The sequence below is a fragment of the Mesorhizobium sp. CA8 genome, assembly GCF_020164955.1.
Lineage (GTDB): Bacteria > Pseudomonadota > Alphaproteobacteria > Rhizobiales > Rhizobiaceae > Mesorhizobium.
The window spans coordinates 1-55,526 of the sequence record NZ_JAIUHG010000036.1 but is presented as its reverse complement, the minus strand read 5'-3'; the positions used below and the strand labels follow the sequence as shown (position 1 = coordinate 55,526).

Annotated in this window: 60 protein-coding genes (1 of these 60 running past the window's edge); 43 read left to right on the top strand and 17 right to left on the bottom strand. The window is 64.5% G+C overall.

Translation table 11 applies throughout. The features are described from left to right. From LB553_RS28140 to LB553_RS28110, 7 genes are all read right to left on the bottom strand, one after another. Positions 1-237, bottom strand: partial view of a pyridoxamine 5'-phosphate oxidase family protein gene (locus tag LB553_RS28140; protein ID WP_224518115.1) — the start only. The gene continues 384 nt to the left of window position 1, outside the view; the window shows 237 of its 621 coding nt (coding positions 1-237); the start codon lies at positions 235-237; the stop codon falls past the left edge of the window. 63 nt (positions 238-300) lie between these two features. Continuing rightward, the gene (locus LB553_RS28135) at positions 301-957 is read right to left on the bottom strand and encodes a septation protein A (RefSeq protein ID WP_224518113.1); all 657 of its coding nucleotides are present in this window, start codon (positions 955-957) and stop codon (positions 301-303) included. A 63-nt stretch (positions 958-1,020) separates the two neighbouring features. Beyond that, entirely contained in the window at positions 1,021-2,925 is a 1,905-nt protein-coding gene (ftsY, locus tag LB553_RS28130; RefSeq protein WP_224518111.1) for a signal recognition particle-docking protein FtsY, read from the bottom strand. Between the two features lie 13 nt (positions 2,926-2,938). Beyond that, a complete protein-coding gene (mtaB, locus tag LB553_RS28125; protein ID WP_412033385.1) occupies positions 2,939-4,267 on the bottom strand; it encodes a tRNA (N(6)-L-threonylcarbamoyladenosine(37)-C(2))-methylthiotransferase MtaB in 1,329 nt (442 codons plus the stop codon). Beyond that, on the bottom strand, positions 4,267-5,151 hold the full coding sequence (gene dapF, locus LB553_RS28120; protein WP_224518106.1) for a diaminopimelate epimerase: 885 nt from the start codon (positions 5,149-5,151) through the stop codon (positions 4,267-4,269). The genes mtaB and dapF overlap by 1 nt, the downstream gene beginning before the upstream one ends. A 133-nt stretch (positions 5,152-5,284) precedes the next feature. Continuing rightward, complete coding sequence (locus tag LB553_RS28115) at positions 5,285-5,446, bottom strand: DUF1328 family protein (RefSeq protein WP_031195454.1); 162 nt, start codon at positions 5,444-5,446, stop codon at positions 5,285-5,287. Positions 5,447-5,475: 29 nt separating this feature from the next. Further along, positions 5,476-6,513, bottom strand: coding sequence for an MBL fold metallo-hydrolase (locus LB553_RS28110; RefSeq protein WP_224518104.1), 1,038 nt, complete (start codon positions 6,511-6,513; stop codon positions 5,476-5,478). A gap of 125 nt (positions 6,514-6,638) precedes the next feature. On the opposite strand from LB553_RS28110, the gene LB553_RS28105 reads away from it, so the two are divergent. The 3 genes from LB553_RS28105 to zapE all read left to right on the top strand — a co-directional run bounded on the left by LB553_RS28105 (position 6,639) and on the right by zapE (position 9,314). Continuing rightward, entirely contained in the window at positions 6,639-7,076 is a 438-nt protein-coding gene (locus LB553_RS28105; RefSeq protein WP_224518102.1) for a VOC family protein, read from the top strand. A 196-nt stretch (positions 7,077-7,272) separates the two neighbouring features. Beyond that, positions 7,273-7,848 (top strand): protease inhibitor Inh/omp19 family protein, encoded by a 576-nt coding sequence (locus tag LB553_RS28100; protein WP_224518100.1) that lies wholly within the window; start codon positions 7,273-7,275, stop codon positions 7,846-7,848. A 263-nt stretch (positions 7,849-8,111) separates the two neighbouring features. After that, entirely contained in the window at positions 8,112-9,314 is a 1,203-nt protein-coding gene (zapE, locus tag LB553_RS28095; protein WP_224518121.1) for a cell division protein ZapE, read from the top strand. A 155-nt stretch (positions 9,315-9,469) separates the two neighbouring features. Here the strand turns inward: zapE and LB553_RS28090 are convergent, their stop codons facing one another. Continuing rightward, positions 9,470-9,652, bottom strand: a complete 183-nt coding sequence (locus tag LB553_RS28090) for a GNAT family N-acetyltransferase (RefSeq protein WP_263484281.1) — start codon at positions 9,650-9,652, stop codon at positions 9,470-9,472. 97 nt (positions 9,653-9,749) lie between these two features. Here LB553_RS28090 and LB553_RS28085 point away from each other — a divergent pair, with 97 nt between their 5' ends. The 12 genes from LB553_RS28085 to lpdA all read left to right on the top strand — a co-directional run bounded on the left by LB553_RS28085 (position 9,750) and on the right by lpdA (position 22,020). Further along, positions 9,750-9,971, top strand: coding sequence for a hypothetical protein (locus LB553_RS28085; RefSeq protein ID WP_224518096.1), 222 nt, complete (start codon positions 9,750-9,752; stop codon positions 9,969-9,971). Positions 9,972-10,146: 175 nt separating this feature from the next. Then, complete coding sequence (gene mdh / locus LB553_RS28080) at positions 10,147-11,115, top strand: malate dehydrogenase (RefSeq protein ID WP_224518094.1); 969 nt, start codon at positions 10,147-10,149, stop codon at positions 11,113-11,115. Between the two features lie 36 nt (positions 11,116-11,151). Then, the gene (gene sucC / locus LB553_RS28075; RefSeq protein WP_224518092.1) at positions 11,152-12,345 is read left to right on the top strand and encodes an ADP-forming succinate--CoA ligase subunit beta; all 1,194 of its coding nucleotides are present in this window, start codon (positions 11,152-11,154) and stop codon (positions 12,343-12,345) included. A 5-nt stretch (positions 12,346-12,350) separates the two neighbouring features. Continuing rightward, positions 12,351-12,722 carry a cupin domain-containing protein gene (locus LB553_RS28070; RefSeq protein WP_224518089.1) on the top strand — a complete coding sequence of 124 codons (372 nt, stop codon included), beginning with the start codon at positions 12,351-12,353 and terminating at the stop codon, positions 12,720-12,722. Positions 12,723-12,725: 3 nt separating this feature from the next. After that, positions 12,726-13,223, top strand: coding sequence for a DUF1579 family protein (locus LB553_RS28065; protein ID WP_224518087.1), 498 nt, complete (start codon positions 12,726-12,728; stop codon positions 13,221-13,223). Positions 13,224-13,235: 12 nt separating this feature from the next. Then, on the top strand, positions 13,236-14,138 hold the full coding sequence (sucD, locus tag LB553_RS28060; protein ID WP_095820284.1) for a succinate--CoA ligase subunit alpha: 903 nt from the start codon (positions 13,236-13,238) through the stop codon (positions 14,136-14,138). Between the two features lie 129 nt (positions 14,139-14,267). After that, a complete protein-coding gene (locus LB553_RS28055) occupies positions 14,268-17,255 on the top strand; it encodes a 2-oxoglutarate dehydrogenase E1 component (protein ID WP_224518085.1) in 2,988 nt (995 codons plus the stop codon). A gap of 63 nt (positions 17,256-17,318) precedes the next feature. Further along, positions 17,319-18,611 (top strand): 2-oxoglutarate dehydrogenase complex dihydrolipoyllysine-residue succinyltransferase, encoded by a 1,293-nt coding sequence (gene odhB, locus LB553_RS28050; protein WP_224518083.1) that lies wholly within the window; start codon positions 17,319-17,321, stop codon positions 18,609-18,611. A gap of 88 nt (positions 18,612-18,699) precedes the next feature. Further along, entirely contained in the window at positions 18,700-19,332 is a 633-nt protein-coding gene (locus tag LB553_RS28045) for a DUF4241 domain-containing protein (RefSeq protein WP_224518081.1), read from the top strand. 29 nt (positions 19,333-19,361) lie between these two features. Further along, positions 19,362-19,838, top strand: coding sequence for a hypothetical protein (locus tag LB553_RS28040; protein ID WP_412033384.1), 477 nt, complete (start codon positions 19,362-19,364; stop codon positions 19,836-19,838). Beyond that, positions 19,835-20,590, top strand: coding sequence for an SDR family oxidoreductase (locus LB553_RS28035; protein ID WP_224518077.1), 756 nt, complete (start codon positions 19,835-19,837; stop codon positions 20,588-20,590). Before LB553_RS28040 ends, LB553_RS28035 begins: the two co-directional genes overlap by 4 nt. A gap of 23 nt (positions 20,591-20,613) precedes the next feature. Beyond that, positions 20,614-22,020 carry a dihydrolipoyl dehydrogenase gene (gene lpdA / locus LB553_RS28030; protein ID WP_224518075.1) on the top strand — a complete coding sequence of 469 codons (1,407 nt, stop codon included), beginning with the start codon at positions 20,614-20,616 and terminating at the stop codon, positions 22,018-22,020. 538 nt (positions 22,021-22,558) lie between these two features. On the opposite strand, the gene LB553_RS28025 is transcribed toward lpdA, so the two are convergent. Further along, complete coding sequence (locus tag LB553_RS28025) at positions 22,559-23,623, bottom strand: TraB/GumN family protein (protein WP_224518073.1); 1,065 nt, start codon at positions 23,621-23,623, stop codon at positions 22,559-22,561. Between the two features lie 94 nt (positions 23,624-23,717). Next, a complete protein-coding gene (locus LB553_RS28020) occupies positions 23,718-24,656 on the bottom strand; it encodes a tyrosine recombinase XerC (RefSeq protein WP_224518070.1) in 939 nt (312 codons plus the stop codon). A gap of 113 nt (positions 24,657-24,769) precedes the next feature. On the opposite strand from LB553_RS28020, the gene rimM reads away from it, so the two are divergent. After that, positions 24,770-25,369 (top strand): ribosome maturation factor RimM, encoded by a 600-nt coding sequence (gene rimM / locus LB553_RS28015; protein WP_224518068.1) that lies wholly within the window; start codon positions 24,770-24,772, stop codon positions 25,367-25,369. Beyond that, entirely contained in the window at positions 25,366-26,064 is a 699-nt protein-coding gene (gene trmD, locus LB553_RS28010) for a tRNA (guanosine(37)-N1)-methyltransferase TrmD (RefSeq protein ID WP_224518067.1), read from the top strand. Before rimM ends, trmD begins: the two co-directional genes overlap by 4 nt. Here trmD and LB553_RS28005 read toward each other — a convergent pair. Then, complete coding sequence (locus LB553_RS28005) at positions 26,046-26,798, bottom strand: sulfite exporter TauE/SafE family protein (RefSeq protein WP_224518065.1); 753 nt, start codon at positions 26,796-26,798, stop codon at positions 26,046-26,048. The two genes, trmD and LB553_RS28005, sit on opposite strands and share 19 nt — an antisense overlap. A gap of 342 nt (positions 26,799-27,140) precedes the next feature. Here LB553_RS28005 and rplS point away from each other — a divergent pair, with 342 nt between their 5' ends. From rplS to leuC, 7 genes are all read left to right on the top strand, one after another. Next, on the top strand, positions 27,141-27,662 hold the full coding sequence (rplS, locus tag LB553_RS28000; RefSeq protein WP_095769549.1) for a 50S ribosomal protein L19: 522 nt from the start codon (positions 27,141-27,143) through the stop codon (positions 27,660-27,662). Positions 27,663-27,817: 155 nt separating this feature from the next. After that, positions 27,818-28,237 carry an organic hydroperoxide resistance protein gene (locus LB553_RS27995; RefSeq protein ID WP_224518063.1) on the top strand — a complete coding sequence of 140 codons (420 nt, stop codon included), beginning with the start codon at positions 27,818-27,820 and terminating at the stop codon, positions 28,235-28,237. Further along, a complete protein-coding gene (locus tag LB553_RS27990; protein ID WP_224518061.1) occupies positions 28,234-28,734 on the top strand; it encodes a MarR family winged helix-turn-helix transcriptional regulator in 501 nt (166 codons plus the stop codon). The genes LB553_RS27995 and LB553_RS27990 overlap by 4 nt, the downstream gene beginning before the upstream one ends. A 171-nt stretch (positions 28,735-28,905) precedes the next feature. Beyond that, positions 28,906-29,703, top strand: coding sequence for a basic amino acid ABC transporter substrate-binding protein (locus tag LB553_RS27985; protein WP_224518059.1), 798 nt, complete (start codon positions 28,906-28,908; stop codon positions 29,701-29,703). Between the two features lie 261 nt (positions 29,704-29,964). After that, complete coding sequence (locus tag LB553_RS27980) at positions 29,965-30,777, top strand: amino acid ABC transporter permease (RefSeq protein WP_224518057.1); 813 nt, start codon at positions 29,965-29,967, stop codon at positions 30,775-30,777. A gap of 121 nt (positions 30,778-30,898) precedes the next feature. Continuing rightward, positions 30,899-31,549, top strand: a complete 651-nt coding sequence (locus tag LB553_RS27975; protein ID WP_224518055.1) for a class I SAM-dependent DNA methyltransferase — start codon at positions 30,899-30,901, stop codon at positions 31,547-31,549. A 285-nt stretch (positions 31,550-31,834) separates the two neighbouring features. Beyond that, on the top strand, positions 31,835-33,244 hold the full coding sequence (leuC, locus tag LB553_RS27970) for a 3-isopropylmalate dehydratase large subunit (RefSeq protein ID WP_224518053.1): 1,410 nt from the start codon (positions 31,835-31,837) through the stop codon (positions 33,242-33,244). A 63-nt stretch (positions 33,245-33,307) separates the two neighbouring features. Here leuC and LB553_RS27965 read toward each other — a convergent pair whose 3' ends face one another. After that, the gene (locus LB553_RS27965) at positions 33,308-33,613 is read right to left on the bottom strand and encodes a hypothetical protein (protein WP_224518051.1); all 306 of its coding nucleotides are present in this window, start codon (positions 33,611-33,613) and stop codon (positions 33,308-33,310) included. Between the two features lie 160 nt (positions 33,614-33,773). On the opposite strand from LB553_RS27965, the gene LB553_RS27960 reads away from it, so the two are divergent. Continuing rightward, complete coding sequence (locus tag LB553_RS27960; protein ID WP_224518049.1) at positions 33,774-34,970, top strand: sensor domain-containing diguanylate cyclase; 1,197 nt, start codon at positions 33,774-33,776, stop codon at positions 34,968-34,970. A 167-nt stretch (positions 34,971-35,137) separates the two neighbouring features. Here LB553_RS27960 and LB553_RS27955 read toward each other — a convergent pair whose 3' ends face one another. Beyond that, positions 35,138-35,491 carry a hypothetical protein gene (locus LB553_RS27955; protein WP_224518047.1) on the bottom strand — a complete coding sequence of 118 codons (354 nt, stop codon included), beginning with the start codon at positions 35,489-35,491 and terminating at the stop codon, positions 35,138-35,140. Between the two features lie 359 nt (positions 35,492-35,850). Between LB553_RS27955 and LB553_RS27950 the strand changes: the two genes are divergently transcribed. The 7 genes from LB553_RS27950 (at position 35,851) to LB553_RS27920 (ending at position 41,359) form a co-directional block, all read left to right on the top strand. Then, on the top strand, positions 35,851-36,372 hold the full coding sequence (locus LB553_RS27950; protein ID WP_224518045.1) for a hypothetical protein: 522 nt from the start codon (positions 35,851-35,853) through the stop codon (positions 36,370-36,372). A 367-nt stretch (positions 36,373-36,739) separates the two neighbouring features. Then, entirely contained in the window at positions 36,740-37,162 is a 423-nt protein-coding gene (gene sdhC / locus LB553_RS27945; RefSeq protein WP_224518043.1) for a succinate dehydrogenase, cytochrome b556 subunit, read from the top strand. Next, on the top strand, positions 37,162-37,557 hold the full coding sequence (gene sdhD, locus LB553_RS27940; RefSeq protein ID WP_224518041.1) for a succinate dehydrogenase, hydrophobic membrane anchor protein: 396 nt from the start codon (positions 37,162-37,164) through the stop codon (positions 37,555-37,557). Before sdhC ends, sdhD begins: the two co-directional genes overlap by 1 nt. Positions 37,558-37,561: 4 nt before the next feature. Continuing rightward, positions 37,562-39,397, top strand: coding sequence for a succinate dehydrogenase flavoprotein subunit (sdhA, locus tag LB553_RS27935; RefSeq protein WP_224518039.1), 1,836 nt, complete (start codon positions 37,562-37,564; stop codon positions 39,395-39,397). 2 nt (positions 39,398-39,399) lie between these two features. Beyond that, complete coding sequence (locus LB553_RS27930) at positions 39,400-39,834, top strand: DUF3052 domain-containing protein (protein WP_224518036.1); 435 nt, start codon at positions 39,400-39,402, stop codon at positions 39,832-39,834. After that, complete coding sequence (locus LB553_RS27925; RefSeq protein ID WP_224518034.1) at positions 39,834-40,613, top strand: succinate dehydrogenase iron-sulfur subunit; 780 nt, start codon at positions 39,834-39,836, stop codon at positions 40,611-40,613. Before LB553_RS27930 ends, LB553_RS27925 begins: the two co-directional genes overlap by 1 nt. Positions 40,614-40,726: 113 nt before the next feature. Then, positions 40,727-41,359, top strand: coding sequence for a YceH family protein (locus LB553_RS27920; protein WP_224518033.1), 633 nt, complete (start codon positions 40,727-40,729; stop codon positions 41,357-41,359). Between the two features lie 214 nt (positions 41,360-41,573). On the opposite strand, the gene LB553_RS27915 is transcribed toward LB553_RS27920, so the two are convergent. Beyond that, positions 41,574-41,999 (bottom strand): OsmC family protein, encoded by a 426-nt coding sequence (locus LB553_RS27915; RefSeq protein ID WP_224518031.1) that lies wholly within the window; start codon positions 41,997-41,999, stop codon positions 41,574-41,576. Between the two features lie 85 nt (positions 42,000-42,084). Between LB553_RS27915 and LB553_RS27910 the strand changes: the two genes are divergently transcribed. From LB553_RS27910 to LB553_RS27900, 3 genes are all read left to right on the top strand, one after another. Continuing rightward, the gene (locus LB553_RS27910) at positions 42,085-42,429 is read left to right on the top strand and encodes a hypothetical protein (RefSeq protein WP_224518028.1); all 345 of its coding nucleotides are present in this window, start codon (positions 42,085-42,087) and stop codon (positions 42,427-42,429) included. Further along, positions 42,426-42,782 (top strand): YciI family protein, encoded by a 357-nt coding sequence (locus LB553_RS27905; protein WP_224518025.1) that lies wholly within the window; start codon positions 42,426-42,428, stop codon positions 42,780-42,782. The genes LB553_RS27910 and LB553_RS27905 overlap by 4 nt, the downstream gene beginning before the upstream one ends. Positions 42,783-42,920: 138 nt before the next feature. Further along, positions 42,921-43,451 carry a hypothetical protein gene (locus LB553_RS27900; protein ID WP_224518023.1) on the top strand — a complete coding sequence of 177 codons (531 nt, stop codon included), beginning with the start codon at positions 42,921-42,923 and terminating at the stop codon, positions 43,449-43,451. A gap of 157 nt (positions 43,452-43,608) precedes the next feature. Here LB553_RS27900 and LB553_RS27895 read toward each other — a convergent pair whose 3' ends face one another. After that, positions 43,609-44,886, bottom strand: coding sequence for a ubiquinone biosynthesis hydroxylase (locus LB553_RS27895; RefSeq protein WP_224518120.1), 1,278 nt, complete (start codon positions 44,884-44,886; stop codon positions 43,609-43,611). 103 nt (positions 44,887-44,989) lie between these two features. On the opposite strand from LB553_RS27895, the gene tesB reads away from it, so the two are divergent. The 7 genes from tesB (at position 44,990) to xth (ending at position 53,334) form a co-directional block, all read left to right on the top strand. Then, a complete protein-coding gene (tesB, locus tag LB553_RS27890; RefSeq protein ID WP_224518021.1) occupies positions 44,990-45,853 on the top strand; it encodes an acyl-CoA thioesterase II in 864 nt (287 codons plus the stop codon). 247 nt (positions 45,854-46,100) lie between these two features. After that, entirely contained in the window at positions 46,101-46,439 is a 339-nt protein-coding gene (locus tag LB553_RS27885; RefSeq protein ID WP_127280023.1) for a P-II family nitrogen regulator, read from the top strand. Between the two features lie 49 nt (positions 46,440-46,488). After that, positions 46,489-47,817, top strand: coding sequence for an ammonium transporter (locus tag LB553_RS27880; RefSeq protein ID WP_412033386.1), 1,329 nt, complete (start codon positions 46,489-46,491; stop codon positions 47,815-47,817). 313 nt (positions 47,818-48,130) lie between these two features. Next, positions 48,131-48,406, top strand: a complete 276-nt coding sequence (locus LB553_RS27875; protein ID WP_224518019.1) for a hypothetical protein — start codon at positions 48,131-48,133, stop codon at positions 48,404-48,406. Positions 48,407-48,615: 209 nt separating this feature from the next. Continuing rightward, a complete protein-coding gene (locus tag LB553_RS27870; protein WP_224518018.1) occupies positions 48,616-51,291 on the top strand; it encodes a DNA translocase FtsK in 2,676 nt (891 codons plus the stop codon). Positions 51,292-51,576: 285 nt separating this feature from the next. Further along, positions 51,577-52,245, top strand: coding sequence for an outer membrane lipoprotein carrier protein LolA (locus LB553_RS27865; RefSeq protein WP_224518017.1), 669 nt, complete (start codon positions 51,577-51,579; stop codon positions 52,243-52,245). Positions 52,246-52,527: 282 nt separating this feature from the next. Beyond that, a complete protein-coding gene (xth, locus tag LB553_RS27860) occupies positions 52,528-53,334 on the top strand; it encodes an exodeoxyribonuclease III (protein ID WP_224518016.1) in 807 nt (268 codons plus the stop codon). A gap of 34 nt (positions 53,335-53,368) precedes the next feature. Here xth and LB553_RS27855 read toward each other — a convergent pair whose 3' ends face one another. Then, positions 53,369-53,824 (bottom strand): Crp/Fnr family transcriptional regulator, encoded by a 456-nt coding sequence (locus tag LB553_RS27855; RefSeq protein WP_224518015.1) that lies wholly within the window; start codon positions 53,822-53,824, stop codon positions 53,369-53,371. Positions 53,825-54,088: 264 nt separating this feature from the next. After that, positions 54,089-54,772 carry a response regulator transcription factor gene (locus LB553_RS27850; RefSeq protein ID WP_112128661.1) on the bottom strand — a complete coding sequence of 228 codons (684 nt, stop codon included), beginning with the start codon at positions 54,770-54,772 and terminating at the stop codon, positions 54,089-54,091. 84 nt (positions 54,773-54,856) lie between these two features. On the opposite strand from LB553_RS27850, the gene LB553_RS27845 reads away from it, so the two are divergent. Further along, the gene (locus LB553_RS27845) at positions 54,857-55,453 is read left to right on the top strand and encodes a L,D-transpeptidase family protein (protein ID WP_224518119.1); all 597 of its coding nucleotides are present in this window, start codon (positions 54,857-54,859) and stop codon (positions 55,451-55,453) included. Positions 55,454-55,526 lie beyond the last annotated feature (73 nt).

The window sequence follows — 55,526 nt, the reverse complement described above, 5'->3', positions numbered from 1 at the left end:
GGGGATGGCGATGGTGTTGTTGTCGAGGATGGCGGTGAAGCCGGGCTTGTCGCCTTTCGGCGTCACGTCGGCATTGCCGGCGCCGTCGGAGGAGCCGATCAGCACGAAGGGGCTCTTGCCGATGAAGGAGCGGCAATGGCCGTCGAGGGCTTTGAGCTCTTTGCGGATCGAGCCGTCGGTCGGCCGGGGCGTCTTGTAGATCGTCCTCAGCTCGTCATGCGTGGTGAGGAATTCCATGCTGCCCCCTCATTCTGGCGCAATTCCGGACGGAAGCCGCTGCACGCTTTTCCTGGAATTGCTTTAATTCCCGGCCTTCTCTTGCTTGGCTTTTTCTTCCAGCGAGTGGCGCATGATCAGCGGCATCTGGCTGAAGGTGAACAGCAAGGTGATCGGGATCGTGCCCCAGACCTTGAAATAAAGCCAGGTCGCCTCGGAAAAGTTGCGCCACACGACCTCATTGAGCACGGCGAGGAACAGGAAGAACAGGCCCCAGCGGAAGGTCAGCTTGCGCCAGCCCTCGGCATCGAGCTGGAAGGCGGAATCGAAGACGTAGCCAAGCAGCGACCGGCCGAACAGCAGGCCGCCGAGCAGCGTGACGCCGAACAGCGAATTAATGATCGTCGGCTTCATGAAGGCGAAGGTCTTGTCCTGCAGGTAAAGCGCCAGCGCGCCGAAGACGAAGACGACGATCGCCGAGACCAGCGGCATCAGCGGCAGGCTGCGCGTGAGCAGCCAGGAGGCGCCGAGCGAAAGCGCGGTCGCCACCATGAAGAAGGCGGTGGCGATCAGGATCGGCTCGCCGAGATGGGCGAGCACCGGGAATTTCTCGGCCAGCCACTCGCCGCGGATGGTGGTGAAGAAGAACACCAGGCCCGGACCCAGTTCGAGCAGGAACTTCAAGCCGGGATTCATCGGCTTGCGGCGTGGATCGGACGGGTCGCGTTCGAGGATGTTCATAAAAGTCCTTCTTGCGCATGATCTGGCCGAAAAGCAGGCGGCCTTTCAAGATCACGCCTTTGTTCAGGCGACGCCGGCGATCGCTCTCGCAAACTCGCTGGCGGAAAACGGTTCGAGGTCGTCGACCTGCTCGCCGACGCCGATGAAATAGACCGGCAGCCGGTGCTTGGCGGCTATCGCCACCAGAATACCGCCGCGCGCCGTGCCGTCCAGCTTGGTCATCACCAGCCCGTTGACGCCGGCGACGTTGCGGAATATCTCGACCTGATTCAGCGCATTCTGGCCGGTGGTGGCGTCGACCGTCTGCAGCACCGTGTGCGGGGCTTCCGGATCGAGCTTGCCCAGCACGCGCACGATTTTTTCCAGCTCGGCCATCAGCTCGGTCTTGTTCTGCAGACGGCCGGCCGTGTCGATGATCAGCACGTCGGAGCCGGCCTCCTTGGCTTTCTCGAAGGCGTCATAGGCGAGGCCCGCCGCATCGGCGCCGAGCTTGGTGGCAATGACGGGCGATTTCGTGCGCTCGCCCCAGATCTTGAGCTGCTCGATCGCGGCGGCGCGGAACGTGTCGCCGGCGGCCAGCATCACCTTCAGGCCGCCATCGGTGAGCTTGGCGGCGAGCTTGCCGATGGTGGTGGTCTTGCCGGTGCCGTTGACGCCGACGACCAGGATGACATGCGGCTTGTGGCTGAGATCGAGCTCGAGCGGTCTTGCGACCGGCGTCAGCACCTTTTCCACTTCCGCCGCCATCACGGCGCGGACTTCAGAGTCGGAAACGTCGCGGCCGTAGCGGCTGGAAGCAAGCGAATCGGTGACGCGAAGCGCGGTCTCCAGGCCGAGATCGGCGCGGATCAGCACGTCCTCCAGGTCCTGCAGCGTGTTCTCGTCCAGCTTTCGCTTGGTGAAGACGCCGGCGATGTTGCCGGTGAGCTCGCGCGAGGAGCGGGCAAGCCCTTCGCGCATGCGCTGGAACCAGGAGCGCCGCGGCGCCGGCTCCGGCGCCTTTTGCGGCTCGGCTTTCTGCTCGACCCTTTTTGAGACCGTCACCTTGCCGGCGGCGGGGGCAAGCTGCGGAACGGGCGCGGACTCCACCCCCCCTTCCATGGGGAAGGTCCCGAGCGCAGCTCGGGGGTGGAGGTGACCCGCGTCAACTCCATCACCCCGCCCCGCCACTTCGTGGCGACCCTCCCCATCAAGGGGAGGGTGGGGCGATGCAGCTTCGTCCTTCTCCCCGTCCCTATACGGGGAGAAGATGCCGGCAGGCGGATGAGGGGCGGCGCCGGCTTGCGAGGATGGCTCGATGGGAGGCGGCGCCGCTGGCGGAACCTCGATGGGCGCCGGCGGCTCGACCGGGGCTTCGGCAGGCGGCGTCGGCACTTCGACCGGTGGCTGCTCAGGCTGCGGTTCCGGACGCGAAGGCTCGATGTCCGGCTGGGCCGGCGGAGGTGCGGGCACTTCCTGCGGAGCAGGTTCGGGCGCCGGCGCGGGTAAAGGCTCGGGTTGTACCGGCGGCACTTCCTCAGGGCTCGGCGGCTCCGGTTTCTCGGGCACCGGTTGCGGCTCTTCTTCCGGCTCGGGCTGCGGCAGCGGTTCCGGCTCGGCGGGAACGATCGGCTCGGGCGTCGGCGGAATGGTCGGAGCAGGTTCGGGCTTCGGCTCGTCGGGGAGAGGTTGAGGGGTGGGCTCTACCTCCCCCCCGATGGGGGAGGTCCCGAGCGCAGCTCGAGGGTGACGCACGTCGGCGCTGTCACCCCGCCCCGCTAATTGGTGGCGACCCTCCCCATCGAGGGGAGGGTAGGATGCAGGCTCCTGCTCACGCGCCGAAACCTCCGGCGCGGCCTCCTCGGCCTCGGTCTTCAGCGTGTCCAGCGCGTCCCATTTGATCGGCGCCAGCGGAGCCGTTTCGTCGACGCGCTCCTCGACAACTTCTTTCTTGCCGAACGAAAATATCTTCTTGAAAAAACCAGCCATGCGTCTCGCAGTCTCAGGCGGCTTGCGCGGCAGAGGGCGCCGCAATCAGTCGGGCGCCATCATGGCCGGTGATGGTGGCGTCGACGATCTCGCCGGGCGCGCCCGTGTCGATTGCGGCCAGCGTAAACCCTTCGGTGCGGCCGAGCCCGTCGCGCTCGATCAGGATCGACTGCCGCGTGCCCGGCAGCGACGACAGGTGCCGGCGATAGGCGGCCTCGCCGGCGGCGCGCAGCCTTGCGGCGCGCGCCTTCACCACCTCGCGGCGGACTTGCGGCATGCGCGCGGCGGGCGTGCCCTCGCGCGGCGAGAACGGGAAGACGTGGAGATGCGTCAGGCCGCATTCCTCGACGATCTTCTCCGAATTCTTAAACATGTCCTCGGTTTCGGTCGGGAAGCCGGCGATGATGTCGGCGCCAAAGACGATGCCGGGACGCAGCTTGCGCACGTCCTCGCAAAAGCGGATCGACTGCTCGCGCAAATGACGACGCTTCATGCGCTTCAGGATCATGTCGTCGCCCGATTGCAGCGACAGGTGCAGATGCGGCATCAGCCTCGGCTCGGTGGCGATCGCGTCCAGCAGGTCGTCGTCGGCCTCGATTGAATCGATCGAGGACAATCTCAGCCGCTTCACATCCGGCACCTGGCGAAGGATCGTCTTCACCAGTTTTCCCAGTTTTGGCGCGCCCGGCAGGTCGGCGCCGAAACTGGTCATGTCGACGCCGGTCAAAACGATCTCGGCATAGCCGTTGCCGGCCAGACGCTTGACCTGCTCGACCACGGCGCCCATCGGCACGGAGCGCGAATTGCCGCGGCCGTAAGGGATGATGCAGAAGGTGCAGCGATGGTCGCAGCCATTCTGCACCTGCACGAAGGCGCGCGCCCGGCCCTCGATGGCATCGACCATGTGGCTTGCCGTCTCGCGCACCGAAAAAATGTCGTTGACGCGCGCCTTCTCGGTATCGTTGACGCCGAAATCGGGCAGCGCGCGATAGGAGTTGGCCTTCAGCTTCTCCTCATTGCCGAGCACGAGGTCGACCTCGTCCATGGCGGCGAAATTCTGCGACTCGGTCTGCGCCGCGCAGCCGGTGACGATGATGCGCGCTGAAGGGTTCTCGCGGCGCGCCTTGCGGATCGCCTGCTTGGCCTGGCGCACCGCTTCCGCCGTGACGGCGCAGGTGTTGAAGATGACGGCACCGCCCTGAAGCGCGCCCAGGCCGGCGTTTTCGGCTTCGCGGCGCATCACTTCCGATTCATAGGTATTGAGGCGGCAGCCGAAGGTGACGACGTCGACACCTGTCGTGGTGGAGGCTTGGGATTCCAAGCCTTTTCCAAGGGCGGACATCAGGCGGCGCTTTCGGTGTCGCGGGCCCAGGCGCCGGTCGAGGGGTCGAAGCTGCCGGAAAATTCCCATTCGGCAGCACCGGTCAGGATGACGTGATCGTCGTCGCGCCATTCGACATTGAGCTTGCCGCCGCCGGGCGCCAGCAGCGAGACGCTGCGGCCGGTGCGCCTGGTGCGGGCCGCAGCGACCACGGCGGCGCAAGCGGCCGAGCCGCAGGCCTTGGTGAGGCCGGCGCCGCGCTCCCAGGTGCGGATGATCATCGTTTCAGGTGAAGTCACCTGAGCGATGGTGATGTTGGCGCGCTCCGGGAAGATCGGATGGTTTTCGAGCAGCGGGCCGAAACGGTCGAGCTCGTAGGACCAGACGTCATTGTCGACCCAAAAGATCACGTGCGGGTTGCCCATCGACACCGCCGAAGGCGAATGCAGCACCGGCGCGTCGATCGGGCCGATCTGCAGCTCAATCATGCGGGTGTCGCGGAACTCTTCCGCCAGCGGGATTTCCTGCCAGCCGAAGCGCGGCTTGCCCATGTCGACCGAGATCAGGCCGTCGGCATGCTCCTCGGCATTCAAAATGCCGGCGCGGGTCTCGAAGGTGAAGCGCTTCTGTCCGGTCTCGGCAGCCAGAGCCTGCACGACGCAGCGCGTGCCGTTGCCGCAGGCCTGCGCGCTGGTACCGTCCGAGTTCAGGATGTCGATATAATAGGCGGTGCCCGGCGTGCGCGCATCGTGAATCGCCATGATCTGGTCGAACTTGGTCGCCGCGTCACCATTGAGGGCGATCGCGGCCGCCGCCGTCACCTTGTCGGCGCGGCCGCGCATATCGGCAATGATTATCTCGTTGCCGATGCCGTTCATCTTGGCGAAGGGGGCGGTGCCTGCCATCTAACCGGTCATTCCAATCCGTTTGGCCAATCCGTTTGGGCGCTATATGGCGGAAACGGGCGGGAATTACCAGTCCGGCTATATTCTCGGGTCACGGCGAAAGTGCCGCGCTGCGACGACCTAACGGTCGCGCCTACGTGACAGCGAAGACACCGAGCACGATCAGCAGGAAGATGATCAGCACGATGCCTATGAGGATGCGCGCACCGGTAGCGGCCGCACCTGCAAGCGCCGGCATGCCGAGCAGGCTCGCGGCGGCGGCAATGATGAGAAGAATGATGATCCACCTGATCATGGGAAGCTCCGGCGAATTGCGTCGGCGGATCAACGCGTTTGGCGGGTTTGGGTTCCTTTGTAGATGGCCGGTATATCCCAGACTTCACCGGGTCGCATGGCGCGGAAACGCTCCCGCGGCAGGTCTTCGGCGGCCAGCGAGTCGGCCAGTTTCTGCGCCGGTTCGTCGATCGGCTCGTCGGTAAGATGGAAGGTCCCCCAATGGCAGCCGGCGGCGAAGGCGGCGTTGCACAGCTTCATGCCCTGCATGGCCTCCTGCGGGTTCTGGTGCTGCGGCGCCATGAACCAGCGCGGCTCATAGGCGCCGATCGGCAGGATGGCGAGGCGGAAGCCGCCATGCTTTTGCGCCATCAGCCGGTAGTTGATGCCGTCATGGAAGCCGGTGTCGCCGGCGAAATAGATGTTGCCGGCAGCTGTTTCGATGACGAAGCCCGCCCACAGCGCCATACGCCGGTCGCGTCCGCCGCGCGCCGACCAGTGATGCGCCGGCTCGACATGGATGGCGGCCGCGCCGATGTCGACCCGGTCGCCCCAATCATGCACGCCGAGCCGCATGCCGGGCACGGCGCGGCCGATGACGGCGTCGTTGCCGAGCGGCGTGATCACCAGCGGGTCGTGGCTCTCCTTCAGCCGCGTCAGCGTGATGAGGTCGAGATGGTCATAGTGATTGTGGCTGACCAGGACCAGATCGATCGGCGGCAGGTCGGCAAAGGCAATGCCCGGCGCATTGACCCTTCTCGGGCCGGCAAAGGTGAAGGGCGAGGCGCGCTCCGACCACACCGGATCGGTCAGGATGTTCAACCCGGCAGTCTGGATGAGAAGCGAGGCATGACCGACCATAGTGAGCCTCAGCGCGCCGCCATCCACCCGTCCGTCCGGTTTTGCCGGCGGATGGGGGCTTGGCCAGGCGGCCGGCCATTTCGCCCGCTTGCCGCTGAACTGCCATTTGAGGAGATCGCTGAAGCGCCCGGGCGGCTTGCCGCCGGGGTTGAAGAACAAGGCGCCGTCGAAATGATCGCTGGGCGGGCCGCTGTAATAGCGGTTGGCGGTTCTTTTTCTCGCGGCCATTCACTCTCCCGCCGGCTCGGTCTTTCCTGAGATAAGGACGCGCCCGCCTGGCGCAAGCATTTTGCCGGCGAATGCCAACGGGCGAGGCTCGGTTCAAATAGGATCGGGGGCGAGGGTGAACCGTCATGGCGATGAAGCGAACCAAGACACCGTGGATGAAGGCCGAGGATTTCGGCCGCTCGCTGCCGCTTGGAATCGGCGTCAACCTTCTGGTCACCGACATGGCGGCGATGGAGGCTTTCTGCCGCGACGTGCTCGGCGCCCGGATCATCTATGCCGACGAGGATTTCGCGGCGATTGAGCTTTTGGGCTCGGTCTTGATGCTGCATGCCGACCACTCCTATCTCGACAATCCGATGACCGGGGTCACTTCGGGCGCCGAGACGCGCGGCGCCGGCATAGAGCTGCGCCTTTACGGCGCCGATCCGGATGCGGTCGAGAAAAAGGCGGCGGCGCTCGGCCACATCGTGCTGGCCGGCTCGATCGACAAGTCGCACGGCCTGCGCGAATGCTACATTGTCGGCCCGGACGGCTATGTGTTCGTGCCGAGCGCCCGGATTTAATGGCGATATTTCAACAGCTTGGATAGCCGCATCGAGCGTCACCCCGATGCCGACCGGTTGCTGCGACAAATTTACAACAGCCGACTCGAAAACCCTATTTTAACCATATCGGGTTGAAATTCTGCCACCTTCGCCGTCTTGGTGAAGCGAAGATTACGCGGATGGCTCCCCCCGGCCGGATCCGACGGAGGTTTTGATGAATTTTTCGATGACCCGCTCCTTTTCGCGGTCCCGCCTCTTTTCGAAGAGCGGCCTTGTAGCCGTATCGCTGGCCGCGCTGGTTGCGAGCGGCTGCTCGACTTCGCGCTTCTCGTCGATGGACGACCAGCAGCCGGCGCCGCTGACGCCGGCGCCGTCCGGGACCGTGACGCAGAACCAGCTGCCGCCGCCCGCTTCCCCCGGCACCACCGATCCGTCGCAATTCCCGACCGCGCCGAAGAACACCCAGGTCGCCTCGCTGCCGCCGGACGGCGCGGCGCCTGCCGGCGCCACCGATCTCACCGCGGCCAGCGTCGCCGGCGTGTGGAACGTCAATGTCTCCGGGCAGAGCTGCAAGGTGGCGACGCCGCAGACCAAGTTCGGCGCCGGCTACCGCGCCGGTCCGCTGCACTGCCCGGCGCCGATCGACGGCATCAAGTCTTGGAATGTCGCCGGCAAGCAGCTGACGCTTTACGACGAAAATGGCGGCACGCTGGCCAGGCTCTATTCGTCCGGCGGCGAAAAGTTCGACGGCCAGACTTCCAACGGGCAACCCATCTCGCTTACAAGATAACGCGAGGGTGTGCTGATATTCAGGTGAGGCCGGCCTGCAAATGCCGGCTTCCTGCGCTTCCGGCCTTCGCCGGCCGAAGCACTTAGGAGTGGCGTGGCAGTTAAATTAAGGCTATGGCCGGCGAAGGCCGGTGCTCACGTACTTCAAGTACGCTCCGCTCCGGTTCTCGGAACCCGTCACTTTCGACTCGGCCTGACCTGAATCTCAACACACTCTGGCCCTTCCTCAGGCGTTCCGCGCAAAAAATGCAAAAGACCGGACCCATGCATCTGCGCGACGGTATCCAGACCCACGCGACCGTCAGGCAGCGCTACGACCATCTCGTCCAGAGCGGGGCGGTCGGGCGCGACCCGGCGCAGGAGCGGATCGTCGCCGCGCTCGACCGGTTGATCGACGAGATTTCGGCCAAAAGGCTGGCGCATAAATCGAGCGCGCTGGGCTGGCTGTTCGCGGCCAAGCGTCAGCCGCGCGAGCCGGTCAAAGGCCTCTACATCCATGGCGGCGTCGGTCGCGGCAAGACCATGCTGATGGACATGTTCTTCGAGCTGTTGCCGGTCCGGCGTAAGCGCCGCGTGCATTTCAACGACTTCATGGCCGATGTGCAGGACCGCATCCAGAAGCACCGGCAGGCGCGCAAGGAAGGCGCGGTCAAGGAAGACGACCCGATCCCGCCGGTGGCGCGGGCGCTCGCCGATGAAGCCTGGGTGCTGTGCTTCGACGAGTTCTCCGTCACCGACATCGCCGACGCGATGATCCTGTCGCGCCTGTTCTCGGCGCTGTTCGCCAATGGCGTGGTGCTGGTCGCCACCTCCAATGTGACGCCGGAGAACCTTTATCGCGACGGGTTGAACCGCCAGCTCTTCCTGCCGTTCATCTCGTTGCTCGAGCGCAATGCACATGTGATGGCGCTGGATGCCGAAAAGGACTACCGGCAGGAAAAGCTCAACCGCCAGCCGGTCTATGTCACGCCGGACGACGCCGGGGCCGAGCGCGCGCTCGACGAGGCCTGGAAGGCGATGACGCATGGCCAGCCGACCGGCGAGGTGACGCTGACGCTGAAAGGCCGCCAGCTTGTCGTGCCGCGCGCCGCCGGCGACGCGGCGCGCTTTTCCTTTGCCGACCTCTGCGAAAAGCCGCTCGGCGCGCGCGACTATCTGGCGATCGCCGGTCGTTTCTCGACCGTTTTCATCGACCATGTGCCGGTGCTTGGCGAAGGCAAGCGCAACGAGGCCAAGCGCTTCATCCTTTTGATCGACACGCTCTACGACCACCGCATGCGGCTGGTGATGAGCGCCGCGGCGCCGCCCGAACGGCTCTATACGGCCAAGCGCGGCACGGAAGTGTTCGAATTCGAGCGCACAGCCTCGCGCCTGGTCGAGATGCAGAGCCGCGATTGGCTGGATGGCTGGGCGGAGCGGCGGAATGCGGACGCGCCGGCCGCCGAGGCAAGGCAGGCTAAGGGGTAGCCTCCTCACCTTCGTGATCCTCGGGCTTGCCCGAGGATCATTCCGTGATGTCCGAACATGGAAAACGGCGGAGCAGAATTCTGAACTGTTCCAAGGGTTTAGCATCATGGCATGGATCCTAAGGTCTGCGCGCGTCGCTTCGCTCTTGCTTCGCCCTAGGATGATGAGGGCGGGGGCGTTTCGACCAACTTCGAAAGCCCGTACACATACATCACGAAGTCCTCCGCCTTCCCGTGCGGCTCGTTTCGCGTCTCATAAAGCGCCCGCGCCGGAAGATTGTCCGGCTCGGTGCCGACCCAGGCTTCCTCGCAGCCGTGGGCGCGGCCGATTTTGAACATGGCATCGAGCATCCTTCGGGCGCTGCCTTGCCGCACGGGAAGGCGGCGCCACGCCGACCTCGTCGACGTAAAGCTCGCTCACCTTGTCGGGATGGCGATGAATGACAGCGGCGCATTGGCCGACGACAATGCCGTCGACCATGGCAACGATCATGAAATGGCCTGGCGAGTTGAGATAGGCAGCGAGACGGTCCGGTTGCACCGGCTGGTCGAACACCTCCTCGGCAACGCGCATCACAACCGCGTCATCGCCGGGATGAAGCCTTCGGATTTCGGCGTTCATTGTGTAAATTCTCCTCAGTCGGCTCATGAATTTTGACGTTTACGTAATTCCCGAAGCATCTAACCGATTGAAAACACTGAGGTCGAAATAATCGTTTGAATTTTTTTTTGGCCGGCGCTATTCGGTGCGGCCAAATCTAGCGGTTTCCCGCATCCTTTCGGTCTCCCCGGCCCGTCACGACTTCGTCACAGACAAAGGAAAACATCCTCACATGGCACGCAACAAGATAGCGCTCATCGGCTCGGGCATGATCGGCGGCACGCTCGCCCATATGATCGGCCTCAAGGATCTCGGCGACGTGGTGCTGTTCGACATCGCCGAGGGTATTCCGCAGGGCAAGGGTCTCGACATCGCGCAGTCTTCGCCGGTCGACGGCTTCGATTCCCGGCTGACCGGCGTCAACGACTATGCCGGCATCGAGGGCGCGGATGTGTGTATCGTCACCGCCGGCGTGCCGCGCAAGCCCGGTATGAGCCGCGACGACCTTCTCGGCATCAACCTCAAGGTGATGGAACAGGTCGGCGCCGGGCTGAAGAAATATGCGCCGAAGGCCTTCGTCATCTGCATCACCAACCCGCTCGACGCGATGGTGTGGGCACTGCAGAAGTTCTCTGGCCTCCCCACCAGCCATGTCGTCGGCATGGCCGGCGTGCTCGACAGCGCCCGCTTCCGCTACTTCCTGGCCGAGGAGTTCAAGGTCTCGGTCGAGGACGTCACCGCCTTCGTGCTCGGCGGCCACGGCGATTCGATGGTGCCGATGATCCGCTATTCGACTGTGGCCGGCATCCCGCTGCCCGACCTCGTCAAGATGGGCTGGACCTCGAAGGAGAAGCTCGACCAGATCGTGCAGCGCACCCGAGACGGCGGCGCCGAGATCGTCGGCCTGCTTAAGACCGGTTCGGCTTATTACGCGCCGGCGGCTTCCGCGATCGCGATGGCCGAATCCTACCTCAAGGACAAGAAGCGCGTGCTTCCGTGTGCTGCGCATCTCTCGGGCCAGTATGGCGTGAAGAACACCTATGTCGGCGTTCCGGTGGTGATCGGCGCCGGTGGCGTCGAGCGCGTCATTGAGATCGACCTGTCCAAGGCCGAGCAGAAGATGTTCGACAATTCGGTCGCGGCCGTGCAGGGCCTGACCGAGGCCTGCACCAAGATCGCCCCGCATCTCGCCGGCAAGTAATCTCGCGGCAAGCAACCCTCCCCGGAGACCAAGCGCATGAACATCCATGAGTATCAGGCCAAGGCGCTGCTGAAGACGTTCGGCGCGCCGGTCGCAAGCGGCGTTCCGGTGTTCAAGGCCAGCGAGGCGGAAGCCGCCGCCAAGGCGCTGCCTGGCCCGCTCTATGTCGTGAAGAGCCAGATCCATGCCGGCGGCCGCGGCAAGGGCAAATTCAAGGAACTCGGCCCCGACGCCAAGGGCGGCGTGCGGCTGGCGAAGTCGGCGGCGGAAGTCGTCGCCAATGCCAACGAGATGCTCGGCCACACGCTGGTCACCAAGCAGACCGGTCCGGCCGGCAAGCAGGTCAACCGCCTCTATATCGAGGACGGCGCCGACATTGCCCGCGAGCTCTATCTGTCGATCCTGGTCGACCGCTCGGTCGGCCGTATCGCCTTCGTTGTCTCCACCGAGGGCGGCATGGACATCGAGACGGTCGCGCATGACACGCCCGAAAAGATCCTCACCGTCGCCATCGACCCGGAAAAAGGCGTGACGGCGGATGACGTCAAGAAGCTCAACGCCGCGCTGAAGCTCGACGGCGATGCGGCCAAGGACGGCGCTTCGCTGTTCCCGATCCTCTATAAGGCCTTCGTCGAGAAGGACATGAGCCTGCTCGAGGTCAATCCGCTCATCGTCATGAAGGACGGGCATCTGCGCGTGCTCGATGCAAAGGTGTCGTTCGACAACAATGCGCTGTTCCGCCACCCGGACGTGATGGAATTGCGCGACACGACCGAGGAGGACGAGAAGGAGATCGAGGCGTCGAAATACGACCTCGCCTATGTCGCGCTCGACGGCAATATCGGCTGCATGGTCAACGGCGCCGGCCTTGCCATGGCGACGATGGACATCATCAAGCTCTACGGTGCTGAGCCGGCTAACTTCCTCGACGTCGGCGGCGGCGCCTCCAAGGAAAAGGTCACGGCGGCGTTCAAGATCATCACCAAGGATCCGGCGGTCGAAGGCATCCTGATCAACATCTTCGGCGGCATCATGAAATGCGATGTCATCGCCGAAGGCGTGATCGCGGCGGTCAAGGAAGTGGGCCTGAAAGTGCCGCTGGTCGTGCGGCTGGAAGGCACCAATGCCGAGCTCGGCAAGAAGATCATCAACGACAGCGGCCTCAACGTCGTCTCGGCCGACGATCTCGACGATGCGGCCAAGAAGATCGTCAAGGCGGTGAAGGGCTAAAGCGGATGCCTCCGCGCAAGATAAACCTGGTCGAGGCGGCGGATCGGACGATCACCAAGGTCTTCGATCCGCATGTCGCCGGCGACGTCAACGATGCCCAAGCCAAGGTCGCCAAGTTCGGCGAAGTCTTCGACTGGCATGCGCATGACAATGAGGACGAGGCCTTCCTGGTGTTGCGCGGCCGGATCGCCATCGATTTCCGCGACGGGCCGGTCGAGCTCGGCGAGGGCGACTTCATCGTCGTGCCACGCGGCGTCGAGCACCGGCCGCGTTCGCTGACGAAGGAGCCGGTGGTGCTGATGTTCGAGCCGGCGACGACCTTGAACACCGGCAATGCCCGGAGCGATCTCACCGTCACCGACCTGAAGCGGCTGTGAGCCATGAACGCGTCGCCCTTCTCTTCCCTCTCGGACGGTCACCAACGCTTGCAGGCGCTGGTCGGCGCGTGGCGCGGCGAGGAAGAGATTGCGGCAACGCAATGGACCGATGCCGGCGCGGCGACTGCGGAAGTGCAGGCGGAGGCCGAGTTCGGCGGTCTGTTCGTGGTGCAGCGCTATCGCCAGCGCCGCGACGGCACCGTCTCGTTCGGCGCGCATAATGTGTTCGGTTTCGACCAGCAGAGCGGCCTCGTCACCATGCATCAGTTCGACTCGATGGGATTCGTGCCGATGTCGCCGGCTACCGGCACGTGGAACGGCAGCGAGCTGATGCTGGAACGCTCATCGCCGCGCGGCGCCGCCAGCGTGACATACGGTTTTGACGGCGCCGATACCTACCGCATGAAACTTCAGTTCAAGCCCGCCGGCAGCGATGCATGGCAAGACATGGTGAGCGGCCTCTACCAGCGCGTCTCGCCTTCCTCGATCAACGGTTTTTAGAAAAGGGCCGCGATGTCCATTCTCGTCGACAAGAACACCAAGGTGCTGGTTCAGGGTCTGACCGGCAAGACCGGCACGTTCCACACCGAGCAGGCGCTGGCCTATCACGGCACCAAGATGGTGGGCGGCATCCATCCGAAGAAGGGTGGCGAGACCTGGACCGGTTCGAAGGGCGAAAGCCTGCCGATCTTCGCCACGGTAGCCGAGGGCAAGGCCAAGACCGGCGCCAACGCCTCCGTCATCTATGTGCCGCCGGCGGGCGCGGGCGAGGCCATCATCGAGGCGATCGAGGCCGAGATCCCGCTCATCGTCTGCATCACCGAAGGCATCCCGGTGATGGATATGGTCAAGGTCAAGGCGCGGCTCGACCGCTCCACCTCGCGGCTAATCGGCCCGAACTGCCCGGGCGTGCTGACGCCCGATGAATGCAAGATCGGCATCATGCCCGGCAACATCTTCCGCAAGGGCTCGGTCGGCGTTGTTTCGCGCTCGGGAACACTTACCTATGAGGCAGTCTTCCAGACCACCAATGTCGGCCTCGGCCAGACCACGGCGGTCGGCATCGGCGGCGACCCGGTCAAGGGCACCGAATTCATCGATGTGCTGGAGATGTTCCTCGCCGACGACGAGACCAAGTCGATCATCATGATCGGCGAGATCGGCGGCTCGGCCGAGGAAGACGCCGCGCAGTTCCTCAAGGACGAAGCCAAGCGCGGCCGCAAGAAACCGATGGCGGGCTTCATCGCCGGGCGCACGGCGCCGGCCGGCCGCACCATGGGCCATGCGGGCGCGGTAATCTCGGGCGGCAAGGGCGGCGCGGAAGACAAGATCGCGGCGATGGAATCGGCCGGCATCAAGGTTTCGCCGTCGCCGGCGCGGCTCGGCACGACGCTGGTCGAGGCGATCAAGGGTTAAGGCAGTAAGGGAGTAGGGGATAGGAAAAGCGGGATACGCGGCACCAATTGCCGCTTTCCCTACTGCCCTACTCCCCTATTCCCTTACGCCCCTCCAACTAAGGAGACGGAGCCAGGCTCCGCAGACAAAATGGCAAGACAAGATCAGGCCAACGACCAATTCTCGCTCACCTCATTCCTCTATGGCGGCAATGCCGGCTATATCGACGCGCTCTATGCCGCCTATGAGGACGATCCGGCTTCGGTCGACCCGGAGTGGCAGGATTTCTTCGCCGCGCTGAAGGACGACGCGGGCGACGTGCGCAAAAACGCCAAGGGTGCCTCCTGGGCGAAGCCTTCCTGGCCGCTCACGGCCAACGGCGAGCTGGTCTCGGCGCTCGACGGCAATTGGGATTTGGTTGAAAAGGCGGTCGAAAAGAAGGTCAAGGAAAAGGCCGTCGTCAACGGCGCCGTGCTTTCCGACGCCGACGTGCACCAGGCGACGCGCGATTCCGTGCGCGCCATCATGATGATCCGCGCCTACCGCATGCGCGGCCACCTGCACGCCAATCTCGACCCGCTCGGCATCGCCAAGCCGCTCGAGGATTATAACGAGCTGTCGCCGGAGAATTACGGCTTCACCGAAGCCGATTACGACCGGCCGATCTTCCTCGACAATGTGCTGGGGCTCGAATTCGGCACCATCCGGCAGATGCTGGACATCCTGACCCGCACCTATTGCTCGACGCTCGGCGTCGATTTCATGCACATCTCCGATCCGGAAGAGAAGGCTTGGATCCAGGCGCGCATCGAAGGCGCCGACAAGGAGATCACCTTCACCGCCACCGGCAAGAAGGCGATCCTGTCGAAGCTGATCGAGGCCGAGGGCTTCGAGCAATATATCGACGTCAAGTACAAGGGCACCAAGCGTTTCGGCCTCGACGGCGGCGAGTCGCTAATCCCGGCGCTTGAGCAGATCGTCAAGCGCGGCGGCCAGCTCGGCCTCAAGGAAATCGTGCTCGGCATGGCGCATCGCGGCCGCCTCAACGTGCTTTCCCAAGTGATGGCCAAGCCGCACCGCGCCATCTTCCACGAATTCAAGGGCGGCTCGGCGGCTCCCGACGAGGTCGAGGGCTCGGGCGACGTGAAGTACCATCTCGGCGCCTCGTCAGACCGCGAGTTCGACGGCAACAAGGTGCATCTGTCGCTGACGGCCAATCCCTCGCATCTGGAAATCGTCGACCCCGTCGTGATGGGCAAGGCGCGCGCCAAGCAGGATCAGTTGTCCGGCCGCGAGCGCGGCGAGATCGTGCCGCTGTCGGAACGCGCCAAGGTCATGCCGCTCTTGCTGCATGGCGACGCCGCCTTCGCCGGCCAGGGCGTGATCGCCGAAATCCTCGGCCTGTCGGGGCTGCGCGGCCATCGCGTCGCAGGCACGCTGCATTTCATCATCAACAACCAGATCGGCTTCACCACCAATCCGCGCTTCTCGCGCTCTTCGCCCTATCCGTCGGATGTGGCCAAGATGATCGAGGCGCCGATCTTCCACGTCAACGGCGACGATCCGGAAGCGGTGGTGCATGCCGCGAAGGTCGCGACCGAGTTCCGCATGAAGTTCCACAAGCCGGTGGTGGTGGACATGTTCTGCTACCGCCGCTTCGGCCACAATGAGGGCGACGAGCCGTCCTTCACCCAGCCGATCATGTACCGCAATATCCGCAACCATAAGACGGTGGTGCAGATCTATGCCGACCGGCTGATCGCCGAAGGCCACGTCACCCAGGCCGAGGTCGACAAGATGCGGGCCGACTGGCGGGCGCACCTCGAAGCCGAATGGGAAGTCGGCCAGCACTACAAGCCCAACAAGGCCGACTGGCTGGACGGCGCCTGGTCGGGCCTGCGGACCGCCGATAACCAGGACGAACAGCGGCGCGGCAAGACCGCCGTGCCGGTGCGCACGCTGAAGGAGATCGGCAAGAAGCTGACCGAGGTGCCGAAGGATTTCGAGGCGCACAAGACCATCCTGCGCTTCCTCGAAAACCGCCGCCAGGCGATCGAGTCGGGCGAAGGCATCGACTGGTCGACGGCCGAGGCGCTGGCCTTCGGCGCCATCCTGCTCGATGGCAATCCGATCCGGCTTTCCGGCCAAGATTCGGAACGCGGCACCTTCTCGCAGCGCCATTCGGTGCTTTACGACCAGCGCGACGAGACCCGCTATATCCCGCTGAACAATCTCTCGGCGGCGCAGGCCGGCTATGAGGTCATCAACTCGATGCTCTCGGAAGAGGCGGTGCTCGGCTTCGAATACGGCTACAGCCTGGCCGAGCCCAAGGCACTGACGCTGTGGGAAGCGCAGTTCGGCGACTTCGCCAATGGCGCCCAGGTGGTGTTTGACCAGTTCATCTCATCGGGCGAGCGCAAGTGGCTCCGCATGTCGGGTCTCGTCTGCCTGCTGCCGCATGGCTATGAGGGCCAGGGGCCGGAGCACTCGTCGGCGCGGCTGGAGCGCTTCCTGCAGCTCTGCGCGGAAGACAACATGCAGGTCGCCAACGTCACCACGCCGGCCAATTATTTCCATATCCTGCGCCGACAGCTGAAGCGCGACTTCCGCAAGCCGCTGATCCTGATGACGCCGAAGTCGCTGCTGCGCCACAAGCGCGCGGTGTCGACGCTGTCGGAGATGTCCGGCGAAAGCTCGTTCCACCGACTGCTTTGGGACGATGCGCAGCTCTTGGCCGACCAGCCGATCAAGCTGGTGAAGGACTCCAAGATCCGTCGCGTCGTGCTGTGCTCGGGCAAGGTCTATTACGACCTCTACGAGGAGCGCGAGAAGCGCGGCATCAACGACATCTACCTGCTGCGCGTCGAACAGCTCTATCCGTTCCCGGCCAAGGCGCTGATCACCGAGCTGTCGCGTTTCCGCAATGCCGAGATGGTGTGGTGCCAGGAGGAGCCCAAGAACATGGGCGCCTGGTCGTTCATCGATCCGTATCTCGAATGGGTGCTGGCGCATATCGACGCCAAGCATCAGCGGGTGCGCTACACCGGCCGGCCGGCCTCGGCCTCGCCGGCGACAGGGTTGATGTCGAAGCATCTCAGCCAGCTGGCCGCGCTGCTCGATGACGCGCTCGGCGAATAAGGGCGCTGGGCGGGTAAGCAGACCGGACGAAAACAGACCTCAAGAAGACAACGGACAGGCACAATGGCTACCGAAATCCGCGTCCCCACTCTCGGCGAATCCGTCACCGAGGCGACTGTCGGCAAGTGGTTCAAGAAGGTCGGCGACGCGATCGCCGCCGACGAGCCCCTGGTCGAGCTCGAAACTGACAAGGTGACGGTGGAAGTGCCTGCAGCCGGCGCCGGAACGCTGGCCGAGATCGCGGTCAAGGAAGGCGAGACGGTCAATGTCGGCGCGCTGCTCGGCTCGATTTCGGCGGGCGGCGCGGCCGCCGCTCCCGCCACCAAGCCGCAGGCGGTGGCGCAGGCTTCCAGCCCGGACGCCGCGTCCACCACCAAGCAGGCCGCGGCCGAAACCGCCAAGATGGCCGGCGACGCCGGTCCGGTCGAGCCGCGCACCATGCCGCCGGCGCCGGCTGCGGCCAAACTGATCGCGGAACACAATCTCTCGGTCGACCAGCTGTCCGGTTCCGGCAAGCGCGGCCAGGTGCTGAAGGGCGATGTGCTCGACGCCATTGCCAAGGGCGCGCCGTCGCAGCCGGCCGAGACGCCGAAGGCAGCTCCGGCTCCGGCTCCGGCGCCCGTCGCGGCCCGTGCGCCGTCCACGGCCGAGGATGCGCCGCGCGAGGAGCGCGTGCGCATGACCAAGTTGCGCCAGACCATCGCGCGCCGCCTGAAGGAAGCGCAGTCCACCGCCGCCATGCTCACCACCTTCAACGAGGTGGATATGAGCGCGGTGATGGCGCTGAGGGCCAAATACAAGGACGTCTTCGAAAAGAAGCATGGCGTGAAGCTCGGCTTCATGGGCTTCTTCACCAAGGCGGTGACGCATGCGCTGAAGGAGATCCCGGCGGTCAATGCCGAGATCGACGGCACCGATATCATCTACAAGAATTTTGCCCATGTCGGCGTCGCTGTCGGCACCGACAAGGGCCTGGTGGTGCCGGTGGTGCGCGATGCCGACCAGATGTCCATCGCCGAGATCGAGAAGGAGATCGGCCGGCTGGGCCTCGCCGCGCGCGACGGCAAGCTGTCAGTGGCGGATATGCAAGGCGGGACGTTCACGATTTCTAACGGTGGTGTTTACGGGTCGCTGATGTCGACGCCGATCCTGAACGCGCCGCAGTCGGGCATTCTCGGCATGCATAAGATCCAGGAGCGGCCGGTGGTCGTCGGCGGGCAGATCGTCATCCGCCCGATGATGTATCTGGCGCTCAGCTACGACCACCGCATCGTCGACGGCAAGGAAGCAGTGACCTTCCTGGTGCGCGTCAAGGAAAGCCTGGAGGATCCCGAGCGGCTGGTGCTCGATCTGTGATCGGAGCCGATCCGCAATGAGTGGTCGGTCAGATGCCTTACGCCGATTCCTTCGGCGTGGACGTGTCTGGCTTTTCTCCGACTTGCCCGTGGTCGCTTCGCCCGCCGATTGGGAGGCCTCCGAGATCAGCAGCAACCTCGGCGTCTTCGCTCTCAGCTCTGCCGAGATGGCGGAACGGAAGATCACCGTCACCACGATCGGTGAGCTTGAATTGCCCACCGGCGAAATCGTTGCCTGCGACCCGCTCATCACCGGACTGGGACGGCCGCCATTTAGCCGCAAGGTAAAGCCGGGGCGCTACCCGGTCATATTGCTTCAGGTTCGGACCAAGATTGCCGTGGCGGCATTGCGTTTCGGCTCTGGCTTGCCGGTGCGTTGGGAATTGGCCACCTTTGCTCGAGACCGTCCATCGGGCTATGAGTTTGAATTTATCGTTGATGACGCGGTTGCGTCGTTTATGGACAAGTCGTTCCTCACGATAATGTCTGACCAAGAGGAACTTGACGACTATCTCGCCGACGTCGCGTGCACTATCGACAGGTTTTGTATCGACAGTCCGATTGAAGGCAACCCGATCAATGTAGCCATGTTCGACACTGGCTATGGCGACGGCGCGTATCGGTCTTTCTGGGGGTTGGACGCATCCGGCGAACCACTGCTCCTGATGACCGACTTCGAAGTGCTCGAAAACGCCGATGGCCGTAACGAGGCCGATCGATGAGGATACTTGCCTCACCCATAATCCGGTGGATGGCTAGATCGGCGGTTTTGTTGTCGGCTTCCGGCGCCCAGGCCGCCTGCCCTATCCAGCTTGCCGTCTATGGCGAGGCCCGGAGTGGCGCCGACATCGACTTCGCGCCGGCCGGCAGCTCGGCGACGATCACCAACAATTTCCGCATGATCCTCGACAACAATGTCGTGCTCGACGGCATCGCGATGTGGACTGAAGGCAGCGCCGCGCGGCCGCATGGCTCGCTGATGTACAAATGCCCGGCCGGCGACGTCACCGGCGATGAGCTTGCCGCCTGCACGGTCTGGGAAGGCGTCATCTACAGCGCCGACGAAAAGGGCGGCGTTGGCCTGCTGCCGGCCGAAGGCGCCGACGCGCCGAAAAGCCTGATCTTTCCCGATCTCGGGCCGTCGCTCGAAATGTCGGCCGCCTATGGCCCTGCCGGCTTCTCCAAAGTGCCATGGGACATTTTCGTGCTGAAAGGCTGCCAGGAATGAGCGCGGACAGGAAGACGCTGCTGGTCACCGGCGGCAGCCGCGGCATCGGCGCCGCCATCTGCCGGCAGGCGAACCAGGCCGGCTACCGCGTGGCGGTCAACTACGTTTCCAACCAGGCGGCGGCGGACACGCTTGTTGCCGAGCTCAAGGCCGCAGGCAGTGAGGCTTTCGCCGTCAAGGGCGATGTCGGCAACGAGGCCGATGTCCTGGCGATGTTCGAAGCCGTCGACCGGGCCTTTGGCCAGCTCGACGCCTTCGTCAACAATGCCGGGATCGTCGACGTCAAAGCGCGGGTCGACGAGATGAGCATGGCGCGGCTGGAGCGCATGATGCGCATCAATGTCGTCGGCTCCTTTCTTTGCGCCCGCGAGGCGGTGAAGCGCATGTCGACGCGGCATGGCGGCAGGGGCGGCGCCATCGTCAACTTGTCCTCGGCGGCGGCCAGGCTGGGATCGCCCGGCGAATATGTCGACTATGCCGCCTCGAAGGGCGCGATCGACACCATGACCATCGGGCTCGCGCGCGAAGTCGTGCTGGAGGGCATTCGCGTCAACGCGGTCAGCCCCGGCATCACCGAGACCGAAATCCACGCCTCGGGCGGCCAGCCCGACCGTGTGGCGCGGATGCAGGATTTGCTGCCGATGAAACGCGCGGGAACGGCCGACGAAGTCGCCAGCGCGGTTCTCTATCTAATGTCGGACGCGGCCTCCTATATAACGGGCGCGATCCTGAATGTGAGCGGCGGCCGCTAAGGGCCAGACCAGAAGGAACCATCATGGCTTATGACGTCGTAATCATCGGATCGGGACCGGGCGGCTATGTCTGCGCCATCAAGGCTGCGCAGCTTGGGCTGAAGACGGCTGTGGTCGAGAAGAACGCCACCTTCGGCGGCACCTGCCTCAACATCGGCTGCATTCCCTCGAAGGCATTGCTCTATGCTTCCGAGATGTTCGCCGAGGCCGGCCATGCTTTCGATACGCTCGGCATCGAGCTGCCGTCGCCGAAGCTCAATCTGAAGAAGATGATGGCGCATAAGGACGCGACGGTCGCGTCCAACGTCAACGGCGTCGCCTTCCTGTTCAAGAAGAACAAGATCGATTCCTTTCGCGGCACCGGCAAGGTGGTTTCCGCCGGCAAGGTTTCGGTGACCGGCGAGGACGGCAAGGTCGAGGAAATCGAGACCAAGAACATCGTCATCGCCACCGGTTCCGATGTCGCCGGCATTCCCGGCGTCAAGGTCGATTTCGACGAGAAGGTGATCGTCTCCTCCACCGGCGCGCTGTCGCTGGCCAAGGTGCCGGCCAGCTTGGTGATGGTCGGTGGCGGCGTCATCGGGCTGGAGCTCGGCTCGGTGTGGGCCCGGCTCGGCGCCAAGGTCACGGTGGTCGAGTTCCTCGACAACATCCTCGGCGGCATGGACGGCGAGGTGTCGAAGCAGTTCCAGCGGCTCCTGTCCAAGCAGGGTTTCGAGTTCAAACTCGGCGCCAAGGTCACCGGCGTCGCCAAGGGCAAGAAGGGCGCTACCGTCACCTTCGAACCGGTCAAGGGCGGCGCGGCGGAAACCATCGAGGCTGATGTGGTGCTGGTTGCCACCGGGCGGCGGCCCTATGCCGACAGCCTGGGGCTGAAGGAAGCGGGCGTCGAGGTCGACGAGCGCGGCCGGGTCAAGACCGACGGGCATCTCAGGACCAATGTTCCCGGCATCTATGCCATCGGCGACGTGATCGCCGGGCCGATGCTGGCGCACAAGGCCGAGGACGAAGGCGTCGCGGTGGCCGAGACGATCGCCGGCCAGGCCGGCCATGTGAACTACGACGTCATCCCGAGCGTCGTCTACACCAGCCCGGAAATCGCTTCGGTCGGCAAGACCGAGGAAGAGCTGAAGAAGGCCGGCATCGACTACAAGGCCGGGAAATTCCCGTTCAGCGCCAATGGCCGCGCGCGCGCCATGCTGCACACCGACGGCTTCGTGAAGATCTTGGCCGACAAGGCGAGCGACCGCGTGCTCGGCGTCCATATCGTCGGCTTCGGCGCCGGCGAGATGATCCACGAGGCGGCGGTGCTGATGGAATTCGGCGGTTCGTCCGAAGACCTGGCGCGGACCTGCCACGCGCATCCGACGATGTCGGAAGCGGTGAAGGAAGCGGCGCTGGCGACGTTCTTCAAGCCGATTCATATCTGACCGCGCGATAGGCGGCGAACGCAGCTCGCAAACGAAACGGCCCGCCTTTCGGCGGGCCGTTTGTTGTTAGGTGCAGCCCGATCACTGAGCCGGAGCTGGCGCCGGAGCCGGAGTCGGGGCCGGCGAGGGTGCAGGAGCTGGGGCTGGCGCCGGAGTGGGCGTAGGCGCAGGAGCCGGAGTTGCCGGCGCTGGTTCAGGCGTTGCAGGCGCCGGAGCGGGCGTGCTGGCTGCAGGCGGCTCGGAAGTCGCCGGGGCGTGCTCGCCGCCGCTTCTGCCGAAGACATAATACGCAACAATGGCCAGGATAATGACAACAAGGGCGATCAGCCACCCGCTGCCGCCACCACCGCCACGCGATGTGGGAGGCGTGCTCGAAGGGGTGTAGGGATCGTTAGGGTTCGCCATGAAACGTGTCCTCCTTGGATGAAAGTCATCAAAATAACAGCCATCAACGCGCTGAGCCCGCATCGGGTTTCACGCGAACGGACGGAAAGCGCTGAAAAACCGGCGTTTTCAGGTCCGCCAGCCGCCAGACGACTCAGTTGACGGCGGTAACACTATACCCTGCCTTGCGAAAATCCTCGACCAGTCCTTCCGGACCGGGCAGATGCATGGCGCCGATGGCCATGAAGACATTGCCCTTGGCCAAAATCGGCCCGGCATGCGCGGCCATCACCTTGTTGCGGCTGGTGATCATGGTCTGCTCGAAGGCGGCATAGCCGGCCTTGTCGTCCGCCGTCTCCGGCAGCACGGCGCGGAACAGCGGCCAGAACATGCCGACCTCGCCGCGCTGGTAGAGCACAATCATCGTTTCGTTGACGTCGTTCACCTTGTCGCCGAGCTTCATCGTCTCGACCAGGCTCTTCATGTGGAATTCGAGCGGCAGCGAAGCCATGGCGCGCAGCTGATCGACGGCGGTCTCGAGCCCTTCGACGTCTTTTCCCGAAGCCTTGGCCTCCGAAGCCAGTTTGACGTCCAGCACGGGTTCGCCGGCGCTCTGGCGCGCCACTTCGCAGGCCGGCAACGCCATCATCGCCGACAGGATCCACGGCTTCATCTTGGCGACCGTCGCCGGCGGAATGCCGCGCGCGTCGAGCCCCTTGTTCAGCGCCGCCGCGTCGTCCGGCGACAAGAGCGACGACAAGGTGGTGTTGTCGGTGAACATCATCAGGCCGGGTTCGCTGGCCATGGCGGCCATCATCTTGGCCTTGTCCATCGCGTCGGTGGTCTCGATGACGATGGTGCCGGCGCCGTCATAGGCCTTTTGCGCGGCGGCCGGCAGCGTGGTGACGCGCGTATCGGTCATGTGCATGGTGCCGAACAGGTAGGACGGTTTTTCGCCGGGCTTCTCCAGCTTCCACAATAGGCCCTTGCCGTTGGGAACGGCCGCCGCTTCGGTCTCGACCTTCTCGAAGGCGACGGGATCGTTCTTCTCCAGCGCGGTCAAAAGATCGGTGCCGGCGCAATTGGGCGCCTCGGCATGGGCCCGGCCGGCGAGCAGTAGAACGACGAGGAAAGACAAAAAGAACAACACGTTGAGCGCTGCAAGCAGCTTCAACGAGACAAGGGCCGCGCGGTCGGCAATGGCGATGACGCGTTTCATGAAGAAGCGTCTTAGCGCTGAAAAGCGGCAAAACGGTTAATCGAGAGACTGAAATTGTCTCCGGTCCGGTGAGCCGCGTGGCTTCGCGGCGGTTTCACGCCCTTGGATGTGCCTTCTCATAGATGTCGAGCAGCCTCGCGGTGTCGACGCCGGTGTAGATCTGCGTGGTCGACAGGCTGGCGTGGCCGAGCAGCTCCTGGATGGTGCGCAGGTCTCCGCCGCGGCCGAGCAGATGGGTAGCGAAGGAATGCCGCAGGGCGTGCGGGGTCGCGGTGTCGGGCAGGTTGAGCGCTGAGCGGAGCTTCGCCATCTCGCGCTGGACGATGGCCGGGTTGAGCGGGCCGCCGCGGGCACCGCGAAACAGCAGGCCCTCGGGACCGATATGGAACGGGCAGAGCCGGCGGTATTCGGCGACTGCCCTGCGGGCCACCGGCAGCACAGGCACCAGCCGCGTCTTGCCGCCCTTGCCGGTGACGCGCAGCACGGTGTCGGCTTCCGTGGCCAGATCGGCGCCGGTCAGGCCGAGCGCTTCGGAGATGCGAAGGCCGGAGCCGTAAAGCAGCGTCAGCACGGCGGCGTTGCGGGCGGCGATCCATGGCTCTTCCGCGAGCTGGCCTTCCACGGCCACGACTTGTTTCGCGTCGCTTGCCGTCAGCGGCTTGGGCAATGACTTCGGCTGGCGCGGCGCGCGCAGTGCCGCCGCCCCAGCCGCGTTGACCATCCCGCGTTTTTCGAGAAAGCGCAGCAACGAGCGGATGCTGGCTAGGCCGCGCCCCAGCGTGCGGGCGCCGGCGCCTTCATTGCGCCGCGCGGCGAGGAAGCCGCGCAAATCGGCCGGCCGCAGGTCGGCGATGTCGGAGATACCCGGCGCGCCGCCGCAATGTCCGGTTAAAAAATGCAGGAATTGACGCGTGTCGCGCTCATAGGCCTCGACGGTCTCCGGCGACAAACGGCGCTCATGCGCCAGCGCCTTCAGCCAGGTCTCGCGCGCCGCCTGAAGGTCGGGTTTGGCCGGGATGAGGAATTCCTGCATGGGCTTTTTCCGTTTTTTGGCAGTTTCGAACGTGCGGGTTAGGAAGCGGTGAAGAGGCCGTCATTGAAATGACGGCTTGAGGGTATTAGAGCAGGGCAAAGGAAGCGCCGCCGATGTCGAAGCTCGAAAATCCCGTACAGATGGCCGTGATCGGTGCCGCGCACGGCCTAAAGGGCGAATTGCGGGTGAAGACCTTCACCGGCGATCCAATGGCGCTGGCCGATTACGGCCCGCTTTATGCCAGGGACGGCCGCGCCTTCCAGATCACCGATATCAGGCCTGCCGGGACTGTGGTGGTGGTGCGTTTCAAAGGCGTCGGTGACCGCAACGCCGCCGAGGCGCTTGCCGGCACCGAGCTTTTCGTCGACCGCTCGGTGCTGCCCGATGAAGGCGAGGAAGACGAGTTCTATCACGCCGATCTCATCGGCCTCGATGTCAAGGACGATACGGGTGTCATCGGCAAGATCGTCGCCGTGCACAATTTCGGCGGCGGCGACATACTCGATGTCACTCTTGCCGGCCGCAAGGGCGTGCTGATCCCGTTCACGCAGGCCGCGGTTCCGCATGTCTCGATCGCCGACGGTTTTGTCGAGGTCAACCCGCTGGCGGCGGGGCTGGTCGAGGATGAGGAAGATGGGGCGGCTCCTGGTCGTTCCGGCTTCGATCCTAAGGGCAGGCCGCGCGGGCCGAAGGATGCCGGGGGCAACCGTTGAGCTTTGCCGCCTCGGTGCTGACGCTCTACCCGGAGATGTTTCCGGGCGCGCTTGGGCTTTCGATCGCCGGCCGGGCGCTGGAGGCCGGCACGTGGTCGCTCGAAGCGATCCAGATCCGCGATTTCGCCACCGACAGGCATCGCACCGTCGACGACACGCCGGCCGGCGGCGGTGCCGGCATGGTGATGCGCGCCGATGTGCTGGCCAAGGCGATCGACCACGCCGCGCCTTCGGGTGATCCGCGCCCGCGCCTGTTGATGAGCCCGCGCGGCAACCCGCTGACGCAGGCGCGTGTGCGCGAGCTCGCCGCCGGGCCGGGCGCGGTCATCCTGTGCGGTCGCTTCGAAGGAGTCGACCAGCGGCTGATCGAGGCGCGAGAACTGGAAGAGGTCTCGATCGGCGATTTCATCCTGTCGGGCGGCGAGCCGGCAGCACTTGTGCTGCTCGATGCCGTGGTGCGGCTGCTGCCGGGCGTCATGGGCAATGCCGTCTCGGGCGAGGAAGAAAGTTTCGAGAACGGGCTGCTCGAGCATCCGCACTATACGCGGCCGCAGGAGTTCGAAGGCAGGCCGATTCCGGACGTGCTGATCTCCGGCAACCACAAGAAGATTGCCGAATGGCGGCGCGCCGAGGCCGAGAAGCTGACGCGGGAGCGGCGGCCTGACTTGCTGCGCGCTCAGCCCTTGGTGAAATAGTACAAGGCCAAGAACAGGCCGACGGCGACGACGAAGCCGCGCACAAGGCCTTGCGGCACGCGCTTGGCCATCCAGACGCCGGCATAGCCGCCGAGCGCCCCGCCCGGGATCATGACGATCGCCTGCGGCCAGGCGACGACGCCGCCCGAAACGAAAACCAGGATGGCGATGGCGGCGATGACCACAGCCAGCATGTTTTTCAGCGCGTTGAGCCGGTGGTAGTCGCCGGCCTGCGTCAGGCCGAGAGTGGCGAGCATCATCACGCCCATGCCGGCGCCGAAGAAGCCGCCATAGACGGACGTCGCGAACTGGGCCAGCGATCCGGCGAATGAGCCGACCTTGGCTTCGGCGCCAGGTTTGGGCGCCGGTTTCAGCCATGGCCCGGCCGCGAAGAGCGCGGTCGCGGCGATCAGCAGCCAAGGCACCAGGGCGCGGAAAGACGGATTGGAGAGCGCAAGCAGGATGAGTGAGCCGGCCAGCGCGCCGAAGGCGGAGATGACGCAGAGCAGCAACGCCTGGCGCCAGAAATGCCTGATGTCGTCGAGATAAGCGAGCGTCGAGGTGATGTAGCCGGGAAACTGCGTCACCGAGGAGGTGGCATTGGCGACGATCGGCGGCACGCCGACCAAGCTCATGGCGCCGAAGGTGACGAAGGTGCCGCCGCCGGCGACGGCATTGACCGCGCCGGAGACAAAACCCGAGAGAAAGAGCAAGGCGGCATCGAAAAAAGTCATTTTCCCCGCTTAAGAAGCTTGCAAGCCGCGCGCAACCCGGCACGGCCGCAGTAAATGTGGGGCCATGGACGCAAGAACCCTCAAAGCTCTTGTTTCGGTACATGTCGTCGTCCCGGAACCGCGCACAGTTCCGGGCGACATGCATTAGGGCGTGACAAAGCGGCAAAATGGCTGTATGTGCCCGCCCGAACCGGAAGAACGATCTTCTGGACCCGTCAACAAGTGCGGTGTAGCCGTCCCTGCCCGATGTTTCGACAAAGGGCATAGCCGAGCGGTCATTTGAACTGCAAGGCGAGCTGAGGACGCTCTGACTGTCGGAAGAACAAGAAGTGGATATTTGAGATGGATCTCATCCGTCAGCTCGAGGCCGAACAGGCCGCCAAGATCGAAGCCAAGCGCAAGCTGCCCGAATTCCAGCCGGGCGACACCGTGCGCGTCCAGGTACGCGTCACCGAAGGCACCCGCACCCGCGTCCAGGCCTATGAGGGCGTCGTCATCGCCCGCGCCGGCTCGGGCTTCCAGGAGAATTTCACCGTACGCAAGATTTCCTACGGCGAAGGCGTGGAGCGGGTTTTCCCGGTCTACTCGCCGATGGTCGAGGGCGTCGAGATCGTGCGCCGCGGCAAGGTTCGCCGCGCCAAGCTCTATTACCTGCGCGACCGTCGCGGCAAGTCGGCCCGTATTTCGGAAAACACCGGCGTGCGCGCCCGCAAGCTGAACGATGAAGAGCGCGATGCGCTGAACGCCGAACGCGCCCGCATCGAGGCCGAAAAGGTCGCCGCCGCCCAGGCGCTGGCCGCCGAGACGGCCGCCAAGGAAGCCGCCGAGAAAAAGGCTGCCGCCGAGGCCGCTTCGGCCGAATAAGGTTTTTGCGAGACAGGTTTCGGAAAGGCGGCTTCGGCCGCCTTTTTCGTTTTCACCGAGCTGTGATCGCGCGCCTCCAGAAAACCGATCCGGCGGGTTGACGGACAATTATCTTGTACACTAAATAATAGCGTACGATATAATGGAGATTGAAAATGTCTGCACTCTACACCGCCCAGGCTCATGTCACCGGCGGCCGCAACGGTCACGGCGAAACCAGCGACGGCCTGCTCAAGGTCGATCTGGCGATGCCGAGGGAACTTGGCGGCGAGGGCGGCGCCACCAATCCCGAGCAGCTTTTCGCCGTCGGCTATGCGGCCTGTTTCGAGAGCGCGGTGCGTTTTGTCGCCCGCCAGCAGAAGCTGCCGCTGCAGGACGCTTCCGTCACCTCCACCGTCAGTCTTTATCCGAACGGCCAGGGCGGCTTCAGGCTCGGCGTTTCGCTGGAGGCGGAGATCAAGGGGCTTGATCAGGCGGGCGCCGAGGCGCTTGTATCGGAAGCGCACAAGATCTGCCCCTATTCCAACGCCATCCGGGGCAATATCGACGTGGCGCTCTCGGCAAAGGCTGCATGACAACGAAGACCGAAACAAGGACCAAGCAAACCCCGGCGCAAGACGCCGGGGCGATCGAAGTGCCGCGCCTCGACCAGCAGCTCTGCTTCGCGCTCTATTCGGCAAGCGGGCTGATGACCAAGCTTTACCGGCCGCTGCTCGATCCGCTCGGCGTCACCTATCCGCAATATCTGGCGATGCTGGCGCTATGGCAGCATTCGCCGAGCACGATCGGAGAACTCGGCGCAGCGCTGGGGCTCGATTCGGCTACGCTGACGCCGCTGATTAAGCGGATGGAAGCGGGCGGCCTGGTGACGCGCCGCCGCGATAGCGCCGACGAGCGCCGCGTGCTGGTCGAGCCGACCCCCAAGGGTGAGGCGCTGCGGGCGAAGATGAAGGACGTGCAGGAGGGGCTCAGCTGCGGCATGCCGCTGGAGCGGACCGAGCTGAAAGCCCTGCACGGCACCCTGACACGACTGGTCGCCGGGTTGCGCGAGGCCACGGCCGATCGGGACTGATCGCCGTAACCGTCGTCCCGAAAACCTTCGCCGAAGAGCATCGGAATTCACATTCACGCGCCGTGGCAGTGCGGAGCGGCTTGCAAGGCGCTTGCGGCAAGCTAAAGTCGGCGCCGGTTTTCTCTTGGCGCGCGAACATCGCGCGGCCAAATCACATTCGGGGAGCTTGTCATGACCAAGTCGAAACTGCTGCTGGCCGCCATGGTGGCCTGGCTTCTCGCGCCCGTCGCGGCGCTCGCCGACAACCTGCCCGATCTCGGCGGCAAAAAGGTCGTGGTGGTGACGGAAAACGCCTATCCGCCGCTGCAGTTCATCGACAAGAAGACCGGCAAGCAGATCGGCTGGGAATATGACGCGATGGACGAGATCGCCAAGCGGCTGAACTTCAAGGTCGAATACCAGAACACCTCCTGGGACGCGATGATCCAGGCGGTTTCCGACAACCAGTACAACATCGGCATGACCGGCATCACCATCAAGGACGACCGCAAGGAGAAGGTCGACTTCTCCGATCCCTATATGCGCTCGGAGCAGTTCATGCTGGTGCGCGGCGACGAAAGCCGCTTCACCGACGCAAAGAGCTTCGCCGCCTTCAAGGACGGCCTGATCGGCGCCCAGCCGGGCACCACGCCCTTCTACACCGCTGTCTACAGCGTGCTCGACGGCAACGAGCAGAATCCGCGCATAAAGCTGTTCGAAACGTTCGGCGCGACCGTGCAGGCGCTGAAATCGGGCGACGTCGACGTGGTGCTCACCGACGGCACCGCCGGCCAGGGCTATGTCGATGCTTCCGAAGGCAAGCTGAAGCTGATCGGCGGGCCGCTCGGCACCGAGGACTTTGGCTTCATCTTCCCGAAGGGCTCGGACCTGGTGAAGCCGGTCAATGCCGCCATCGCTTCGCTGAAGGCCGACGGCACGTTCGACAAGCTCAACAAGAAGTGGTTCCTCGATTACAAAATGGGGCAGTGAGCTCGTCTTGTTGCGCGCAGTGGGTTTGCAGGAAATTGCGCTGACCTTGCGCCAAGGCCCCCCTCTCTGGCCTGCCGGCCATCTCCCCCTCAAGGGGGGAGATCCGACGTCGCGCCAGCTTTCGCTAATCTCCAACGCTGCAGGATGGGCGGTGAGGCCGACGCTGCCAATCTCCCCCCTTGAGGGGGAGATGTCCGGAAGGACGGAGGGGGATCTCGTAGAGCGCTGCCATCGCAAAAATAGCCGCGATGGCATCGCCTGATGGCAGCGCTCGCATCCACCTCCAAACCCGAATTCCCCTGGTGGCTGGCCGCTGCGCTCGTGCTGGCATTGGCCGCCGCTGTCGCCATCGCGTCCAGCGACCTCTATGCGCAAGTCTTCGCCACCGTCACCAAGGGCATCGGCATCACCATCTTCGTGACGGCGGTCGCGTTCGCGCTTGCCTCCGCGCTCGGGCTCGGCATCGCGCTGATGGCGCTGTCGGGATCGCAGTGGCTGCGCCAGATCGCGCGTTTCTATGTCGAGATCATCCGCGGCGTGCCGATCCTGGTGCTGTTGTTCTGGATCGCCTTTGCCGGCGCGCCGGCCTTCGTCGCCGCCTGGAATGCGCTGACCGCGCCACTGCAGAGCGCCGGCCTGATGGGCGAGCTGCTGGTGCGCGACGTCTCGCTGCTCTGGCGCGCCGTCATGGCTTTGACCATCGGCTACTCGGCCTTCATCTCGGAAGTGTTCCGCGCCGGCATCCAATCGGTCGAGAAGGGCCAGATCGAGGCGGCCAAGGCGCTTGGGCTTAGCCGAGTCCAGCGTTTCCGGCTGATCGTCTTTCCACAGGCGATCCGCACCATCCTGCCGCCGCTCGGCAACGACTTCGTCGCCATGGTCAAGGATTCCTCGCTTGTCTCGGTGCTCGGCGTCGCCGACATCACCCAGATGGGCAAGGTTTATGCCGCGGGCTCGTTCCGCTTCTTCGAGACCTATTCGATCGTCGCCTATATCTATCTGATCCTCACCGTCGGCCTATCGCTGGCGCTGCGGGCGCTGGAACAGCGGCTGCGCCGCCAGCATCAGGAATAGCCGGCAGCAAAAGTCCGCGCTGCCTCTTCGTTTTTGACGCAATTCCGGACGGAAAACCGGTTCCCACTTTTCCTGGAATTGCTCTAGCTTGGGTCATGTGCATCCGGCGGAGGAGACGCCCATGAATTTCGACAAAGCCAATGCGGCGCTGGATTCCGTCTATTCGGCCGACTCGCCGGAAGGGCTCGCAAAGGCCTATGCCGACTGGGCGGCGACTTACGACAGCGAGACCGCCTCGCTGGGCTACCTTTTGCCTTTCCTCATCACCGCCTGGGTGGCGCGGCACGTGCCGGTGGGCGAAGGTCCGTTGCTCGACGCCGGCTGCGGCACCGGCCTGTCGGGGTCGTCGCTGAAGGCTTTGGGCTATGGCGATATAGCCGGGCTCGACCTCTCGGACGACATGCTGAAGATCGCCGGCAGCCGCCAGGCCAATGGCAAGCCGGCCTATAGCGAGCTGAAGAAGGCGATGCTCGGCGGCCCGCTACCCTGGCCCGACCGGCATTTCCGCGCCTTCTTCTCGACCGGCGTCTTCACCATCGGCCACGCGCCGGCTTCCGGCCTGCGCGAACTGGTGCGCATCACCAAGAGCGGCGGCCACGCCATCTTCACCGTGCGCGACCAGGTTTTCGAGAGCGGCGGCTTCCAGGCAGTGTTCGACGAGCTGTCAGAGGTGAGGAAATGGCGCCTGGTCGAGGAGAGCCCGTGGTTCCGCTGCTATGCCATCGGCGATCCGGAAGCGCTGGTGAAGACGTTTGTGTTCGAGGTGGTTTGAATAAGCTTGGGCCACCTCTCCCCACTTCGTGGGGCGAGGAACCAGGTTCCGGCCGCTAATTGCCGAAAAGCCAAAACATTGCTATCTACCGCGCCATGGAAAAGCTTTTCAGCGATCCGGCCTATAAGGGTTTCGTGCTGCAGGACAGAAAGCGCCTGCCGTCGCGCTTTTCCGCGCGGGTCTGCGGCGCGCTCACCAGCCGACTTCGCTGAACCGACCGATCGCAGTCGTCGCGCCGGATTGCCGGCGTCCTTTTCCCATTCTCATATCGACGGATTTACGCACATGAGCGCACCGCGCACCCTCTACGACAAGATCTTCGACGACCACACGGTCGACCGTCAGGACGACGGCACCTGCCTGCTCTATATCGACCGCCACCTCGTGCACGAGGTCACCAGCCCGCAGGCCTTCGAGGGCCTGCGCATGAGCAACCGCAAGGTCCGCCATCCGGAAAAGACGCTGGCCGTGGTCGACCACAACGTGCCGACCTCGCCCGAGCGCAAGTTCGGCATCAAGAACGAGGAGAGCCGCATCCAGGTCGAGGCGCTGGCCAAGAATGCCAAGGATTTCGGCATCGAATATTATTCCGAGAACGATATCCGCCAGGGCATCGTCCACATCATCGGGCCGGAGCAAGGCTTCACGCTGCCGGGCATGACCATCGTCTGCGGCGACAGCCACACCTCCACGCATGGCGCGTTCGGCGCATTGGCGCATGGCATCGGCACGTCTGAGGTCGAGCATGTGCTGGCCACGCAAACGCTGATCCAGCGCAAGGCCAAGAACATGCTGGTGCGCGTCGACGGCCAGCTGCCGGAAGGCGTCACCGCCAAGGACATCATCCTCGCCATCATCGGCGAGATCGGCACGGCGGGCGGCACCGGCTATGTCATCGAATATGCGGGTGAGGCGATCCGCTCGCTGTCGATGGAAGGCCGCATGACGATCTGCAACATGTCGATCGAAGGCGGTGCCCGCGCCGGCCTGATCGCGCCGGACGAGACGACCTTCGCCTATGTCAAGGACAAGCCGCGCGCCCCGAAGGGCGCCGCCTGGGATGCAGCGCTCGCCTATTGGAAGACGCTGCAGTCCGACGAAGGCGCGCATTTCGACAAGGTCGTCGTGCTCGACGCGCAAAAACTGCCGCCGATCGTCTCCTGGGGCTCCTCGCCCGAGGACGTCGTCTCGGTGCAGGGCATCGTGCCCGATCCGCAAGAGATTGCGGACGAAAACAAGCGTACCTCGAAGATCCGGGCGCTCGACTATATGGGGCTGACGCCTGGAACCAAGATCACCGACATCGCGCTCGACCGCGTCTTCATCGGCTCCTGCACCAATGGCCGCATCGAGGACCTGCGCGCCGCCGCCAAGGTGGTCGAGGGCAAGAAGGTCAATCCGCGCGTCAACGCCATGATCGTGCCGGGCTCGGGCCTGGTCAAGGAACAGGCGGAGGCCGAAGGGCTCGACAAGATCTTCGTCGCCGCCGGCTTCGACTGGCGCGAACCTGGCTGCTCGATGTGCCTGGCCATGAATGACGACCGGCTGAAGCCGCATGAACGCTGCGCTTCGACCTCGAACCGCAATTTCGAGGGCCGGCAGGGCTTCAAGGGCCGCACCCATCTGGTGTCGCCGGCCATGGCGGCGGCCGCCGCGATCGCCGGTCATTTCGTCGACATCCGCGACTGGAAGTAACAGCCGACTGCGTCTCTCAACAAAGGCTCGGACAGGACGTCCGGGCCTTTTGCTTTCAGCGCTCTATCTGCGAATGATCTCGTGAAACTCCTCGCGCCGGCCGGGCTCGTCGGCGGCGACGACCAAGGCCAACTGCCGCTCGTCGAAAATCCTGAACCACTCGTCCCACTCCACGAGCTCGTAGCCGCCGGCGTTGATCGGACGCTCCGGGCGGTCGGTGTCTTCATAGGCCTGCTGCCCAAAAACCAGCCGCAGCATGGGCTGCGTTCCCGCCTCGGGCGAGACGTCGACGATGGCCGGGAAGCCGGCGCGCGCCGCCGCCCAGGAGCGGATTTCATCGTGGTTCGTCAAAGTGATCGTGCCCGCCATCTCGATCGTCTCCCGTCTGGCGTCTCCTGTCTGGCCGGACAACGCCGCACCAGCAGGCCGGTTCCGCGAGGCATGCGATGTATCTATCGAGACTTAACCGCTTGTTTGGGCTTGCGTCCTAGTATCTCCCGCTGGGTAAGTTGGGAAAAGTCGCAGTCCTTTGGACACCGGTCTGCTCATAGCGCTGCTCAATCCGACGATAGCGCTGGCGCTCGGCGCTGCGTTTCTCGTGCTGTGGTCCTATCAGGGCCATCGACCCTATCTGGCCGCGCTTGGCGCGAGCTACTGCCTGTCGGCGCCGGGTTTCCTGCTGCAATATTTCACGCTTCCGATCGGCGTGGCGCTGACCAAGCTCGTTTCCAACATCTGCTTCACGATCGCGGCCTGCTGCCTCTCGAGCGCGATCATCGCGCGCTACGGGCGGCGCGTGCCCTATGTCGCTATCGCAATCATGACCGGAGGCGGGCTCGCCGCCTTCATCTGGTTCATGTTCGTCCAGCCGGACCTCACCTGGCGCGTGCTTGTCATGAATTTCGGTTTCGGCGCGCTCAGCCTGCTGGTCGCCGCGGAACTGAGAACGGTGCGCCGCAACGGTCCGACCGAAAAGATCCTGCTCGCGCTGTCGCTGCTTTCCGGGCTGAACTTCATTGCGCGCACGCTGATCGTCGTCATCGCGCACGGGCCGTTCCCCGGCTATGACGGCTTCTACGGCTCGTCCTACTGGACGACGGCGCTGCTTTCGCACGCGCTTTTGTCGCTGCTGATCGCGCTTAGCCTGTTCACGGCGGCGGCGCTCGACGTGATGAAGACCTTGAAGGCCGAGACCCATACCGACCCGCTCTCCGGCATCCTCAACCGCCGCGGCTTCGAGGAGAGGGCGACCCTCTTGCTCGACCAGTGCGGCAAGGCCGGCTTTCCCGTCGCGCTGGTGCTTGCCGATCTCGATCACTTCAAGGCGCTGAACGACCAGCATGGGCATGAGGCCGGCGACCGGGTGATCGCCGACTTCGCCGCCAAGCTGCGCTCCGCCACCGGCGCGCGCGGGGCCGCCGGCCGCATCGGCGGCGAAGAGTTCGCCGTGCTTCTGCCGCTCAGCGACCTGGGGGCGGCAAGGCTCTTTGCCGAAGCGATCCGCGCCTTCTATTCGGCCGGCGCGATCGAGAGCCTGCCGCCCGGCGTCAGGGTGACCGCGAGCTTCGGCGTCGCCGCCCGCTCCGGCAGGGAAGGGCTGATGCCGCTGATGCGGCGCGCCGACGAGGCGCTCTACAAGGCCAAGAAGAACGGCCGGGACAGCGTGCGGCTTTCCTATGAGAGACCTGAAACCGCCTTCGCTGCCGAGCCGCTCGCCGTCGGCTGAGGCGGTCTGACGCGGAACGTCCGACGAAGGAGGATGTGGGTAGCGCCGACTTCAGCCTGATGATCAACCTTGTTGTCGCGAGGCTGCTGGGGTGCCGCGCGGTTGCCGTCCCCATGACACCAGGCGCGTGTCAGGCGCGCTGCGGCGGCGCCAAACGCCGACGGTCGTCAACGGCAAGGGTTGAGATTGGGCATCTCGCCGTCGGAAAGCCCGTACATATAGGAGCGCCCCTTGACCAGCACCGGCGGCTGGTAGCAGCCGGGCGCGCTGGCCTCGTCCGCATCGTCATAGGTCACACCCGGCTGGCCGCCGGTGTATTCGGAAAATTCCTTCGCGAGCTTGCCTTCGCCGACGATGATGCGCTTGTAGCCGGCGGCGCTGTCGATGACGAGATTGCCGAAGGAATCGGCATAGACACGGTCATGGTGGCGCAAGCCGGCTTCCGCCGGCGCGGCGATTGCCGTCACCAGCCCCGCGAACGCCGCGGCGGCAACGCCTGCCCGCACTGAATTCGAACGCATGTCGCTCTCCCTTGATCGGCGCGACGGATCGCGCCTGATTCCGGTTCGAATCGGAAATTAACCTTTTCTTAACCTTTGTTAAGAGGCGGGAGGTTTTCGGCGTCGCTTCTTAAGGAACATGGTTAATTCGAGGGCGGGCTTTCCCGGCGGCGGGGCGGCGTGGCGCAGGGCTGACTCCGGGTCAACTTGATCTTGCGGCGCCGCGTGGCTACAGCGGTCCACCGTTTCACGGAAAGGCAACCGCCTCTCTCTTTGTTTCGACGCAATTCCTGACGGAAGGCTAGAGCGAAAGCGCCCAACCCAACCGTTCACACTTTTCCTGGAATTGCTGTAGCGTGCCGCACACGAAAGGGCAGCGCATGAGCTTTGGCCACATGGTTCGGGTGTCGATCACCATCCCGCTGCTTCTTGCGGCTGCGGCCTGCGTGCCGCAGGACGGCGCGCCGAAGGCGGCGAATGCCGCTCCGCCGACCGCCGCTTCGCCTGCTTCGGCCTCGCCCTCCGCCGCACCCGTGGCGCGAACGGCAGCTGCAACGCCCCCGATACCTGCACCGGCCCCGACAGCGACAACCGCGCCGGCACCTGCGACGGCCAAGACGCCTGCGCCCGCGACCAAGATCGTCACCGACCTTACCGTGCCGCGATCCGGCGTAGGCACGGCCAGCTACAGATGCGGCAATGGCGGCATGATCACCATCCAGAATCTCGGCTCGTCGTTGCGCGTGGTCCGCCCCGATGGCTCGACCGAGGAATTCGCGGCCTCGCCCGCCAACCAGAGCAGCCGTTACCAGGAAGCGGCGACGCATGACGCAATCGTGATCGACGGACGCGAAGCGCTGGTGATGAAGAGAGGGTCCACCCCGCAGACTTGTCGGAGATAGCGGGTGGGCTGATCTTCAGGTGAGGCCGGCCTGCAAACGGCAGCTTCCTGTGGCTCCGGTGCTCACGTACCCGCTCCGCTCCGGTTCTCGGAACCTGTCGTTTTCGGCTCGGCCTGACCTGAATCTCAACCCACCCGGCGCGCGATCTTGTTGCACTGCAACGAATGCTGCGCCGGCGTCGAAACAGCCGCTAATCGATTGAAGCGCGCCAAGGCCAATTTGTCAGACTAAATGATGTTTCCAAAACGATTTTCCGGCTTTGACGCGGTGCAAAAAGCGCATTAGAAACCGGCTGTCCGGAGCCATATATGAGGGCGGCAAAGGCCGCATTCCCATCGCGGCTCCAGGATGCCGATCTGGGGGAGCCATGAGCAAATCACCAGCCACCCACACAGTTGCCAGACGTGAACGGCCGCTCTCGCCGCATCTGACGATCTACCGGCCGCCGATCACGATGACGATGTCGATCATCCATCGCATCACCGGCGGCGCGCTTTATTTCGGAACGCTGCTGGTGGCAGCGTGGCTGATCGCCGCTGCGAGCTCGCAGCCCGCCTTCGACTGGGTCAACTGGGCCTTCGGCTCCTGGCTCGGCAGGCTGGTTCTGTTCGGCTACACCTGGGCGCTGATGCACCACATGCTGGGCGGGCTGCGCCATCTTATCTGGGACACCGGCGCAGGACTGGAAAAACACACCGCGTCCAGGATCGCCTGGGCGACGCTCGCCGGTTCGATCGTGCTCACGCTTCTGATCTGGATCGCCGGCTATATGGCGCGGGGAGCATTCTGATGGCCGCCAACAATTCGGACATGCGCACGCCGCTGGCGAGAGTCCGCGGCCTCGGTTCGGCGCGCGAGGGCACCGGGCATTTCTGGCGGCAGCGGCTGACCGCCATCGCCAATATTCCTTTGATCCTGTTCTTCGTCGGCTTCCTGATCGCGGTCAACGGCCATGACTACGCGGATGTGCGGGCGGCGCTTGCGAACCCGTTCGTGGTGGTCATGCTCGGGCTGGTGCTGATCTCGCCTCTCTACCACATGCGCATCGGCATGCAGGTGATCATCGAGGATTACGTGCATGGCGAGGGCATGAAGCTGGCGCTGATCGCGCTCAACACGTTCTTCTGCGTGGCAGTCGGCGTCGCTTCGCTATTTGCCCTGCTCAAACTCGCATTCGGAGGCTGACGTCTTGGCCAACGCAAATACAGCCAGCACGGCTTCCGCCTACACTTTCGTCGACCACAAATTCGACGTGGTGATCGTCGGCGCCGGCGGCGCCGGCCTGCGCGCCACGCTCGGCATGGCCGAGCAGGGGCTGCGCACGGCTTGCATCACCAAGGTTTTCCCAACGCGCTCGCACACCGTCGCGGCGCAAGGCGGCATCGCCGCCTCGCTGTCGAACATGGGGCCGGACTCCTGGCAATGGCACATGTACGACACCGTCAAGGGCTCGGACTGGCTGGGCGATGTCGACGCTATGGAATACATGGTGCGCGAGGCGCCGGCCGCCGTCTACGAGCTCGAGCATTATGGCGTGCCGTTCTCGCGCACCGAGGAAGGCAAGATCTATCAGCGGCCGTTCGGCGGCCATATGATGAATTATGGCGACGGTCCGCCGGTGCAGCGCACCTGCGCGGCCGCCGACCGCACCGGCCACGCCATCCTGCATACGCTCTACGGCCAGTCGCTGAAGAACAATGCGCAGTTCTTCATCGAGTATTTCGCGCTCGACCTGATCATGGAGCCGGACGGCACCTGCACCGGCGTGGTGGCCTGGAACCTCGACGATGGCACCATCCACCGCTTCTCGGCCAAGATGGTGGTGCTGGCGACGGGCGGCTATGGCCGCGCCTATTTCTCCGCCACCTCGGCGCATACCTGCACCGGCGACGGCGGCGGCATGGCGGCCAGGGCCGGGCTGCCGCTGCAGGACATGGAGTTCGTGCAGTTCCATCCGACCGGCATTTACGGCGCCGGCTGCCTGATCACCGAAGGCGCGCGCGGCGAAGGCGGCTATCTCGTCAATTCCGAGGGCGAGCGCTTCATGGAGCGCTACGCGCCGTCGGCAAAGGACCTTGCCTCGCGCGACGTGGTCTCGCGCTGCATGACGCTGGAGATCCGCGAGGGTCGCGGCGTCGGCAAGAACAAGGACCACATCTTCCTGCATCTCGACCATCTCGATCCGGCGGTGCTGCATGAAAGGCTGCCGGGCATATCGGAATCGGCCAAGATCTTCGCCGGCGTCGACCTCACCAAGGAGCCGATCCCGGTGCTGCCGACGGTCCACTACAATATGGGCGGCGTGCCGACCAACTACTGGGGCGAGGTGCTCAATCCGACCTTCGACAATCCGGACCGCGTGTCGCCGGGCCTGATGGCGGTCGGCGAGGCCGGCTGCGCATCGGTGCATGGCGCCAACCGGCTTGGCTCGAACTCGCTGATCGACCTCGTCGTGTTCGGCCGCGCGGCGGCCATCCGCGCCGGCCAGGTGATCGACCGCAAGTCGGCGATCCCGTCGCCCAACGAAGCTTCGGTCGAGAAGATCATGGAGCGCTTCGACCGCCTGCGCCACGCCAACGGCTCGACGCCGACGGCTGTGCTCCGGGAGAAGATGCAGCGCGCCATGCAGGAAGACGCCGCGGTGTTCCGCACGCAGGAATCGCTCGAGAACGGCTGCAAGCGCGTTTCGGAACTCTGGGGCGAGCTCAAGGACATCAAGGTCACCGACCGCTCGATGATCTGGAATTCCGACCTCGTCGAGACGCTGGAGCTTGAAAACCTGATGGCCAACGCCATCACCACGGTCTACGGCGCCGAGGCGCGCAAGGAGAGCCGCGGCGCACATGCGCGCGAGGATTTCGACAAGCGCGACGACGCCAACTGGCGCAAGCATACGCTTGCCCATTTGAGCGAGGACGGCAAGGTGACGCTCACCTATCGGCCGGTGCACACCGAGCCGTTGCTGGCGGAAAAGGACGGCGGCATCAGCCTGGCCAAGATCGCGCCGAAGGCGCGGGTGTACTGATCATGGCGCTCGCGGCCACCGGATATTCCGGCACGCCTCTTCCGGCAAAGCTCGGCCTGAAGGACGGCATGGTCGCCGCTTTCATCGCGTTGCCGCCGGAGCTCAATGAACTGACCGAGGCGGTTTCCTTTGCCGGCGTCGACCGACTCGCCGAGTGGTCGGCGATCTCGGGCCGTCAGAAATACGATGCCGTGCACGCCTTCGTCCGGCAGCGCGCCGAGATCGAGGACGGCCTGGCCGGCATCGAGACCGCGATCAAGCGCGACGGCATGGTCTGGGTTTCCTGGCCGAAGAAGGCATCGAAAGTGCCGACCGACGTCACCGAGGGCGTGATCCGCGCCGAGGCGCTGAAGCGCGACCTGGTCGACGTCAAGGTCGCCGCCGTGAACGAAATCTGGTCCGGGCTGAAGCTCGTCATCCGAAAGGACCGCAGGTAATGGTTGAACTCACGCTTCCCAGGAACTCGAAGGTCCAGCAGGGCAAGACCTGGCCAAAGCCGGAAGGCGCGACGAACCTGCGCGAATACCGCGTATACCGCTGGTCGCCGGACGATGACGCAAATCCGCGCATGGACACCTATTTCGTCGACATGGACGATTGCGGGCCGATGGTGCTCGACGCGCTGTTGTGGATCAAGAACAAGATCGATCCGACGCTGACGCTGCGTCGCTCCTGCCGCGAAGGCATTTGCGGCTCCTGCGCCATGAACATCGACGGCTCCAACACGCTGGCCTGCACCAAAGGCGCCGAGGACATTTCCGGCGCGGTGAAGATCTACCCGCTGCCGCATATGCCGGTGATCAAGGACCTAGTGCCCGACCTCACCAATTTCTACGCCCAGCACGCCTCGATCGAGCCGTGGCTGAAGACGGTCTCGCCGACGCCCGCCAAGGAATGGCTGCAGAGCCATGAGGACCGCGAGAAGCTCGACGGGCTCTACGAATGCATCCTGTGCGCCTGCTGCTCGACGTCCTGCCCGAGCTACTGGTGGAACGGCGACCGCTATCTCGGCCCGGCCACGTTGCTGCAGGCCTATCGCTGGCTGATCGACAGCCGCGACGAGGCGACGGGCGAACGGCTCGACAATCTCGAAGACCCGTTCCGGCTCTATCGCTGCCACACCATCATGAATTGCGCGCAGACCTGCCCGAAGGGGCTTAACCCCGCCAAGGCGATCGCCGAGATCAAGAAGATGATGGTGGAGCGGCGCGTTTAGAGTTGGAGGGTTCGCTCGCAACCACGTCGATCGCAGCGTTCCTTCACACCCCCCTCCGGCCTGCCCGACAGAGGGGTGCGCTGTCCCCCCAGCGTCGAAAAGGATAGCCAACGATGAGTGAAGATCTCCCCATCCTGTCCCCCGTCGAAGCGCGTGTGCTGGGTTCCCTGATCGAGAAGAAGGAGCTGACGCCGGACGTCTATCCGCTGACGCTCAACGGCGCGCATCAGGCCGCCAACCAGAAGACGGCGCGTGAGCCGGTGATGGCACTGGAGCTGACGGAGGTCCGGCGGGCCTTGAGCACGCTCGAGCAGAAAGGCCTCGTGCGCCAGGCCTTCGCTTCGCGCGTCGAGCGTTACGAACATCTGATGGCGCAGCGCTTTTCGCTGACCACGCCGCAGATCGCGGTGATCGGGCTGCTGCTGTTGCGCGGCGCGCAGACGGCGCATGAATTGCTCGCCCGTTCGGAACGCATGGCGCGCTTTGCTTCGATCGAGGAGCTGCGCGACAATCTCGACCTCATGATCGGCCGCCGGCCGCCGCTGATCCAGCTGCTCGAACGCGCGCCCGGCCAGCGCGAGGAGCGCTATGTGCATCTCTTGAGCGGCCCGGTGGAGGCGGCTGCGACGGCGGCGCTCTGGCAGCCGGCGGCGACATCTTCGGATTCCGGGCTTGAGGCTCGCGTTAAGGCACTGGAAGAAGAGGTCGCTGCGTTGCGCGCGAAGATCGAGGCGCTGGGCGGCTAGCTCGCTGGAAAGATTGGCGCGAGGCACCCCCCTCTGTCCTGCCGGACGTCTCCCCCTCGAGGGGGGAGATTAGCAGGTCCGGCGCCGGCGCCCTTCTTTCACCGTCGGCGATTGGCGAAAGCCGACGCGACATCTGATCTCCCCCCTTGAGGGGGAGATGCCCAGTAGGGCAGAGGGGGGCGCGAAGGATCACCAGCCTCCGCGGAGAAGCTTCTCACCCCAGCCTTGCATCCAGCGACACTTTGATCGCTCCCAGCGCCTTCGACACCGGGCATTCGGCCTTGGCCTTCTCGGCGAGTTCCTTGAACTTCGCCGCGTCGATGCCCGGCACCTTGCCGACCAGGGTGATGGCGCTGCCGGTGATGCCGGTGCCGGGGACCAGCGTCACCACTGCCTTGGCCTCGAGCTCGGCGGCCGGCGTGCCGTTTTCGGCGAGGAAGTGCGACAGCTGCATGGCGTAGCAGCCCGCATGCGCCGCGGCGATAAGCTCTTCCGGATTGGTGCCGGATTTGCCGCTCTCGTCCTCGAAGCGCGCCTTGAACGAATAGGGCGTGCCCTTCAAGGTGCCGCTCTGCGTGTCGAGCGTGCCTTTGCCCTCTTTCAGATTGCCTTTCCAGACGGCGTTTGCGGTGCGGTCCATGGAGTCCTCCTGCCTTGTCGGGGTTTGTGCCGGCGAGCGCCGACGTTCCCGAAGACTATAGCGCGGGCGGGCCGGAAGACCATCCATGGCCCGGCATGATTGTGCTCGCGCGAGGCGCTCCGAAAATTCTCAAAAAGCGCGTGCAAAAATGTCGACTTACCGCCTGCCCGGCCGTCCTGCGGGCGGCCGCTCCCGGCCGATGGAGGTTAAGATGGACAATCTGTTTCTTGCGATCTGGGGAAAGCCCGAGCGAAATGGGAGGCGACTTGAAGAATTCTGGTTGAATCCGCCGGTGCTCGGCTTCGGCCGGCTGGCGGCGGCCATCGCCATCATCGGCGTCGCGACATGCCTGCTCGACCATGCGGCGACGGCAGGCAAAACCGACACCGTCGCCTCCTATAACGCGTCAACGAAAGGAAGCTCGAAATGAAATATGTCCTGCTGGTCTATGGCGAGGAAAAGGACCTCTACGCGATGACCCCCGAGCGGATGGCCAAGCTCGATGCCGACTCGCTCGGCTATGACCGGGAGCTCGACCGGCAAGGCAAGCTGGTCATCGCGCAGGCGCTGCAGTCGGTGAAGACGTCGAAATCGCTGCGGCGGCGCAATGGCAAGGTGCTGGTGACCGACGGCCCCTTCGCCGAGACCAAGGAGCAACTGCTCGGCTTCGTCATGATCGAGGCCGGCGATCTCGACGAAGCGCTCGACATTGCGGCCAAGATCCCGCTTGCGGAGCTCGGTACGGTAGAGATCAGGGCGATCTACGACGTGCCGGGGTCATAGCCGCCGGTCAGCATGGGCGCCGGTTGAAGCTGTCTCTTGCGGGAAACATCTTCAGGGTTTCTTCACGGACGCAACCGTTGCTTGTTGAAGCGACGCCGCGCTTCTCTTATCGTCGCCGCGATTTCGGGGGAATTCGGCATGCCTTTCCTGATCGCTTTGCTTGGCGTGCTCGGCGCGGCCGCCATTTGGTGGTACCGGCTGAAATATATGAGCGACGCCGCGCGCGAGGTCGCCGATGTCGTCGGGCGCGTCCAGGGCAACATCCGTCGCAAGAAATTGCGCAATCAGGCCGCGCTCTCACCGCTGACGGCGATCGACGATCCGGTGGTGGCGGCGGCGACGCTGATCACCGCGATCGTCGCGGAGCACGGTCCGGTCTTGCCGCAGCGCGAGGCGCTCATTCGCGAGGTGATCGCGCAGATCGCGGACAGCCAGAAGAAGACCGACGAGGCGGTCGTCTACGCCAAATGGGCCGCCGCGCAGATCGACGACACGACGATCGTCATTGACAAGCTGGCGCCGTTCCCGCGCGAGCGCCTCGATCCGCATGAGCGGGACGACCTGCTCAGGATGCTGAACCGCGTCGCGCAAGGCGGCGGGCAGAGCCTTAGGATCGCCGACCAGCGTATGCTGAGGTTGCGGCAGAAGCTGGGGTTCGAGGTGAATTAAGGGTTTGCCGATGTTCAGGTGAGGCCGGCCTGCAATGCCGGCTTCCTGCGCTTCCGGTGCTCACGTACGTTAAGTACGCTCCGCTCCGGTTCTCGGAAGCCACCATTTTCGACTCGGCCTGACCTGAATCTCGACAAACCCTACCGCGTCGCGATCGCTAGATCGCCTCGCCCTTCAGCAGCCTTGGCGTGTCGCCGGACAGGCCCGAGGCCTGGCGGATGAAGAACTCTTTCAGCCTCGGCATGCGCTCGACGAGGCCAAGGCCGAGATCGCGCGCGGCGCGCAGCGGGCCGATGTCGTTGGAGAAGAGACGGTTCAAGACGTCGGTGGTGACGCCCATCTGCAGCGTGTCGAAGCGACGCCATTGCTGATAGCGCTCGAGCACATCAAGGGCGCCGATATCCTGGCCGAGCCGGTCGGCCTCGACCACCACTTCGGCGAGCGCCGCCACGTCCTTGAAGCCGAGGTTGAGGCCTTGGCCGGCGATCGGGTGGATGCCGTGCGCGGCATCGCCGGCGAGCGCGATGCGCGGCGCGACAAAGGCGCGGGCGAGCGTCAGGCCGAGCGGCCAGGCGCGCGGCTTGTCGGCAACGCGGATCTCGCCCAGCTTCAGGCCGAAGCGCTGCTCCAGATCGTGCTCGAAGACGAACTCGTCGCCCTCGACCAGCGCCTTGGCATCTTCCGTTCGCTCCACCCAGACGATCGACGAGCGGTTGGTGCCGTCCTTGTCCGGCTTCAGCGGCAGCGTGGCGAAGGGACCCGCGGGGAGGAAATGCTCCTCGGCGCGGCCGTTGTGCGGGCGCTCATGCGCCACCGTGCAGACGATGCCGGACTGGCCGTATTCCCACTTCACCGTCTTAATGCCGGCCATGTCGCGCAATTTCGAATTGACGCCGTCGGCGGCGACCACCAGCCGCGCCTTCAGCGTCGCGCCGTCGGCCAGATGCACGGTGATGCCGGCGCCATTCGCGTCGAAGGCGTTGACCGCCATGCCTTCGATGATGTCGATGCCAAGCTTTTCGGCGCGCCGGCGCAGCGCGCCGTTGAGGTCGCGGTTGGCGACCATGTGGGCGAAAGGTTCGCCGGGCGCCACCTCGCCGTCGAAGGTCAAAAACACGGGACGCACCGGGTCGGCGGCGCGCGAATCGGTGATGATCATTTCGGTGATCGCCTGCGCTTCCGGCGCAATCTCTTCCCAGACGCCGAGCAGTTGCAGCATGCGGCTGGCGGCGGCGGCAATGGCCGAGGCGCGGCCGTCTTTCTGCCAGACGCCGGCGGGGGCGGCATCGACGATGGCGATGGCGAGCCCCGGCCGCGCCTGCTTCAGCGACACGGCCGCCGTGAGGCCGACATAGCCTGCACCGGCAATGAGCACGTCGAGCGGCGCCTCGCGGCTCCCGTTCGCCTCCGCTCCATTCGGCTTGCGGTCGACCATGGCATCATCCTTTCGCGGCTTCAGCCGGCTGCTGTTTGCGGCCTTGACTGCCTGCGCGTCCTGTCCGAAACCGGCCATGGCACATCCTTGAAGGATTTCAAACATGACCGCGGCCATGGACGAGCTTCTCGACATTCTCGACCTCGAGCAGCTCGAACACAATCTGTATCGTGGTCGCAGCCCCAAGGTCGACTGGCAGCGCGTCTTCGGCGGCCAGACCATCGCCCAGGCGCTGGTCGCCGCACAGCGAACCGTCGAGCCGGAGCGCCACGTGCATTCGCTGCACGGCTACTTCATGCGGCCGGGCGACACCAAGCTGCCGATCGTCTACGAGGTCGACCGCATCCGCGACGGTGGCTCCTTCACCACGCGCCGGGTGGTGGCGATCCAGCATGGGCAGGCGATCTTTTCACTGGAGGCGTCCTTCCAGCAGGATGAGGTCGGGCTCGAGCATCAGCTGCCGATGCCGCGCGACGTGCCGGCGCCCGACACGCTGCTCACCCAGCGCGAGCTGCTCGGCAAATTCGGCGAGGCGGTGCCGGAAGGTATCAGGCGCTACTGGGAGCGCGACCGGCCGATCGAGATGAAGCCGGTGATGCTGAAGCACTATACGAGCCGCGAGAAGCTGGAGCCGCAGCAGAACATCTGGATCCGCACCACCGGCCCGGTGCCGGATGACCGCGCGACACAGGCGGCGGTGCTTGCCTATCTCTCCGACATGACGCTGCTCGATACCTCGACCTTCGCGCACGGCCGCGCCATCTTCGACCGCGACATCCATGCCGCCAGCCTCGACCACGCCATGTGGTTCCACCGCAGCCATTCGCTGGACGACTGGATCCTCTACAATCAGGACAGCCCGTCGACGCAAGGATCGCGCGGCTTCACCCGGGGCTCGCTGTTCGCGCGCGACGGAACGCTGATCGCCTCGGTCGCCCAGGAAGGCCTCATCCGGCTGAAGCGCTGAGCCGGCTTCAATGGTCTGCCTGATAAGCGCGCATTTTTGATTTTCTGCCTACTTTTTATGCAGTGACGCCGACCAGCCTGTGCGCGAATGATGTGCAGCGGTCGCCCATTCTCTTTGTTTACAAGAGGTTAACACCCTGCTTCGGCAACTGGCACGGAGCTTGAATCCTGTCGGGCACTCTCCGGCTCCTCGGGATCGGTGAAGGTGTGCAAACGCGGGGGACCGCAACAGCAAAGGGTGAAACCTTATGAAAATCGTGATGGCAATCATCAAGCCGTTCAAGCTCGACGAGGTGCGCGAAGCGCTCACCGCCGTCGGCATCCAGGGCCTGACCGTCACCGAAGTCAAAGGCTACGGGCGTCAGAAGGGGCATACCGAAATCTATCGCGGCGCGGAATACGCGGTCAGCTTCCTGCCCAAGATCAAGATCGAGGTCGCGGTCGCCGCCGACATGGTCGACAAGGCCGTCGAAGCCATCACTGCGGCCGCCAAGACCGGCCAGATCGGCGACGGCAAGATTTTCGTCTTCGGCATCGACCAGGCAGTGCGCATCCGCACCGGCGAAACAGACACCGACGCGCTCTAAGCGGCGACCATCCATTCCAACGGAGAGTTCAATGAATATTCCTTCCACCTTGAAGACGACGGGACGCGCGGCCGCTTCGCTCGCGCTCGTGGCCATGAGCACCGTCGCCGCCATCGCGCAGGAGGCCGCCCCGGCAGCCACCGCCGCGGCGCCCGCCGCGCCGGCGGCCGCGCTCGACACCGGCAACACCGCCTGGATGCTGACCTCGACGGCGCTGGTGTTGATGATGACCATCCCGGGCCTGGCGCTGTTCTACGGCGGCATGGTGCGCAAGAAGAACGTGCTCGCCACCATCATGCAGAGCTTCGCCATCACCTGCCTGGTGACGGTGCTGTGGTTCATGTTCGGCTATTCGCTCGCCTTCTCCGACGGCGGCGCCACGAACGCTTATCTCGGCGGCTTCTCGAAATTCTTCCATCACGGCATCACCGTCTCGACGCTGTGGGCGCCGGGCGTGGCGAACATTCCTGAATTCGTCTTCTCGATGTTCCAGATGACTTTCGCCATCATCACGCCGGCGCTGATCGCCGGCGCCTTCGCCGAGCGCATGAAGTTCTCGGCGCTCCTGATCTTCATGGGCCTGTGGCTGGTCTTCGTCTATGCGCCGATCGCGCATTGGGTGTGGGGCGGCGGCTTCCTCGGCTCTGCCGGCGTGCTCGACTTCGCCGGCGGCACGGTCGTCCACATCAACGCCGGTGTCGCCGGCCTGGTCTGCGCGCTGGTTCTCGGCAAGCGCGAGGGCTACGGCACGACCAACATGGCGCCGCACAACCTGGTCTATTCGGTGATCGGCGCCTCGCTGCTGTGGGTCGGCTGGTTCGGCTTCAACGCCGGTTCGGAACTGGCGGCCGACGGGCTTGCGGGCGCGGCCATGATGAACACGCAGGTCGCCACCGCCGCCGCGGCGCTGGCCTGGATGTTCGCCGAATGGATCGTCGCCAAGAAGCCTTCGGTGCTCGGCATCATCTCGGGCGCCGTCGCCGGCCTCGTCGCGGTGACGCCGGCTTCGGGCTTCGTCAACCCGACCGGCGCCTTCATCGTCGGCATCATCGCCGGCGTGGTCTGCTACCTGTCGGCGGTCAAGCTCAAGCATGCGTTCGGCTATGACGACTCGCTCGACGCTTTCGGCGTCCACGGCGTCGGCGGCATCGTCGGCGCGCTGCTCACCGGCGCGCTCGCCGATCCGGCGATCAACGCGCTCGGCAAGGACGCCTCGGTCGCCAAGCAGCTCTACGGCATTGCCTTCACCATCCTGTGGACGGCGATCGCCACCTTCGTGATCCTTTACATCGTCAAGGCGCTGGTCGGCCTGCGTCCGTCGACCCAGGAAGAGGTCGAAGGTCTCGACGTCACCCAGCATGGCGAAGTGGTGCCGTAAGGCCGGCTCCGCTCTTTGCTTTGGCGCAATTTTGGACGGGAAACCGTTTGGGATTGCGCCGAGGGCCGGCGGATCCTCCTCCCGCCGGCCCGGAATTCCTCCCAAGATCCCGTCGTGACGCTCTCGAAAAGGGCTCACGCCTTGAGGCCCGGAACATGCTTCCGGGCCTCCTTTTTTGTCGGGCGGCTCGCCAAGCCATTTCGATCACATTCACTTGATCCGTCGGCATGAAACATCGGCCCGGCAGATTCCGTATTGGGATAGCGAGCGTCATCAAGGCGTCCGTCAAAACAATAGGGAAGGAAACCACCTGATGAACATCAAGAACATCGTCCTGGGAGCAATGGCTCTTTCGATGATCAGCGGCGTTGCACTCGCCGGTGCTCTCGATGAGCCGTCCAACATGGCCCCGTTCTTCACCGATTCCAGCATGAAGACCATGAAGCCGGAAGCCGGCTTCAAGGCGGCCTGGGCTTCGACGCCGAAGGACAAGCAGGACATGATGATGAAGGAGTGCCAGGACGCGGCGATGAGCAAGCCTCACGCCGAATTCTGCGCAAACCTGAACATGTATGCAGGCCACAAGTGATCACCGGATGGGTCGGGTCCTGACGGGCCCGATCGCTTAGCCGTTTCAGGCAAAGGGTGGCGGGCCGCGAGGCCTGCCATCTTTGTCGGCGACCAAGGCCGGTAAAGGGCCATGGTTAATGCGGCCTTAACCTTCCCCCCGATAGTCTCACGTTCGAATCTGCCGGAATGCGCCATGCGCCCGGCCAGGCAACGATTACGGGGAAGAGCATGCGTTCAGGCGCCTCAGCACCGCTCGCGCTGACCGATACGGGGCACGGCATCCAGGCTTTCGCGCGGCGGCAGGTCGGGCGGCTGGTCGGCGCCGGGCTGTTCCTGTTCACTGCTTTCGGCATCGCCGCGTTGGCCACATGGAACGTGGCCGATCCGAGCTTCTCGCATGCCACCAGCAACGTCGTCACCAATGCCATGGGCTATGCCGGCGCGGTGTTCTCCGATCTTGCCATGCAGTTCTTCGGCCTCGCCGCCGTCGCGGGGCTGGTGCCGGCGGTGATCTGGGGCTTTCTTTTGTTTTCCGCGCGCGGCGTCGACAAATTGCCGAAGCGCGGCTTCGCCTGGTTCGGTTTCGCATTGCTTGCCGCGGCCATCGCCGGCTGCGTGACGCCGCCCAACACCTGGCCGCTGCCGACCGGCCTCGGCGGCGTCTTCGGCGACATGGTGCTGAAGATCCCGGGCATCGCGGTCGGCGGTTATCCGAAAGGCCTTTTCGCGACGATCATAGCGGTCATCCTCGCCGCGCCCACCTTGTGGCTGTTCGCCTACGGTTCGGCGCTGATCGCACGCAGGAACGGCTTTGCCGTCATGGAGCGCGCCGCCCAACCCGATCCGCGCGAGCAGGACGAGATGCTGTTCGACGAGGATGAGGACGAAGGCGACGAGGGGATACTCGCGCTCGGCGCCGTCACCCATTGGTGGCTGTCGTTCCGCGCCTTCCTGCACCGCCGCGCCGAGCGGCGCAGGCGCGAGCGCGACGAGTTCGAGCCGCCGATGGAGCCCAAGGCCAGCGCCTGGCGGCGCGCTGCAGAGCGGGTGGAATCGGCCGAGTTCGCCGAAAGTAGGATGAGCCCGGGCGGCCGCGCCCGCGTCGAGCCGGAATTCTTCGCCGCCATGGTCAATGACCGCAGCGCGTCGGTCGATCCGGCCGACCAGGATATATTCGACGACGAACAGGGCGAGAACGTCGATCTCGACGATTTCGACGACGAGGCGCCTGTCCAGCGCCGCGGCGCGCCGGCCAAGGTGCGGAACTTCCGCTCGGATGCCGCGACCCGCGTCGAGGCGCCGGCGGCGCGACCGGTGCCGGGCGCCCGCGTCCAGCGCGAGGCGCAGACCTCGCTGATCTGCTCCGACACATTCGAGATGCCGTCGCTGCATTTCCTGTCCGAGCCGAAGAACATCGCCAAGGATCCAAGCCTGTCGAAGGACGCGCTGGAGCAGAACGCACGGCTGCTCGAAGGCGTGCTGGAGGATTTCGGCGTCAAGGGCGAGATCATCCATGTCCGGCCAGGCCCGGTCGTGACGCTCTACGAGCTGGAACCCGCGCCCGGCATCAAATCCTCGCGCGTCATCGGGCTTTCCGACGATATCGCCCGCTCGATGAGCGCGATCGCCTGCCGCGTCGCCGTCGTGCCGGGACGCAACGCCATCGGCATCGAACTGCCCAACGCCAAGCGCGAGACGGTCTATCTCAGGGAGATCATGGCCAGCCGCGATTTCGAGACGACCAAGGCGAAGCTGGCGCTGGCGCTCGGCAAGACGATCAATGGCGAGGCCGTCATCGTCGACATCGCCAAGATGCCGCACGTGCTGGTCGCCGGCACCACCGGCTCGGGCAAATCGGTCGCCATCAACACCATGATCCTGTCCCTGCTCTACCGGCTGACGCCGCAGGAATGCCGGCTGATCATGATCGATCCGAAGATGCTCGAACTCTCGGTCTATGACGGCATCCCGCATCTTCTGACGCCGGTGGTCACCGATCCCAAGAAGGCGGTCGTCGCGCTGAAATGGACCGTGCGCGAGATGGAAGACCGCTACCGCAAGATGTCCAAGGTCGGCGTGCGCAACATTGACGGCTTCAACGCGCGCGTTCAGCAGGCGGAGAAGAAGGGCGAAAAGATCTCGCGCACGGTGCAGACCGGCTTCGACCGCCAGACCGGCGAGGCGATCTACGAGACCGAGGATCTCGATCTCGAGCCGATGCCCTATATCGTGGTCATCATCGACGAGATGGCCGACCTGATGATGGTGGCCGGCAAGGACATCGAAGGGGCGGTGCAGCGCCTGGCGCAGATGGCGCGCGCCGCCGGCATCCATGTCATCATGGCGACGCAGCGCCCGTCGGTCGACGTCATCACCGGCACCATCAAGGCCAATTTCCCGACCCGCATCTCCTTCCAGGTGACGTCGAAGATCGACAGCCGCACCATCCTTGGCGAGCAGGGCGCCGAGCAGCTGCTCGGCATGGGCGACATGCTCTACATGGCAGGCGGCGGCCGCATCCAGCGCGTCCACGGCCCGTTCGTATCCGACGACGAGGTCGAGAAGGTCGTCGGGCATCTGAAGCTGCAGGGCGTGCCGGAATATCTCGACGCCATCACCGAGGACGACGAGGAAGAGGACGAGGACGGCCCGTCGGGCAAGGGCGGTTCCGGCGGCGGTGGCGGCGGCAATTTCGAGGATTCTGACGATCCCTACGACCAGGCGGTGGCGGTGGTGCTGCGCGACGGCAAGGCCTCGACCAGCTACATCCAGCGCCGGCTCGGCATCGGCTATAACCGCGCCGCCTCGATCATCGAGAAGATGGAGAAGGAAGGCATTGTCGGCCCGGCCAACCACGCCGGCAAACGCGAGATTCTGGTGCCGACGGAAGAGGACAAATTCTAGGGCTTATCGATATTCAGGTGAGGCCGGCCTGCAAATGCCGGCTTCCTGCGCTTCCGGTGCTCACGTACGAAAAGTACGCTCCGCTCCGGTTCTCGGAACCCACCATTTTCGACTCGGCCTGACCTGAATCTCGACAAACCCTACCGCGGCGAGACACCGATCCAGGTCAGCAGGCAACCGGAAATCGTCTGGCGCGTTCAATGCGAGCTCTCGTCTACCCGCCAAACTTAGGCCCTAGTGGGGGTCCAGAAGCAGCAGCGACACGAATCACAGGAAGTGACCGGCATGAAGACCCAGATCGAATTCGCCCTCACCCGCCGCCAGGTCCTTGGCCTCGGCCTGATGCTTGGCGGAGCCGCCGCTCTCAACCTCGTGCCGGGCTATCAGCTCGTGGCCGCCGCGCAGGCCGCCGTGCCGCCGGCGGCACAGAAGATCGCCGACCATTTCTCCTCGGTGAAGTCGATGAGCGGCGAGTTCGTCCAATTCGGGCCGAAAGGCGAGCAGACCGGCGGCAAGTTCTTCCTCGAGCGTCCGGGCAAGATCCGCTTCAACTATGACGGCTCCTCGAACTTCCGCGTCATCTCCGACGGCAAGTCGGTAGTGATCCTGAACAAGAAGCTCAACACCTCCGACCTCTACCCGCTGTCGAAGACGCCACTGAAGCTTTTGCTCGACGACCGGATCGATCTCTCCGGCGGGCGCGTCAAGGCCGTCAAGGAAGAGGACGACCTCACCACCATCAAGCTTTCCGACAAGTCGGTCTTCGGCAATGCGACGATCACCATGATGTTCGATCCGAAGACCTACGAGCTGCGCCAGTGGACGATCACCGACGCTCAAGGGAAAGACACGACGGTGATGATCTTCAATGTCAAGGAAGGCGGCAGCTTCCCGGCCGACACTTTCGCGATCGACTACACGGCGAACAGAGAGCTGAATACGAAGACGCGGTAGGGCGGCGCCGTTGGAGTCTTCCCGTCACGCTGGCGCCGCCTCTCATCTGGCTGCCGCCATCTTCTCCCCTTAAACGGCGTAAAACGGGGAGAAGGGACCCCAGTCGTCGTCACCGCTTTCGCCAATCGCCGACGTTGAAACCGCTTCTTTCTGCCCGTTTTGCGCGGGAGCCTGCCCGGCAGGGCAATGAGAGGCAGCGTTGACCTCGAAGATTGCCGCCGAGCTTGTCTTTACCGCGCGCGGCTGGCACTAGATCGGTGATCTCTTGCCGGACCCGCCTGAATGCCCTTCACAATCGCCACCTGGAACATCAACTCCGTGCGCCTGCGCATGCCGATCGTCGAGCGGCTGTTGAAGGAGCACGCGCCCGACGTGCTGTGCCTGCAGGAAACCAAGGTCCCCGACGAGCTCTTCCCGGAAAAAGCGTTCCGCAAGGCGGGCTACGAGCACATCCTGTTCCACGGCCAGAAGGGCTATCACGGCGTCGCCACCGTCGCGCGCCGCCCGATCGAGCTGGTCGAGAAGCGGCGGTTCTGTGAGATCGACGACAGCCGGCATCTGTCGGTCAGGGTGCAGGCGGGCGGCAAGTCGGTGCTGGTGCATAATTTCTACGTGCCGGCCGGCGGCGACGAGCCGGATCCGGAGATCAACCGCAAATTCCGCCACAAGCTCGATTTCGTCTATGAGATGAACTCGGTACCGGCGACTGGGGACGAATCGTCTGCCTCGATCCTGGTCGGCGACCTCAACATCGCGCCGCAGGAGCACGACGTCTGGTCGCACAAGCAGTTGCTCAACGTCGTCAGCCACACGCCGGTCGAGACGACAAATTTCGAGGCGATGCGCAAGGCCGGCGGCTGGGTCGACCTGATGCGGCTCAACGTGCCGGTCGAGCAGAAACTCTACACCTGGTGGAGCTACCGCGCGAAAGATTGGCAGGCGTCGAACCGCGGCCGCCGCCTCGACCATATCTGGTCGTCCCCCAATCTGGTGCCGAGCTTTGCCGGCTACGAGATCCTGCAGGCGGCGCGCGGCTGGGAGAAGCCGTCGGACCATGTGCCGGTGATTGCGAAATTTGAATTGGATTGAGCGCCCTCAATCGGCAGAGGGTCCTACGGCGCTTCTATTCCGAAAACCGCGGCGCCAGTTCCTCGATGCGGGCGATCATCTGCTGGAATTCCTCTAGGATGCGTTCATGCAACAGCATCGCGATCTCCGGATATTCTTCCAGGATTCGGTGGAACATCTTGCGGCTCAATCGGATCACTTCCGAATCGACCGCGGCCGAGGCACTGGTCAGCCGGTTGGTATCGGCGATCAGCGCCAATTCGCTCAGCATGGTGCCCGGGCCTGCCGTACCGATCGGCACGCGTTTGCCGCCTAGCTCCCGATAGAGCGTGATCAAACCGCTGACCACGATATAGGCGGAGTCGGCGACGTCGTCCTCGCGGTAGAGCTTATGGTCGGCCTGGAGCACGGTGGTCTCGGCGCCGAAGGCGAGCAGGCGCAACTGTTCCTGCGTGAAGCCCTGGAAAAGCTTCACGCCGGACAGGATGCGGATGTCGTCATCCAGCGCCATCCTAGCTGTGTCCCCGAGCGGTCAGTCCAGTCCCTCCTTTGGAGCGGCGCGCCCTCCTGGGCTCGCGAGAAAACGCTCCACCGTGCATCGTGCGATGCGTGCAACGAGCCGATCCATCACCCTCCAGCACCAGGATCGTACCCGAAGCGGTCCCGCCCGACCGCTCTATCTCTTTTGGCTCAATTCCGGACGGAAGGCTACGGCGAAGCCGCCAAGCCCAACCGTTTCACACTTTTTCTGGAATTGCTCTAGATCATGAAATGCTTAAGGAACCAGCTTGTAGCCGCCGCTTTCTGTCACAAGAATTTCGGCATTGGAAGGATCGCGCTCGATCTTCTGGCGCAACCGGTAGACATGGGTCTCCAGCGTGTGCGTGGTGACGCCGGAATTGTAGCCCCAGACCTCTTCCAACAGCACATCGCGCGTCACCACCTTCTGATCGGCGCGGTAGAGGTATTTGATGATCGAGGCTTCCTTCTCTGTCAGCCGCACCTTGGCGCCGCGCGGATCAATCAGCAGCTTCTGGCTGGGCTTGAACGTGTAGGGGCCGACCGAGAAGGTCGCGTCCTCGCTCTGCTCGTGCTGGCGAAGCTGGGCGCGGATGCGCGCGAGCAGCACGGCGAAACGGAAAGGTTTGGTCACATAATCATTGGCGCCTGCCTCGAGACCCAGGATCGTGTCGGAATCGGTGTCGTGGCCGGTCAGCATGATGATCGGCGCCTTGTAGCCGCCCTTGCGCAGGATCTTCACCGCCTCGCGGCCATCCATATCGGGCAGGCCGACATCCATGATGAGCAGGTCGACGACGCCGCTGCGCGCCGCGGCAACGCCTTTTGCGGCGGTCGATTCCTGCTGGACGTCGAATTCTTCGTAGAGCGCCAGCTGCTCAACCAGGGTGGCGCGCAAGTCGTCGTCATCATCGACGATCAGGATGGTGCGTGATGTCATGGATCAATCCGTTGTTTTAAAAAGAATATTCAGTTGACCTCCCCCCATTTATGCGGAAGCTCACCGGCGCAACAGCCGATCACAGTGATTTGTTCCGTGACCCAATCATACAAGAAAAAACGTGCGCGCAATGCGGCGGGCGCATTTTTGCCGAAAGGCTTGAGCGTTTTGGTGGTGCGCGCGCGCCCCGGCAACCCCGCGCAAGGCTTCCTCCAAGCCGGCAAAGCGGTGTTTCCCTGCGCGCTGGGGCGCAGCGGCATCTCCGCCAATAAGCATGAAGGGGACGGCGCGACGCCGCTGGCGTCGATGCGCATCCTGTCGGGCTATTTCCGGGGCGATAACTTTGCGGGCGGGCGCAGGACGAGGCTGCCGATGGCGCCGATCGGCCCGGATCTCGGCTGGTGCGAGGTGCCGGACGACCGCAACTACAACCGTCCGGTGAAGATCCCCTATGGCGCGAGCCATGAGCGGATGAAGCGCGACGACCGGCTCTACGATGTCTGCCTGGTGCTCGACTGGAACATCGCGCCGCGCCGGCGCGGGCGCGGCAGCGCGATCTTCTTCCATCTGGCACGGCCGGGCTTCACGCCGACGCAAGGCTGCGTGGCAGTGACGGCGCGGACCATGGCGAGGCTCCTTCCGTTGCTGTCGGACAGGACGGTGGTGAAGGTGATCAGGTAGGGCAGTAGGGCAGTAGGGCAGTAGGGCAGTAGGGCAGTAGGGCAGTAGGGCAGTAGGGCAGTAGGGCAGTAGG

Coding starts and splice junctions, on each gene's coding strand:
- LB553_RS28135 (WP_224518113.1), bottom strand. CDS start 957: ATGAACATCCTCGAACGCGACCCGTCCGATCCACGCCGCAAGCCGATG.
- ftsY (WP_224518111.1), bottom strand. CDS start 2,925: ATGGCTGGTTTTTTCAAGAAGATATTTTCGTTCGGCAAGAAAGAAGTT.
- mtaB (WP_412033385.1), bottom strand. CDS start 4,267: ATGTCCGCCCTTGGAAAAGGCTTGGAATCCCAAGCCTCCACCACGACA.
- dapF (WP_224518106.1), bottom strand. CDS start 5,151: ATGGCAGGCACCGCCCCCTTCGCCAAGATGAACGGCATCGGCAACGAG.
- LB553_RS28115 (WP_031195454.1), bottom strand. CDS start 5,446: ATGATCAGGTGGATCATCATTCTTCTCATCATTGCCGCCGCCGCGAGC.
- LB553_RS28110 (WP_224518104.1), bottom strand. CDS start 6,513: ATGGCCGCGAGAAAAAGAACCGCCAACCGCTATTACAGCGGCCCGCCC.
- LB553_RS28105 (WP_224518102.1), top strand. CDS start 6,639: ATGGCGATGAAGCGAACCAAGACACCGTGGATGAAGGCCGAGGATTTC.
- LB553_RS28100 (WP_224518100.1), top strand. CDS start 7,273: ATGAATTTTTCGATGACCCGCTCCTTTTCGCGGTCCCGCCTCTTTTCG.
- zapE (WP_224518121.1), top strand. CDS start 8,112: ATGCATCTGCGCGACGGTATCCAGACCCACGCGACCGTCAGGCAGCGC.
- LB553_RS28090 (WP_263484281.1), bottom strand. CDS start 9,652: ATGTTCAAAATCGGCCGCGCCCACGGCTGCGAGGAAGCCTGGGTCGGC.
- LB553_RS28085 (WP_224518096.1), top strand. CDS start 9,750: ATGAATGACAGCGGCGCATTGGCCGACGACAATGCCGTCGACCATGGC.
- mdh (WP_224518094.1), top strand. CDS start 10,147: ATGGCACGCAACAAGATAGCGCTCATCGGCTCGGGCATGATCGGCGGC.
- sucC (WP_224518092.1), top strand. CDS start 11,152: ATGAACATCCATGAGTATCAGGCCAAGGCGCTGCTGAAGACGTTCGGC.
- LB553_RS28070 (WP_224518089.1), top strand. CDS start 12,351: ATGCCTCCGCGCAAGATAAACCTGGTCGAGGCGGCGGATCGGACGATC.
- LB553_RS28065 (WP_224518087.1), top strand. CDS start 12,726: ATGAACGCGTCGCCCTTCTCTTCCCTCTCGGACGGTCACCAACGCTTG.
- sucD (WP_095820284.1), top strand. CDS start 13,236: ATGTCCATTCTCGTCGACAAGAACACCAAGGTGCTGGTTCAGGGTCTG.
- LB553_RS28055 (WP_224518085.1), top strand. CDS start 14,268: ATGGCAAGACAAGATCAGGCCAACGACCAATTCTCGCTCACCTCATTC.
- odhB (WP_224518083.1), top strand. CDS start 17,319: ATGGCTACCGAAATCCGCGTCCCCACTCTCGGCGAATCCGTCACCGAG.
- LB553_RS28040 (WP_412033384.1), top strand. CDS start 19,362: ATGGCTAGATCGGCGGTTTTGTTGTCGGCTTCCGGCGCCCAGGCCGCC.
- LB553_RS28035 (WP_224518077.1), top strand. CDS start 19,835: ATGAGCGCGGACAGGAAGACGCTGCTGGTCACCGGCGGCAGCCGCGGC.
- lpdA (WP_224518075.1), top strand. CDS start 20,614: ATGGCTTATGACGTCGTAATCATCGGATCGGGACCGGGCGGCTATGTC.
- LB553_RS28025 (WP_224518073.1), bottom strand. CDS start 23,623: ATGAAACGCGTCATCGCCATTGCCGACCGCGCGGCCCTTGTCTCGTTG.
- LB553_RS28020 (WP_224518070.1), bottom strand. CDS start 24,656: ATGCAGGAATTCCTCATCCCGGCCAAACCCGACCTTCAGGCGGCGCGC.
- rimM (WP_224518068.1), top strand. CDS start 24,770: ATGTCGAAGCTCGAAAATCCCGTACAGATGGCCGTGATCGGTGCCGCG.
- LB553_RS28005 (WP_224518065.1), bottom strand. CDS start 26,798: ATGACTTTTTTCGATGCCGCCTTGCTCTTTCTCTCGGGTTTTGTCTCC.
- rplS (WP_095769549.1), top strand. CDS start 27,141: ATGGATCTCATCCGTCAGCTCGAGGCCGAACAGGCCGCCAAGATCGAA.
- LB553_RS27995 (WP_224518063.1), top strand. CDS start 27,818: ATGTCTGCACTCTACACCGCCCAGGCTCATGTCACCGGCGGCCGCAAC.
- LB553_RS27990 (WP_224518061.1), top strand. CDS start 28,234: ATGACAACGAAGACCGAAACAAGGACCAAGCAAACCCCGGCGCAAGAC.
- LB553_RS27985 (WP_224518059.1), top strand. CDS start 28,906: ATGACCAAGTCGAAACTGCTGCTGGCCGCCATGGTGGCCTGGCTTCTC.
- LB553_RS27980 (WP_224518057.1), top strand. CDS start 29,965: ATGGCAGCGCTCGCATCCACCTCCAAACCCGAATTCCCCTGGTGGCTG.
- LB553_RS27975 (WP_224518055.1), top strand. CDS start 30,899: ATGAATTTCGACAAAGCCAATGCGGCGCTGGATTCCGTCTATTCGGCC.
- leuC (WP_224518053.1), top strand. CDS start 31,835: ATGAGCGCACCGCGCACCCTCTACGACAAGATCTTCGACGACCACACG.
- LB553_RS27965 (WP_224518051.1), bottom strand. CDS start 33,613: ATGGCGGGCACGATCACTTTGACGAACCACGATGAAATCCGCTCCTGG.
- LB553_RS27955 (WP_224518047.1), bottom strand. CDS start 35,491: ATGCGTTCGAATTCAGTGCGGGCAGGCGTTGCCGCCGCGGCGTTCGCG.
- LB553_RS27950 (WP_224518045.1), top strand. CDS start 35,851: ATGAGCTTTGGCCACATGGTTCGGGTGTCGATCACCATCCCGCTGCTT.
- sdhC (WP_224518043.1), top strand. CDS start 36,740: ATGAGCAAATCACCAGCCACCCACACAGTTGCCAGACGTGAACGGCCG.
- sdhD (WP_224518041.1), top strand. CDS start 37,162: ATGGCCGCCAACAATTCGGACATGCGCACGCCGCTGGCGAGAGTCCGC.
- LB553_RS27930 (WP_224518036.1), top strand. CDS start 39,400: ATGGCGCTCGCGGCCACCGGATATTCCGGCACGCCTCTTCCGGCAAAG.
- LB553_RS27925 (WP_224518034.1), top strand. CDS start 39,834: ATGGTTGAACTCACGCTTCCCAGGAACTCGAAGGTCCAGCAGGGCAAG.
- LB553_RS27920 (WP_224518033.1), top strand. CDS start 40,727: ATGAGTGAAGATCTCCCCATCCTGTCCCCCGTCGAAGCGCGTGTGCTG.
- LB553_RS27915 (WP_224518031.1), bottom strand. CDS start 41,999: ATGGACCGCACCGCAAACGCCGTCTGGAAAGGCAATCTGAAAGAGGGC.
- LB553_RS27910 (WP_224518028.1), top strand. CDS start 42,085: ATGGCCCGGCATGATTGTGCTCGCGCGAGGCGCTCCGAAAATTCTCAA.
- LB553_RS27905 (WP_224518025.1), top strand. CDS start 42,426: ATGAAATATGTCCTGCTGGTCTATGGCGAGGAAAAGGACCTCTACGCG.
- LB553_RS27900 (WP_224518023.1), top strand. CDS start 42,921: ATGCCTTTCCTGATCGCTTTGCTTGGCGTGCTCGGCGCGGCCGCCATT.
- LB553_RS27895 (WP_224518120.1), bottom strand. CDS start 44,886: ATGGTCGACCGCAAGCCGAATGGAGCGGAGGCGAACGGGAGCCGCGAG.
- tesB (WP_224518021.1), top strand. CDS start 44,990: ATGACCGCGGCCATGGACGAGCTTCTCGACATTCTCGACCTCGAGCAG.
- LB553_RS27885 (WP_127280023.1), top strand. CDS start 46,101: ATGAAAATCGTGATGGCAATCATCAAGCCGTTCAAGCTCGACGAGGTG.
- LB553_RS27875 (WP_224518019.1), top strand. CDS start 48,131: ATGAACATCAAGAACATCGTCCTGGGAGCAATGGCTCTTTCGATGATC.
- LB553_RS27870 (WP_224518018.1), top strand. CDS start 48,616: ATGCGTTCAGGCGCCTCAGCACCGCTCGCGCTGACCGATACGGGGCAC.
- LB553_RS27865 (WP_224518017.1), top strand. CDS start 51,577: ATGAAGACCCAGATCGAATTCGCCCTCACCCGCCGCCAGGTCCTTGGC.
- xth (WP_224518016.1), top strand. CDS start 52,528: ATGCCCTTCACAATCGCCACCTGGAACATCAACTCCGTGCGCCTGCGC.
- LB553_RS27855 (WP_224518015.1), bottom strand. CDS start 53,824: ATGGCGCTGGATGACGACATCCGCATCCTGTCCGGCGTGAAGCTTTTC.
- LB553_RS27850 (WP_112128661.1), bottom strand. CDS start 54,772: ATGACATCACGCACCATCCTGATCGTCGATGATGACGACGACTTGCGC.